General features: G+C 56.0%; 48 protein-coding genes, 1 tRNA gene and 1 pseudogene (2 of these 50 only partly in view). 22 read left to right on the top strand and 28 right to left on the bottom strand.

Annotated features, from left to right (window positions below):
• Window positions 1-126, bottom strand: partial view of an ATP-dependent Clp endopeptidase proteolytic subunit ClpP gene (gene clpP, locus U2949_RS13330; protein WP_021446711.1) — the 5' portion only. 528 nt of this gene lie to the left of the window's left edge; the window shows 126 of its 654 coding nt (coding positions 1-126); the start codon lies at window positions 124-126; its stop codon lies off the left edge, out of view.
• On the bottom strand, window positions 126-1,436 hold the full coding sequence (gene tig / locus U2949_RS13325) for a trigger factor (protein ID WP_009459092.1): 1,311 nt from the start codon (window positions 1,434-1,436) through the stop codon (window positions 126-128). Before tig ends, clpP begins: the two co-directional genes overlap by 1 nt.
• A gap of 173 nt (window positions 1,437-1,609) precedes the next feature.
• On the opposite strand from tig, the gene U2949_RS13320 reads away from it, so the two are divergent.
• Window positions 1,610-2,821 carry a CaiB/BaiF CoA transferase family protein gene (locus U2949_RS13320; protein WP_321288229.1) on the top strand — a complete coding sequence of 404 codons (1,212 nt, stop codon included), beginning with the start codon at window positions 1,610-1,612 and terminating at the stop codon, window positions 2,819-2,821.
• A 123-nt stretch (window positions 2,822-2,944) separates the two neighbouring features.
• Window positions 2,945-3,029 (top strand) — tRNA-Leu (locus U2949_RS13315).
• A 1,463-nt stretch (window positions 3,030-4,492) separates the two neighbouring features.
• On the opposite strand, the gene U2949_RS13310 is transcribed toward U2949_RS13315, so the two are convergent.
• Window positions 4,493-5,926 carry an MFS transporter gene (locus U2949_RS13310; protein ID WP_321288227.1) on the bottom strand — a complete coding sequence of 478 codons (1,434 nt, stop codon included), beginning with the start codon at window positions 5,924-5,926 and terminating at the stop codon, window positions 4,493-4,495.
• A gap of 113 nt (window positions 5,927-6,039) precedes the next feature.
• On the opposite strand from U2949_RS13310, the gene soxR reads away from it, so the two are divergent.
• Window positions 6,040-6,528, top strand: coding sequence for a redox-sensitive transcriptional activator SoxR (gene soxR, locus U2949_RS13305; RefSeq protein WP_035274351.1), 489 nt, complete (start codon window positions 6,040-6,042; stop codon window positions 6,526-6,528).
• 161 nt (window positions 6,529-6,689) lie between these two features.
• Here the strand turns inward: soxR and U2949_RS13300 are convergent, their stop codons facing one another.
• The 3 genes from U2949_RS13300 to U2949_RS13290 all read right to left on the bottom strand — a co-directional run bounded on the left by U2949_RS13300 (window position 6,690) and on the right by U2949_RS13290 (window position 8,860).
• The gene (locus tag U2949_RS13300; protein WP_321288224.1) at window positions 6,690-7,226 is read right to left on the bottom strand and encodes an AmiS/UreI family transporter; all 537 of its coding nucleotides are present in this window, start codon (window positions 7,224-7,226) and stop codon (window positions 6,690-6,692) included.
• Window positions 7,227-7,605: 379 nt separating this feature from the next.
• Complete coding sequence (locus U2949_RS13295; RefSeq protein ID WP_051316223.1) at window positions 7,606-8,514, bottom strand: arsenic resistance protein; 909 nt, start codon at window positions 8,512-8,514, stop codon at window positions 7,606-7,608.
• 103 nt (window positions 8,515-8,617) lie between these two features.
• On the bottom strand, window positions 8,618-8,860 hold the full coding sequence (locus U2949_RS13290) for a hypothetical protein (protein WP_009455761.1): 243 nt from the start codon (window positions 8,858-8,860) through the stop codon (window positions 8,618-8,620).
• Between the two features lie 132 nt (window positions 8,861-8,992).
• Here U2949_RS13290 and U2949_RS13285 point away from each other — a divergent pair, with 132 nt between their 5' ends.
• Window positions 8,993-9,418 carry a hypothetical protein gene (locus tag U2949_RS13285; RefSeq protein ID WP_321288222.1) on the top strand — a complete coding sequence of 142 codons (426 nt, stop codon included), beginning with the start codon at window positions 8,993-8,995 and terminating at the stop codon, window positions 9,416-9,418.
• A 34-nt stretch (window positions 9,419-9,452) separates the two neighbouring features.
• Here the strand turns inward: U2949_RS13285 and U2949_RS13280 are convergent, their stop codons facing one another.
• Both U2949_RS13280 and U2949_RS13275 read right to left on the bottom strand, forming a co-directional pair.
• Complete coding sequence (locus tag U2949_RS13280; protein ID WP_257723156.1) at window positions 9,453-10,376, bottom strand: DNA/RNA non-specific endonuclease; 924 nt, start codon at window positions 10,374-10,376, stop codon at window positions 9,453-9,455.
• A 187-nt stretch (window positions 10,377-10,563) separates the two neighbouring features.
• Window positions 10,564-10,962, bottom strand: coding sequence for a DUF1090 domain-containing protein (locus U2949_RS13275; protein WP_026482855.1), 399 nt, complete (start codon window positions 10,960-10,962; stop codon window positions 10,564-10,566).
• 350 nt (window positions 10,963-11,312) lie between these two features.
• Between U2949_RS13275 and U2949_RS13270 the strand changes: the two genes are divergently transcribed.
• Window positions 11,313-11,651, top strand: a complete 339-nt coding sequence (locus U2949_RS13270) for a DUF202 domain-containing protein (protein WP_257723157.1) — start codon at window positions 11,313-11,315, stop codon at window positions 11,649-11,651.
• Window positions 11,652-11,747: 96 nt separating this feature from the next.
• Here the strand turns inward: U2949_RS13270 and U2949_RS13265 are convergent.
• A pseudogene (locus tag U2949_RS13265) lies at window positions 11,748-13,535 on the bottom strand (SLC13 family permease); the annotation flags it as partial.
• A 153-nt stretch (window positions 13,536-13,688) separates the two neighbouring features.
• Window positions 13,689-14,495, bottom strand: coding sequence for a sulfite exporter TauE/SafE family protein (locus U2949_RS13260; RefSeq protein WP_321288217.1), 807 nt, complete (start codon window positions 14,493-14,495; stop codon window positions 13,689-13,691).
• A gap of 106 nt (window positions 14,496-14,601) precedes the next feature.
• On the opposite strand from U2949_RS13260, the gene U2949_RS13255 reads away from it, so the two are divergent.
• Window positions 14,602-15,369, top strand: a complete 768-nt coding sequence (locus U2949_RS13255; RefSeq protein ID WP_026482859.1) for an AraC family transcriptional regulator — start codon at window positions 14,602-14,604, stop codon at window positions 15,367-15,369.
• Window positions 15,370-15,489: 120 nt separating this feature from the next.
• Here U2949_RS13255 and U2949_RS13250 read toward each other — a convergent pair whose 3' ends face one another.
• Entirely contained in the window at window positions 15,490-16,395 is a 906-nt protein-coding gene (locus tag U2949_RS13250; RefSeq protein WP_009455739.1) for a hypothetical protein, read from the bottom strand.
• A gap of 871 nt (window positions 16,396-17,266) precedes the next feature.
• On the opposite strand from U2949_RS13250, the gene dapD reads away from it, so the two are divergent.
• Genes dapD through U2949_RS13230 form a run of 4 tightly spaced genes read left to right on the top strand, consistent with a single transcriptional unit; the run spans window position 17,267 to window position 22,063 of the window.
• Window positions 17,267-18,085, top strand: coding sequence for a 2,3,4,5-tetrahydropyridine-2,6-dicarboxylate N-succinyltransferase (gene dapD, locus U2949_RS13245; protein WP_026482863.1), 819 nt, complete (start codon window positions 17,267-17,269; stop codon window positions 18,083-18,085).
• Between the two features lie 2 nt (window positions 18,086-18,087).
• Window positions 18,088-19,224, top strand: a complete 1,137-nt coding sequence (gene dapE / locus U2949_RS13240; protein WP_026482864.1) for a succinyl-diaminopimelate desuccinylase — start codon at window positions 18,088-18,090, stop codon at window positions 19,222-19,224.
• Window positions 19,218-20,141, top strand: a complete 924-nt coding sequence (gene prmB, locus U2949_RS13235; RefSeq protein WP_254499450.1) for a 50S ribosomal protein L3 N(5)-glutamine methyltransferase — start codon at window positions 19,218-19,220, stop codon at window positions 20,139-20,141. Before dapE ends, prmB begins: the two co-directional genes overlap by 7 nt.
• The gene (locus tag U2949_RS13230) at window positions 20,138-22,063 is read left to right on the top strand and encodes an ATP-binding cassette domain-containing protein (protein WP_257723158.1); all 1,926 of its coding nucleotides are present in this window, start codon (window positions 20,138-20,140) and stop codon (window positions 22,061-22,063) included. The genes prmB and U2949_RS13230 overlap by 4 nt, the downstream gene beginning before the upstream one ends.
• Window positions 22,064-22,389: 326 nt before the next feature.
• Here the strand turns inward: U2949_RS13230 and U2949_RS13225 are convergent, their stop codons facing one another.
• Window positions 22,390-23,031: a TetR/AcrR family transcriptional regulator gene (locus U2949_RS13225; protein ID WP_257723159.1), complete on the bottom strand. Its 642-nt coding sequence runs from the start codon at window positions 23,029-23,031 to the stop codon at window positions 22,390-22,392.
• 85 nt (window positions 23,032-23,116) lie between these two features.
• On the opposite strand from U2949_RS13225, the gene U2949_RS13220 reads away from it, so the two are divergent.
• On the top strand, window positions 23,117-24,331 hold the full coding sequence (locus U2949_RS13220; protein ID WP_257723160.1) for an arabinose transporter: 1,215 nt from the start codon (window positions 23,117-23,119) through the stop codon (window positions 24,329-24,331).
• A gap of 117 nt (window positions 24,332-24,448) precedes the next feature.
• Here U2949_RS13220 and U2949_RS13215 read toward each other — a convergent pair whose 3' ends face one another.
• From U2949_RS13215 to U2949_RS13205, 3 genes are read right to left on the bottom strand one after another with little or no spacing between them, the layout of a single operon-like run.
• The gene (locus U2949_RS13215; protein WP_321288211.1) at window positions 24,449-24,832 is read right to left on the bottom strand and encodes a DUF4148 domain-containing protein; all 384 of its coding nucleotides are present in this window, start codon (window positions 24,830-24,832) and stop codon (window positions 24,449-24,451) included.
• A 44-nt stretch (window positions 24,833-24,876) separates the two neighbouring features.
• Window positions 24,877-26,403: an MFS transporter gene (locus tag U2949_RS13210; protein ID WP_321288208.1), complete on the bottom strand. Its 1,527-nt coding sequence runs from the start codon at window positions 26,401-26,403 to the stop codon at window positions 24,877-24,879.
• A 2-nt stretch (window positions 26,404-26,405) separates the two neighbouring features.
• Complete coding sequence (locus tag U2949_RS13205; protein ID WP_257723163.1) at window positions 26,406-27,548, bottom strand: HlyD family secretion protein; 1,143 nt, start codon at window positions 27,546-27,548, stop codon at window positions 26,406-26,408.
• A gap of 98 nt (window positions 27,549-27,646) precedes the next feature.
• On the opposite strand from U2949_RS13205, the gene U2949_RS13200 reads away from it, so the two are divergent.
• The 3 genes from U2949_RS13200 to U2949_RS13190 all read left to right on the top strand — a co-directional run bounded on the left by U2949_RS13200 (window position 27,647) and on the right by U2949_RS13190 (window position 30,833).
• A complete protein-coding gene (locus tag U2949_RS13200; RefSeq protein WP_321288205.1) occupies window positions 27,647-28,294 on the top strand; it encodes a TetR/AcrR family transcriptional regulator C-terminal domain-containing protein in 648 nt (215 codons plus the stop codon).
• A 23-nt stretch (window positions 28,295-28,317) separates the two neighbouring features.
• Window positions 28,318-28,695 carry a hypothetical protein gene (locus tag U2949_RS13195; protein ID WP_321288203.1) on the top strand — a complete coding sequence of 126 codons (378 nt, stop codon included), beginning with the start codon at window positions 28,318-28,320 and terminating at the stop codon, window positions 28,693-28,695.
• Window positions 28,696-28,886: 191 nt separating this feature from the next.
• On the top strand, window positions 28,887-30,833 hold the full coding sequence (locus U2949_RS13190; RefSeq protein ID WP_321288201.1) for a metallophosphoesterase family protein: 1,947 nt from the start codon (window positions 28,887-28,889) through the stop codon (window positions 30,831-30,833).
• A 37-nt stretch (window positions 30,834-30,870) separates the two neighbouring features.
• On the opposite strand, the gene sorU is transcribed toward U2949_RS13190, so the two are convergent.
• The 6 genes from sorU to purN form a co-directional block, all read right to left on the bottom strand.
• A complete protein-coding gene (sorU, locus tag U2949_RS13185) occupies window positions 30,871-31,179 on the bottom strand; it encodes a SorU family sulfite dehydrogenase c-type cytochrome subunit (RefSeq protein ID WP_052159170.1) in 309 nt (102 codons plus the stop codon).
• Between the two features lie 53 nt (window positions 31,180-31,232).
• The gene (sorT, locus tag U2949_RS13180) at window positions 31,233-32,453 is read right to left on the bottom strand and encodes a SorT family sulfite dehydrogenase catalytic subunit (protein ID WP_185776011.1); all 1,221 of its coding nucleotides are present in this window, start codon (window positions 32,451-32,453) and stop codon (window positions 31,233-31,235) included.
• 392 nt (window positions 32,454-32,845) lie between these two features.
• Window positions 32,846-35,140 (bottom strand): UvrD-helicase domain-containing protein, encoded by a 2,295-nt coding sequence (locus U2949_RS13175; RefSeq protein ID WP_321288199.1) that lies wholly within the window; start codon window positions 35,138-35,140, stop codon window positions 32,846-32,848.
• A complete protein-coding gene (locus U2949_RS13170; RefSeq protein ID WP_026482877.1) occupies window positions 35,137-36,363 on the bottom strand; it encodes a DesA family fatty acid desaturase in 1,227 nt (408 codons plus the stop codon). Before U2949_RS13170 ends, U2949_RS13175 begins: the two co-directional genes overlap by 4 nt.
• Before the next feature lie 101 nt (window positions 36,364-36,464).
• Complete coding sequence (locus U2949_RS13165) at window positions 36,465-37,730, bottom strand: RsmB/NOP family class I SAM-dependent RNA methyltransferase (protein ID WP_045931823.1); 1,266 nt, start codon at window positions 37,728-37,730, stop codon at window positions 36,465-36,467.
• Between the two features lie 173 nt (window positions 37,731-37,903).
• The gene (purN, locus tag U2949_RS13160; RefSeq protein ID WP_026482878.1) at window positions 37,904-38,560 is read right to left on the bottom strand and encodes a phosphoribosylglycinamide formyltransferase; all 657 of its coding nucleotides are present in this window, start codon (window positions 38,558-38,560) and stop codon (window positions 37,904-37,906) included.
• 49 nt (window positions 38,561-38,609) lie between these two features.
• On the opposite strand from purN, the gene U2949_RS13155 reads away from it, so the two are divergent.
• The 6 genes from U2949_RS13155 (at window position 38,610) to rlmF (ending at window position 45,804) form a co-directional block, all read left to right on the top strand.
• Window positions 38,610-39,575 (top strand): bifunctional riboflavin kinase/FAD synthetase, encoded by a 966-nt coding sequence (locus tag U2949_RS13155; RefSeq protein WP_009455719.1) that lies wholly within the window; start codon window positions 38,610-38,612, stop codon window positions 39,573-39,575.
• Window positions 39,565-42,405 (top strand): isoleucine--tRNA ligase, encoded by a 2,841-nt coding sequence (ileS, locus tag U2949_RS13150; protein WP_321288194.1) that lies wholly within the window; start codon window positions 39,565-39,567, stop codon window positions 42,403-42,405. The genes U2949_RS13155 and ileS overlap by 11 nt, the downstream gene beginning before the upstream one ends.
• Window positions 42,398-42,931, top strand: coding sequence for a signal peptidase II (gene lspA, locus U2949_RS13145; RefSeq protein ID WP_026482880.1), 534 nt, complete (start codon window positions 42,398-42,400; stop codon window positions 42,929-42,931). Before ileS ends, lspA begins: the two co-directional genes overlap by 8 nt.
• Before the next feature lie 20 nt (window positions 42,932-42,951).
• Window positions 42,952-44,136, top strand: coding sequence for a bifunctional phosphopantothenoylcysteine decarboxylase/phosphopantothenate--cysteine ligase CoaBC (gene coaBC / locus U2949_RS13140; RefSeq protein WP_321288192.1), 1,185 nt, complete (start codon window positions 42,952-42,954; stop codon window positions 44,134-44,136).
• Between the two features lie 74 nt (window positions 44,137-44,210).
• A complete protein-coding gene (dut, locus tag U2949_RS13135) occupies window positions 44,211-44,672 on the top strand; it encodes a dUTP diphosphatase (RefSeq protein WP_321288190.1) in 462 nt (153 codons plus the stop codon).
• Between the two features lie 136 nt (window positions 44,673-44,808).
• Window positions 44,809-45,804: a 23S rRNA (adenine(1618)-N(6))-methyltransferase RlmF gene (gene rlmF, locus U2949_RS13130; protein ID WP_321288188.1), complete on the top strand. Its 996-nt coding sequence runs from the start codon at window positions 44,809-44,811 to the stop codon at window positions 45,802-45,804.
• 119 nt (window positions 45,805-45,923) lie between these two features.
• On the opposite strand, the gene U2949_RS13125 is transcribed toward rlmF, so the two are convergent.
• Window positions 45,924-46,601, bottom strand: coding sequence for a type 1 glutamine amidotransferase domain-containing protein (locus U2949_RS13125; protein WP_026482884.1), 678 nt, complete (start codon window positions 46,599-46,601; stop codon window positions 45,924-45,926).
• 441 nt (window positions 46,602-47,042) lie between these two features.
• On the opposite strand from U2949_RS13125, the gene U2949_RS13120 reads away from it, so the two are divergent.
• On the top strand, window positions 47,043-47,732 hold the full coding sequence (locus tag U2949_RS13120) for a VIT1/CCC1 transporter family protein (RefSeq protein WP_026482886.1): 690 nt from the start codon (window positions 47,043-47,045) through the stop codon (window positions 47,730-47,732).
• 180 nt (window positions 47,733-47,912) lie between these two features.
• On the top strand, window positions 47,913-49,283 hold the full coding sequence (locus U2949_RS13115) for a DUF6602 domain-containing protein (protein ID WP_257723171.1): 1,371 nt from the start codon (window positions 47,913-47,915) through the stop codon (window positions 49,281-49,283).
• 265 nt (window positions 49,284-49,548) lie between these two features.
• Here U2949_RS13115 and U2949_RS13110 read toward each other — a convergent pair whose 3' ends face one another.
• The 6 genes from U2949_RS13110 to putA all read right to left on the bottom strand — a co-directional run.
• Complete coding sequence (locus U2949_RS13110; protein ID WP_021446747.1) at window positions 49,549-50,286, bottom strand: ABC transporter ATP-binding protein; 738 nt, start codon at window positions 50,284-50,286, stop codon at window positions 49,549-49,551.
• Complete coding sequence (locus tag U2949_RS13105; RefSeq protein ID WP_009455710.1) at window positions 50,283-51,119, bottom strand: ABC transporter ATP-binding protein; 837 nt, start codon at window positions 51,117-51,119, stop codon at window positions 50,283-50,285. The genes U2949_RS13110 and U2949_RS13105 overlap by 4 nt, the downstream gene beginning before the upstream one ends.
• A complete protein-coding gene (locus U2949_RS13100) occupies window positions 51,116-52,222 on the bottom strand; it encodes an ABC transporter permease subunit (RefSeq protein WP_021446748.1) in 1,107 nt (368 codons plus the stop codon). Before U2949_RS13100 ends, U2949_RS13105 begins: the two co-directional genes overlap by 4 nt.
• Window positions 52,219-53,151: a branched-chain amino acid ABC transporter permease gene (locus tag U2949_RS13095; protein ID WP_021446749.1), complete on the bottom strand. Its 933-nt coding sequence runs from the start codon at window positions 53,149-53,151 to the stop codon at window positions 52,219-52,221. Before U2949_RS13095 ends, U2949_RS13100 begins: the two co-directional genes overlap by 4 nt.
• Window positions 53,152-53,279: 128 nt before the next feature.
• Window positions 53,280-54,437, bottom strand: a complete 1,158-nt coding sequence (locus U2949_RS13090) for a branched-chain amino acid ABC transporter substrate-binding protein (protein WP_063693130.1) — start codon at window positions 54,435-54,437, stop codon at window positions 53,280-53,282.
• A gap of 129 nt (window positions 54,438-54,566) precedes the next feature.
• Window positions 54,567-57,671, bottom strand: partial view of a trifunctional transcriptional regulator/proline dehydrogenase/L-glutamate gamma-semialdehyde dehydrogenase gene (putA, locus tag U2949_RS13085; protein WP_321288183.1) — the 3' portion only. Its footprint extends 669 nt past the window's final position; the window shows 3,105 of its 3,774 coding nt (coding positions 670-3,774); its start codon lies off the right edge, out of view — the gene reads right to left on this strand; it ends in the stop codon at window positions 54,567-54,569.

Below are 57,671 nucleotides of genomic sequence, written 5' to 3'. Positions count from 1 at the left end.
GATGTCGTAAGACCGCTCTCCACGACCCGACTGCTCGATCACGATAGGCACGTAGCCCAAACCCGTAGGGGCAACGGATTGCCCCCCATGCATTGAGGCGTAGAAGTCGACAAAGGTTGACGACATTAGTTGGTTCCCATGATTTGGTCGAACGCCACCTCCTCGTCGGACACCTTGGCCTGGGACAGTACGTGCTCGACGACGTTGTCTTCGAGTACCACTGCCTCAATCTCGGCGCGACGCTGGCGATCGGACAAGTAGTAGGCCACCACTTGGGCGGGCTGTTCGTAGTTCTGGGCAAATTCTTCGATGCGGGCACGAACCTGCTCGGGCTTGGCTTGCAGTTCAGCAGCCTTGACCAGTTCGGAGACCAGCAGACCCAGACGCACGCGGCGAGTGGATTCTTCCTTGAAGGCCTCGGCAGGGATAGGCATCTTGTCTGCATCAGGCACGCCGCGCTCTTTCAGTTCGGCACGAGCCGAAGCGATGCGACCTTCCACGTCGTTGTCGACCAGAGCGTTAGGCACGTCAAATTCGCTGGCAGACAGCAAGGCGTCCATCACAGCGGATTTGTTGCGGGCGTGCACACGAGCCTTGATTTCGCGTTCGATGTTGGCACGAATGTCGGCCAGCAAAGCGTCCACATCACCTTCAGCCTGACCCAGGGACTTGGCAAACTCAGCATCCAGCTCGGGCAGAACAGGCTGGGCCACGTCTGTCACGGTGATCTTGAATTCGGCAGTTTTGCCAGCCACTTCCTTGCCGGTGTAGTCGGCAGGAAATTCCAGGGGGAATGTTTTGGTTTCGCCTGCTTTCATGCCGGCAACGGCAGTCTCGAACTCGGGCAGCATGCGGCCACGACCTTGCAGGTACTGGAAACCTTCAGCGCTACCGCCTTCAAAGGCGACGCCGTCAATGGTGCCCACAAAGTCCAGAGTGATGCGGTCATCTTCCTGAGCTTGGCGATCAGCGCTGGATTCGTAGTTGGCGCGTTGCTTGCGCAGCACGTCTACGGTGCGCTGGATGTCTTCGTCGGTCACAGGCGTGTTGGCACGCTTGATTTCCAGTTTGGACAGATCAGGCAGGGCCACTTCTGGGTAAACTTCGAAAGTTGCGGTAAAGGCCATGGTGCCTTCAGCAGGCTCGCCTTCTTTGGCTTCCAGATTAGGAGTGCCGGCTACGCGCAATTTGGAGTCCTGGATCACTTTGTCCAGGGCTTTGCCGATTTCTTCGTTGATGGCGTCGTAACGGATACCAGGACCGTGGCTGCGCTCGACAACGGACAAAGGCGCTTTACCGGGACGGAAGCCCTGTACCTTGGCCGTACGAGCCACACGCTTGAGCTGGGCCTGGACTTGTTTTTCTACGTCGGCCACCGAAACGACCACATCGACTCGGCGCTCCAAGCCGGACAGAATTTCAACCTCGGGCTGCATTGAAGACCTATATTAAATTGAGTAATTGATAAGAGTAATCCGGCATTTTACCGGAAACTGGCACGGTAAATCCAAACAAACGTATTTTGAATCATAATTTCCTGTCAAGACAATACAGCCGTGCCGGACTATGATCCCTTACTTTACCTTCCCTACGCAAGACTGATATGCACATGAACACCCCTTTAGGCGGCATCCGGGTCCTGGAACTGGGCCAATTGATCGCCGGCCCCTTTGCCGCCAAGATCCTGGGCGAATTTGGCGCGGACGTCATCAAGATCGAATCCCCCAAAGGCGGTGACCCCTTGCGTAAATGGCGTTTGCTGCATGACGGTAACTCGGTCTGGTGGGAGGTGCAATCCCGTAACAAGAAGTCTCTGGCCCTGGACCTGCGACAGGCGGAGTGCCAAGACGTGGTGCGCACACTGGTAAAAGAATGTGACATTCTGATCGAGAACTTCCGCCCCGGCGCCCTGGAAGAATGGGGACTGGGCTGGGAAGACCTGAAAGCCATCAACCCAGGCCTGATCATGCTGCGCGTGTCGGGCTACGGCCAGACCGGCCCCTACAAGGACAAGCCCGGCTTTGGAGTGATTGGCGAAGCGATGGGCGGCTTGCGCCACCTTAGCGGTGAAGCCGGACGCCCTCCGGTACGGGTCGGCGTGTCCATTGGGGACTCTCTGGCTGCCTTGCATGGTGTCATCGGCATCATGATGGCCCTGCGCCAGCGTGAACAGAACAAGGGCGAAGGTCAATATATTGACGTGGCCCTGTATGAATCCGTGTTCAACATGATGGAAAGCCTGCTGCCAGAATACTCCGCCTTCGGTGCCATTCGGGAGCCTGCCGGCAGCAGCCTGCCTGGCATTACGCCCAGCAATGCCTACGTCTGCAAGGATGGCAAGTACGCCTTGATCGCCGGCAATGGCGACAGCATTTTCAAGCGCTTGATGAACGCCATTGGGCGCGCTGATATGGCTGACAATCCCGACTACGCGCACAATGATGGTCGCGCCCGAAATGCAGGCGTGATCGATGCCGCCATTGGCCATTGGGCCAGCGCTCTGGAACTGGACAAGGTACTGGAAATTCTGGACCAGGCTGGCGTTCCCGCGGGGCGGGTTTATGACATTGCCGATATCGCGGCGGATCCCCACTATCAGGCCCGTGACATGCTGCTGGACAGCAGTCTGCCAGACGGCACACCGCTTAAAGTACCCGGCATCGTGCCCAAGCTGAGCCACACCCCTGGCGCCATCTACCGCCCTGCTCCGCACCTGGGTCAGGACACCCAGGAAATCCTGGATAATCTGGGGATCAGCGCCCAACAACAAGCCGACTGGCAAGCACGCGGCCTGATCGCCAAGAACCCAAAACGCAAGTAAAACAAAGCAGTACAAAAGCACTTGGGGGCCAGTACAAGATGGCCCCTAATCTATTTGTTTTTCATACGGAGCAAGCACTTGCCGAGGATGAAAATCCAAGCTAGAATCTACTTCTTTCGTGCTGCGAACGTGGCGGAATTGGTAGACGCACCAGATTTAGGTTCTGGCGCCGAGAGGTGTGAGAGTTCGAGTCTCTCCGTTCGCACCAGAGCATGAAAACCGTTGATTCAAAACAATCAATTTTAAGTAAGATCAACGGCTTAGCTTTCATCCTCTCACAGCTTTTGATAGCCTGTTTTCAAGCATTCAACATCGTAGGCCCCATAAAAGCCCCACGAATTCCTCAAAAAAACAAAAAATAGCCGGCATTGCCTAGGTATTGAATCCAGTTCAATGCTGTGAGCGATCCACATGACTGCGAGTGCGTCTATTGATTTGGTTCCCTTGTAATTGTTTGGCCGTTAATAATTGCCACTCGATCAACTCGCTGCACGTCTTGTATTGTTGGGTACGGAAGCTAGCCCATTCTCACAATCATTAGTTAAAGCTTGTCCGCGCTAACAAAGTTATTTTCAGGTAACAGCCCACCAAAGCTGCGCTATATAAATCTGATAAATCCAACGGTATTTACTGAAATTGACCTCGAGACTGCTGAGAAAAAGCACGTGCCGGGGGGGCAGAATCGCAAGAACCCCGCCGGGCACTGTGCTTTTCTCCTGAACACCTCTACTTAAACATCAGTTGTAGCGATCGTGCTTTCCAGGAAAGTCACTGGGCCAGCGCATGGGTTGCGGCTCAGGCTTGGGAGCCGGATCAGGACTTGGGCTGGGAGCCGGATTTGGGCTTGGCTTTGGATTGCGATTCATCCCCATCTTTCCTTTATAAAAAATCAATAATGACAATCATTCGCAAGTAATTATATTACCTAGTCACATTTGACAATAAATAACATTTATTCCTATTTTTTACTCGATAACTACATTTTTCATGCATAAAGGGGTCATAAATTATCTTTAATGACCAATAAATCGAAGAATATTTGTTACTTTATACTACATTGATAGACTGAAAGCGAGTATGCACATCGTTCTATAGACGTAAGTCAAAGCCGGTTTGAAACCGGCCCAGGAGGAAGAGATTTTTGTTGTCAGGGAGTCTCAGGGGAGGACTTCAACACGGCCAGCCAGACAAGACAAAAACCATGCTCTGCATAAAGAGAAAGTCGGCACAGAGATGGCTGAACCACAACAAACAGCTTAGTGAAGCAGCAAGAGCAATGGGCACGTCACCTGATACTCCTACTATCAAGCCCGAAAGATTCCCCTCCTCATTTCCTAGCCCCACAAAAGAAAGCCTTGAAGTGCAAGCACAAAAAAGCCGCCGTTGAAGGCGGCTTCCCGATTAAATTCGGAGCTTATTCCTGCCGATCGTGTTTACCCGGAAAATCGCTAGGCCAACGCATGGGCTTCGGCTGCGGGTCGGGTTTCGGTACCTGATTAGTAAAGGGGGCACTATTCACAAGGCAACCTCCTTCATGAAAATTAAAAATATAGAACCAGGCTTCAATTGCACTAAATATTATATCAATAAGAGCTAATTAATCGACGCTCTAGTATTAACCCTAGCGGAACACTGAACAAATTAGCTGGCTCATAATTAATCAGACAGCATTCACGCCCGACAGTTCCTTGCCGCCCCTATCCCTAAGAGCGGTGCCACAGCAAAAATTCCAAATAAATAATAAGCCGCTTGACGCGTTCCCTCCACGCCACCAGGATCAATAAGTCCACCCGCATTTGCAATCATCCCAGCCAAGGCTGCTCCGCTTGCCGTTGCAAAGAGCTGAATGGTTGTAATCGATGCCCCGGCCAGTTCCTGTTCTTGAGCTGGCACTGCCTTGAAAACCCGCACCAGCAAATGGGGCCAAGCTACCCCTACTCCCACGCCTATCAAGGCCAGAGCCAGACAAATCGGTGCCAAAGCCAGGACGGAACCCGAACTAGTATCCGGCAGCAAAACAGCAAGCCCCACCATACCCAGCAGCCCCAGGATAGGCCCCGCCATGATCGCGCGCGCAATGGCTTTTTCTCCCAGGCCCGAGCTGATAATTGCCCCTACCGTCCACCCCGCCCCCATCAGCGCCGTCAAGTACCCCGCTACTAACGGGGACTGTTGATGCAAGACTTGCAGAAAAAACGGTGCAAAAACTTCACCACTGGTCACCGTCAGCACTAACAAGGACATCAAGGCATAGAGTGTGGCAATAGCAGATCTGAACTGAAACGCCCCCGATGGCAGCAACTTGGTAGACGAACGTTTTTCCACTACCAGCAAAGCGACGGCCAACACCCCCGCCAAGCCCAGGCCAAGCGCATTTTGCAGTACATCTGCCGAGGTACTACCGGCAGAGATCGCCAACACCGCCAGCGTCAACAACAGCAGTTGAATCACAGGAATAGCCACCTTGCTCACCGCTGCGGCATGTTGCTCGCGTTTGGGGAGGACTACTAATGCCAAAGCGGCAAAAAGCACGGCAATCAAGGCGACCGATCCAAAAGCCTCACGCCACATTCCCCACTGCGCAAACACGCCACCGACTGCCGGCCCGGCCAACGTTGCCACGCCCCACATCGCTGATACCAACGCCATAGCTCGAGGCCACAAGGGCTCTGCAAAAACCAGACGAATCATGGCGTACGCCAGAGCAAAGAGAAAACCACCGCCAATCCCCTGGACGAAGCGCCCGAACAGCAAAAGAGACATATTCGGCGCCAGCGCGCAAACAAGCGCCCCCACCGCAAAGATCAAGGCCGCGACGGCATAGCTGCCCTTAGGGCCCGTCAAGGCCAGCAACTTGGGCGACAGAGCCGAACCCAGAATAGACGCCACGACAAACAGGGTCGTATTCCAGGCATATAAATCCAGCCCGCCAATATCCTGCACAACCGTGGGCAAGATGGTGGTCACAATGTAGACATTGACGGCATGCAATACCACTCCACCGGCCAGGACAAGGGCACGCATGGCATTGGCCCCCGACAACAAAGCGCCCCACCCGGTCTGTACCCCTTGCCCGCTACGCGCGCAAGCTTGCTGATTCTTCATAAGATCTCGACTCATTCTTTTAAAAGTAGCCCTGCCGCTTGAAAAGCTTGCATAGGCAAGAGTGGTCTTTTATAAAACCTCATGTATAGATGAGGTCAAGAGATCCAGACACCATGAGAGTCGACACCAGTATCCCTCTGTCCGTGGGTGAAGTCGCGCGCCGCAGCGGGGTCACCATTGCAACCGTGCATCACTACGAAACCAAAGGTCTCATTCATGGCTGGCGTAGCGATGGCAACCAGCGCCGCTATCACCGGGATGTTCTACGGAAAATTGCGGTCATCAAAATTGCGCAGCGCGCCGGCATTCCACTGGCTACCATCAAAACAGCCTTGGATGAATTACCTACTGGCCGGCCACTGAACGCGAAGGACTGGGCTACCTTGTCCACGAGCTGGCGGGATATGTTGAATGAGCGGATTCTCAGCCTGACACAGCTACGCGATGAGCTGGATGGCTGTATAGGCTGTGGGTGCTTGTCCATGACGGACTGCCCACTTAGAAACCCGGGGGATCAGTTATCCCTGTCAGGCGCTGGTGCTGTGCTGCTTGATGCCGGACGACACAATCAGAAGCGGAAGAAAAGAGCGGGGGAAATCTGATCGCGCGGTTTGTGTGAAATCCAGGCTGAAAACGCAGCGCATCAGGGTTGGAAATCAGCGAAAACCGACCCTTACTTCACTATGCCAAAAGGCATCAGGCAGCAAAAAGGCCCAGTTTTCACACCGGACCTTTTTTACTTTCCAAGAAACGCCCTGCTCTCTTAGATCACTCCCCAGAAATACAGCAGCGCGGGGAGTAAGGCTGTCAGCACCCCTTGCACGGCAGACACCAGCCCAGTCAGGCGGGCAATGTGTTTATTCAGTACCAGCAGCAAGAAGAACATGAACCAGAGCACTGCCCAGGACAACCAGCTCAGGACTTGCCAGTAGTCAAAAATCCGCTCGGCTACGCTCAAATTTGTAAGTGCGGCGGGAACAGCGATGCAGGCGACCACCAAGGAATACCAGCCCAAGGCACGCCCATCACTTCCTGTAAACGCGTTCACCCCTACCCAAAAATAGGTCAAGGCAAACAGGCCCAGATAAATGGCCGACAAGGGAGAGTACACGGTGCTATTGGCAGGGTTCAAGATATGGGACATGCAGATGAATCCCAGTACGGCCGTGAACAAGTTGACGATAGCAGCATCTTTGGCATCCACCAGCCTGCCAGCATGATGACCTTCAGAGTAAAAGAGACGAACACCATTAACGAACAGGCACAGGCCTGCAAACGCCAGAAAAGCGGCAACTAGCATTTTGAAGATATCCTAAGTAATAGAAGGCGGACACAGAACATGCCCGCAACATGATGTTGCACTCAAGGCTGAGGCGGAGCAGATCATAGAGCTTGGCTACACAATTGCCATGTGATTTTTTTTATAAGCTCTATAAGAAAAAAACGCGCAATTTTGCGGCGGTTTTCCAGTGAAAATTCTTGCTGAAAAGCGAGCGGTTTGCACAGGCATTAGCAGGCTAACGCCCCCTTCTCCATTTTGGAAGCAGACTCAGCCCTGGGACAAACAAAATCCCTTTTAATCAATGAGTTAAAAAATTACCGGAGCCTGGGCAAGGCCGCTACAAATGAGGTCTGGCAACTGACCAAACCATAAACAGCGTGCCTGCTCAAGAACTCGCTCAAGCCTGTTCGTTTTGGCCCCAGTGAGCCAGCACACGCACATAGACCAACTGTGCCAGCAGTTCCACCAGAGTCTGCGTCAAAATGATGGCTGGCAACAACGGCAAAGCCCCCGGAATCGCCAAAGCCAGAGGCAGCACCACCAAAGAATTGCGAGTTGCACTGCTGAAAGCCACCGCACGTCGCAACGGGACGGCCAGCTGCGCTTGCCGTGCCAGCGCCCAGCCGATGACAGGAGCCAGAATGGCAAACAGCGCATACACCGGCAACACTCGCCACAAGACATCCAATGCAGGCTCCAGTTGTCGCAGAACAGCCGCCACGACGATGAACAAGACCAAAGCAGTGGCTGGAACGGGGGCCAAGCCCAAACCCGTTTTTATCTGCGCCCAGCTATGACTTTTACCCGCGAGATACTGGGTGGCCCAGGCCAGCAGCAGCGGAATCAGAATCAGGTAAAAGAAAGCATTCAGAAACGGCCCGGCTTTGATGTACAAACCGAACTGTTCCCCCAAGGCCAATTTCAAAAACAAGGGCAGGAGCAGCATTTGCACAAGCAGCAGTACCGGCGTAGCGGCCAGAAGTGCGCGGGCGTCGGCACGACCTAATTGAGCAAAGGTCACGACGTAATCAATGCAAGGAGCCAGCAAGACCAACAGCACGCCCAGGCGCAACACGGTGTGGTCTGGCAGCAAGGGCACCAGCGCAAAGACCAATAGAGGTATCAGGAGAAAATTGGCCAGAAGCAAAACGACCAGAAAGCGCAGCTGGGTCAGCGCCTTGCCTAACTGGGCAATAGGCACCTGCACAAAGGTGACATACAACATGAAAGCCAGCGCCGGATTGATCCAGTCAACCAGACTAGCTGGCATCACCCAGACACTGGCCATCCAGGCGGCCAGCGACATCGCCACAAAATAAATGGCGATTTGCCGACTTTCCAACACATCACGAATCACGGTCAGCTCCTCGCTTGGCTGAACAACTCCGGCACTGCCGTGAGAAAACTATTTACAGACCGCTACGACGCAAACGTGCGGCAGACTGACGATTCAAATCCCGCGCCTCACGCTCGGCGTACTCGCTTTCACCGGCTTCGTAACGGCCCTCGTGCATGCAGGACTCACGGTCCCAGGTGCATTCATTAAAGAGTTTTGACACGGGGCCACCACCGGGCTTCGCGGAGGAACAAGCTGCCATCAAAGCGGCCAGACCGAGCACCGCGCAACTTTGAATCAGACGTCGAACCATCATTGTGTTTTCCCTACAAAAAAATCTTTATTGCAATTACCGCGAATCGAAATCAGAACCGATCGCGGACAATAGGCACACTGTACCCTGAGCCTCCAAAACCCGTCGATTCCCTTTCCTGATAATTTGCAATTTATGACTCACGAACAATTTTTGCTATTGGCCCAAATCTTGAATCTGACGCCCAATCCCGAACTGGAGCAGGAAGTCCGACATCCGGGCGCGCAAATCAGCACACAAGCACAACAGATCCTGACTCTACATCTCCAGCTGAAGGAAGCCTATGTCATTCACAGGCCCACTGCATTTCGAGTTGTAGTCAGCCATGACGATCTGGACCGTTTCCCAGGCGCCCTGGATTTGAAGCAGGGTATGCATGTACAGCTGGTTTCTTACACCAACGAGCGCTACATCAGTGTTCGTATCACCCAACTGCCAGCCACCCCCAAGGCGTATTTCAGGGGTGTCGTCAGCGAGCAGAACATCAGTTACCACGTTTTCGAGGTCGGGGACAGCGTGTATTTTTCTGAAGATCAAGTCCACGCCATACTCAATAAATAAAACGGGCTAGTGCCCAAACGCCAAGGTGTCTGCTTCAACCCGATCTTTTCAGACTGGTGTCAGGCAGCAAGTGCAAGCCTGTCCGTCTTACAAACTCCTCATAGCTGATGGGAGGCCCAACACGGGTGGAAGCCTGGTTAGCCTGCCAATGTACCCAGGAGCGTCCTGTGGTGGCGTCATACACCAGCTTGAACAAATGACTGGGAACGGCAACCCGACTGGAACCTATCGTCGCGGCATTGCGCTCGTACACAGGCCCGGTAAACACATACACATTGCCTGCGGCACGGGCCACATACTTACGGGTATCGGCTTCGATCTTGTTCCAGGGGCCGGCATTGTGCACCTGATTTTGCGGCACCATATTGGCCAGAGAAAAGCTCTGCGCCATGCTCTGCTCCGACGCCATATCCCCTGCCGGAGCCATATGCCCGCGCGAAAAGCCCGAGCCTCTATAGTCATTCAGCTCGGCCCGCTCTGCCTGCGGCAAACGGCCTTCAGCATAAAAACGATCCGTGCGCTTCAAGCCTTTGGCGGACTGAATCTGCTGACGATTCAGACGCTGGACGACAAACACCGGCGTCTTGGTTTGGCCGCTATGCAAAATCGCAAAAGAGCTGAAACACAACTCTCTTTGCGTGTAAGCCATGGGCACGACAGGTCGCGAGCCGGGAAAGAACTGGGGGCAATGTGCAAAAGAGGTTTGAACATACCCCTCGACCGAGGCCGGAACAGGCACACTATCCTGCTGCGTCGCGCCCGGCCAACCCAAGGACACCAAAAACGGTTCAAGACTTTGCCAGTTCAGCCCTTGGGGATGAAGCCAGGCCGTTGCAATCCCGAAACTGGTCAGGGCCGCGGCAAGGACGGACTTCAGAAATCGGGACGGGTTTGCCTGCCCTGTCTTTTTTCTACTACTGGTTTTTTTAACGCTACGACCTGTACTTTTTCTGCTCATACCACTCTTGTTTTATGCTTGGTCGGCTTACGTCATTGCGCCGACTGCACCTGTGATTATAAGCAGTCCTTTCAGATTCAAAAGAACGTGCCCCCAGTGGGAGCACGTATTTACTTCTGACTCCTGCTCTTTGTAACTCTATGGATCGCCAGAACAGGAAAAGACTCAGGACTTGCGGTGACGCTTTTTACTGAGCACCCAGAGCCTGCAATTCTTTCAATTCATCTTGCAATTGCTCCAATTTGGCACGGTCACGTTCCAGTTTTTTCTCCAGCTTCTGCACCTTGTCTTGTCGCCCTTCAGCCCGTTTCTCGGCGATGTCATCCATGCGTTTCTGGATGTCCTCTTCCTGATCGCGGATATCTTCCTGTACATCACGCAGCAAATCTGCGTCCCGGCAATGCATCTGCACATTGGCCAAGGCGCGCTCCAGGCCACGCTCTCGATGAACATTGCCATGCTGGCGAGCATAGTTGATCTGGTTCTGAATTTCGGCAGCCCGATACTGGCAAGCCGGGTTCTCAGCCCAGGCGGGCAAGGCCATCACACTTAATACAGCACTCAAGCACCATACGGAACGTTTCATCCTTATTACTCCTGCAGTGTTCATCCAGATAGCCATCATACAATCCAGACTCCAATTTACCTCATGTGGACAATTGGAATAGACTTCGTCAATTAGTCACGAAAACGTGATTAAATTCGAAAATTCTTCTGTTTATGTCATATTCAAGTAACAAAATTGTCGCAAATTGTGCTGAGAAATTTACACAACTTGTCTTTAGGCATAAAACAGTTCAGTTACACTCGAAATCCTCATAAAGCAAACTTTTACTTTTAATCGTGTTCAACATCACCACCAGGAAACTGATTTTTTTCCTGTGCGCTGCTTTGATTGTGTTGTGGCTCTTTCCCTTTGCGCACGTCAACGAAAGTTTGCTCAACTCTTCCCAGGCCTATTCAGCCTGGCATACCAGTGTGCTCAACTCCTTGATGCCCTTGTCCATTCTGGCCGTTGCCAGTCTGATCTGGGCGGAACGGGCGGTGTCCGCTTGTCTGGCCATGGCCGTCAACACCGTCTTGTTTGTACTGGCGATCAAGAATATCTGTGATACCGCAGACCGCTTCTCGCGGGTCTGCGGTATTGATATTTCAGTTTCCTATGGAGCGATGTTGTACGGACTGGGCATGGCCACCCTGTGGGTGCTGCTGCTGAGCTATCGCTGGAAAGGTCCTAAAGATCAATCCGGCTCCTCGGGTGACGCAAGCCTGTAATCAGGTTCCTCTCGTCCCTGCATCATCTGGATGGTCTGCGGGGCCAGTGAGGCCATGACCAGGGTCTCCTTTATTCTTGCCGTATAAGTAGCGGCTTCAAGCCGGATTGAAGGGCCAGAAAACGGGGATCAACACCACGCCCAACACCCAGAAAATCAGATTCAAGGGCAAACCCACTTTCAGGAAATCCACAAAACGATAGCCGCCTGCGCCATAAACCATGGTGTTGGTCTGATAGCCCACAGGCGTGGCAAAACTGGTGGAAGCCGCGAAGGTAACGGCGATCAGAAATGGAGTGGGATCGACGCCCATCATTTTCGCCGTGGACATTCCTATCGGTGCCAGCAAGACGGCAGCGGCGGCATTGCTCATGAATTCGGTCAGCATCAGGGCCATCAGGTAGACCACGGCCAACACGGTCAAAGGCCCAAAGGACTTCACCAGACCAACGGTATTTTCGACCAGAAACTGGGCCGCGCCGGTCTCGCTCATGGCCATCCCCAAAGGCAGCAAGCCCGCCATCAAGATGATGATGCGCCAGTCTATGGCGTCGTACACATCATCTGCTTTCAAACAACCAGCCAGTGTCATGGCCACGGCACCGAACAAGGAGGTGATGCTGATAGGCACCCAGCCCAAGGCAGGCACCAAAATCACCAGGGCCATGGTGACCAGTGCAAACGGCGCACGCCAGCCCATTTCCTTTTCAGCCTCGCGCTCGGACAGCACGATAATATTGCTGTCAGCCCGCAAATCGGCCGCCTCTGCGGCCGGAGTCAATATCAACAAGATATCGCCCACTTGCAAACGCACCGCACGCAATTGCTCACGCAAGACCTGACCACGGCGATGAATGCCCAGCACGGTGGCGTTCTTGTGCCAGCCTGCTCCCAAACTGCCCAAAGTACGACCACTGATACGCGAACGCGGCGCAATCATGACCTCGGTCAGGACCTGATCGACCTGCTCAAAAGACTGTTGTTCCAGCTTGAACTGGGGGTCTACTTCCAGACCCGCTTCTTTGCGCAGCTCGTCCAGCTTGGTCCAGTCTCCGCGCGCCAACAGCACATCGTCCTGCTCGATCTTCTGCTCTCGCGGGCCCCACACTTTGGTATCGCCGCGCAACAGCTCCAGCACAAACACCCCGTATTGTTCGCCCAGCTTGGCATCGCCCACCGATTGGCCAATCAAGGAAGAATCGGGCATCACCCGCAGCTCGGTAATGTATTTGCCCAGCTCATATTGCTCGACCAACTCGCCGCCACGGGCATCAGGCAATAACCAGCGCCCTATCGTCAGCAAATAAAGACAACCCACAGCCATACAGATCACCCCCAAGGCGGTGAACTCGAACATGGTGAAACCGGGATGGCCCAGATCGCGGGCAATGGCATTGACCAGCAGGTTGGTAGAGGTCCCGACCAAGGTACAGACCCCGGCCATTTGCGAGACATAGGACAAGGGGATGAGCGCTTTGGAGGCCGACATGCCTATCCGTGCGCAGGCGGCCAGGACGATGGGAATGAATACCGCTACCACCGCCGTGTTGTTGACGAAGGGAGCAATCACCGCCAGAACCAGAAACAACAGCAGCAGAAACTGCACAGGGGAGCGTGCCTTGCTCAGCAAATCCCCAATCCCGGACAGCGCCCCGCTATTTTGCAGCCCGGCAGCCAGCACAAACATGGCCGCGACGGTAACCGTGGCCGGATTGCTGAAACCACCCACGGCCTGCTCGGGAGTCACCAAACCCAGAACCGCCAAGGTGCTGAGCACCAGCAAGGCAATAGCATCTATTCGGAGTTTTTCTGTAGCAAACAAGACAATCGCGATTAAAGCCAGACCCAAGACCACTGCAATCTCTGTTGTCATGTTGCCCCACTCCTGTTTGTGCTGTGCTGCTCAGTATAGGGAAAAATGCAGCACAGCAAGCACTGCATTTCGCCGCACTCAACAAAAAAACACAAGTTTTCAAAACAGGAAAAGTGAAGCCTTCAAGCTTGGAGGGATCGGTGGCGCAAGGTCCCCCTGCAACACTTAAACCAGCAGCATCACCAAAAACACCAGCCCCAACAAGGCGATATAGGCTTTGGCATGAATGCTGTCCGGGATCTTGCCGATCCAGCGCGAGGTGAAGCGAATCCCCAACCAGGAGCCAATCACCAGCACCAGACATGCGCGCAAGTCGATATAACCTGCATGCCAGGCCCCCAAGGAATCGGCATTCCAGGCCAGCATGGCGTAAGTCAGGCTCCCCACCACCGCCATCGGCAAGGACAAGGGATTGGCTGCGGCCGTGGCAGCGGTCATGCTGGCACCGCGTCGACGCATCAGGGGGACGGTGATCACGCTACCACCGACCCCCAAAAAGGCGGCAATCGCACCAATAATCACCCCGGCCCCAGCACTACTGGCCTTGCTTAAAGGACGCATGGCATTGCTGGCCTCTTGGGTGAAGCCGGAACGAAACAGGCTATCCAGAATCGTCAGGCCCAGATACACCACAAAAACCCAACGTACCCAGGACCCGCTCAAGGCCATGGCTGCTGCCGCACCGGGAATCGCCCCCAAGGCGATGAACAGGAGCAAAGGACGCACCTGCCCCCAAGGCACAGTGCCCGCCTTGTGGTGGCGCCAGGTAGACAGGCCAGCACCAACGATCATGACGCAGGTGGAAGTGGCCACCGCAATATGCATGGCCGCCTGCCCCATCTGACTGTCCACGCCATACATGCCAATCAGCACCGAATACAGCACGGGAACCACCACAAAACCGCCACCGAAGCCAAACAGCACGGTGGTCACGCCAGCCAGCAAACCAAAAAACAGCAATAGAAAATACATAGCCGCCCATCAACACAGATGACAAAACCCAAGAATAGGTCGCCCTGCTTTGGCTGGCATGCTAAAACCGGTCAACAATACTTTCGTTTCGGCCAGAGGCTTGCTTATGCACAATGTACGACTGGATAGCGTAGATGCCACCCCTCGCCCCTTGCTGGCGATTGGCACGGACTACGCGCCAGGCACGCTGCTGGACTTTCATGTGCACCGACGGGCGCAAATGCTCTATGCCATGACCGGGCTGATGGAAGTCGAAACCGACGATGGCGCCTGGGTGATTCCCCCTTATAGCGGCGTGTGGATTCCAGCTGGGAAACGCCATCGCGTACGCATGCAAAGCGCCAGCACCCGAAGCTTATATATAGAGCCGGAAGCAGCACCTCGCAGCAGCACACATTGCGAAGTGCTGGTCATTACGCCCTTGCTGCATCACTTGTTGCTGGCCTCCCTGGCCTTGCCCGCTCTGTACGAGGAAGATGGCCGCGACGACGCCTTGGCTCAACTGCTTCTGCATGAAGTCGGTTTGGCGCAAACCATGCCGCTCTTTGCCCCCATCCCTCAAGACCCATCCCTGGCCAAGCTCTGCAAAGACTTTTTAAGCCAGCCCAATATTCAAAGCACGCCAGAACAGTGGGCCGGGCAAATCAATAAAAGCCTGCGCAGTTTTACGCGCCTGTTCCGGCAACAAACCGGCATGAGTTTTAGTGAATGGCGTCAACAAGCCTGTCTGCTGGCGGCTCTGGCCAAGCTGTCGGCCGGCCAATCCGTCACACAGATTGCACTGGATCTGGGTTACGACAGCTCCAGTGCCTTTTCCACCATGTTTCGTCGCCGCTTGGGGCAAGCACCCAGCAACTTTATTCGTGTTCCTTGAAGGAACTGACAAGACAGCAACTTGATGGAAGCAGAAACAAAAAGGCCCCCGGAGCTCTGACATCCGGGGGCCTGCACTGCCCGCCTCAACTTATAAGCGACTTGGCATCATGACTGGGGCTTAACGCGTGATACGCGCCCGTCCACCAATCGTTGCAGCCAGACTGGCCACGAAGGCACCTACCAACAAGGACGCAAATGCCCACAGCGCGAAAGCCGCGGCTGCCTTGCGAGCGGTATCGGCCGCTTCACGAGCTTGCTGCTCCAGCTTGTCGGCTGTTTCCTTGGCTTGCTTTTGCACGGAGTCCAGACGCTCCTTGGCTTGCTCGGGCGTCAAGCCGGTACGATTGGCCACCAAACGCAGCAAGTAATCCTGATCCTGCTGGGACACCTCCCCTTCTTTCAGGCTGCGAGCCAGAATCCGGCTGACCTCACGTTCCGGGTTGCCAGTCTGAGCAGGCGCATTGGCAGGATCTGCCGGACGCAACAAGGTGTCGGTGAAATAGCCCAAGCCAGGGCCTTGCGCCTGATCCTTGCCTGCCTGGCCTACGATGGCCGATGCCGCTCCCACTCCAGCCCCGGCCAGATTCGCCCCTGCCTGAGCCGTACCCGAGACCAGCGAGGCGACACCCGAGCCCAGCAAGAAGACGCTGACAACCGCACTCACGGCCCAGACCAGAAAACCATGTGCCGTATCGCGGAAATGAACTTCGTCACCGTGAACACCTGTCCAATTGGTACGCAGACGTCCGGTGACATAGCCCGCAATACCGTAGGCAATGATCTGCGTGACAAAGAGCCAGATAATCGTCCCGATAGCCATCGTGGTGCCTGAGGCCCCGTCATTACTCCACGGGGAAATCGCCATGAAACCCAGGCCGGTCCCGCCTACCAGCAAGGTCACCGTCATGGCAGCGGCAATAACCGCGCCCCCGATGACAGCGCCCCAAGACACAGCGGAGTGCGAAGACTCCGCCACGGCTTGCGTCCCCAAACCTGCATCCGAACCAAATTGCGTTGTAGCCATGATGATTCCTTATTTCAGATTGTGATCGCACGCACCTTAGTGCCAAAACAGAGCCAGCAAAATGATGATAGGGATAGGAACACCCAGAAGCCATAAAAGGATCGATCGCATAAGCCCTCCCTTTGAATGAAAAACAAGAACTGAATGCAACAAAAAAAACACTTCACGCTCATTCTAGGCAGATAAAAAATCGATAAATTTTATAAAATGTAAAAAGAGAAACCGAATCAAAGCGCATGGCTGCAGGCCACCTCATTCTCAACATGGAGCGATTCATGACCCTGGACGAAAAGGGGTTAAACCCTTTTTACATAAGCTCTACAGAGGCAGACGAGAACGAAACAGGCTATACGATCAGGCAGCACACACCCGCAAACCAGGCCTCGCCCAAGAATTTCACACTAAGCTTGTATGGCTATACATGCTTATTTTTTATTATCTTGAAATACTTGATTACGTAGCTAATTGAATTGAGCAGCAGCAATAATAAATAAACAAAATAGTCGTGATAAGAAAAACAAAGGCAAGTAGAGAAACAATTATCGAACCACAAGAAAAAAGAAAAACAACTTCAGAAATAAAGCAAACAGAAAAAATCCAACACAGATATTGCAGGCCTCCGCATTCACCTCTGCACATGAAGTTCACTTGGCCAACACACCACCTTCCTGACCTTGCTGGCAGACTGCATCCCACGCGCATCTGTCCTCAAAAGCGACAAAGAAAGCCACAAAACCGTGCATGGAAGGGGCAGACTCGGTTATCCTGTTGCCTCCATTCAAGCTCGGCCGCTGCGGTGGTAAACCGCGCATCATGCGCCTTCTGTATCCCGATACTGCCAATGACGGCCTGCATTCACAGAGCCTAGCCTATGAGCGACCTCCAAAGTCTGATCGAATCGGCGTGGGAACAGCGAGCTTCCCTCTCCCCCCAAGAACACAGCATTGAACTGCGCACGGCCATCCATACCGTGATCGAAAAGCTGGATTACGGTTCCCTGCGTGTGGCGGAAAAAATCGACGGACAGTGGCAGGTCAACGACTGGGTCAAGAAAGCGATTCTTCTGTCCTTCAGGATCAACGAAAATCGCGTCATGGCCAGCGAGCCCGCTCCCTTCTATGACAAGGTGCCTCTGAAATTCGAGCAGCACGACCAGGCTGCATTTGCCCAGGCAGGCTTTCGCGCCGTTCCCGGTGCCGTGGTACGCCAAGGCGCTTACGTGGCTCCCGATGTCGTGCTGATGCCCTCCTTTGTGAACATCGGCGCTTATGTCGGTGAAGGCACCATGGTGGATACCTGGGCCACCGTCGGTTCCTGCGCCCAGATCGGCAAGCATGTTCACCTGTCGGGTGGCGTCGGTATTGGCGGGGTATTGGAGCCCCTACAGGCCAACCCCACTATCATTGAGGACAACTGTTTCATCGGTGCCCGTTCCGAAGTGGTGGAAGGGGTCATCGTGGAAGAGAACTCGGTGCTGGCCATGGGCGTATTCCTGTCGCAAAGCACCAAGATTTACGAGCGCGAAACGGGCAAGATTTACCAGGGCCGTGTCCCAGCCGGTTCGGTAGTGGTCCCTGGTTCCCTGCCTTCGGCCGATGGGCTGTACAGCCTGGCCTGCGCCATCATCGTCAAGCGTGTGGATGCCCGTACCCGCGCCAAGACCAGTATTAATGATTTACTTCGCGCCTGAACATGAGCACTGACAATTCTGTACTAGACACCCTCAAAGCCCTGATTGCCCGCCCCTCGGTCACCCCTGAGGACGCCCACTGCCAGCAATGGCTGGGCGCAAGGCTGGAGCAAGCGGGCTTTAGCCTGGAACATCTGCCCAGCGGCCCGGTGTCCAATCTGTGGGCCCGCCGTGGCACCCAGGCGCCCTTGTTTGTTTTTGCCGGTCACACAGACGTGGTTCCTACCGGGCCGGAAGCGGCCTGGGACTCGCCCCCGTTTGAGCCCACCGTGCGCGACGGTCAGCTGTATGGCCGTGGTGCGGCGGATATGAAAGCCTCGATTGCGGCCTTCATCCACGCAGTTGAGGAATTTACCCAGGCCCATCCTGAACACAAAGGCTCGATTGCCCTGCTGCTGACTTCGGATGAAGAAGGCCCCGCAACCGACGGCACCGTGCATGTGTGCCGTGTCCTGAAAGAGCGTGGCGAACAACTGGACTATTGCATCGTGGGCGAGCCCACCTGCTCGCGCCAATTAGGTGACACCATTAAAAATGGCCGTCGCGGCTCCCTGTCCGGTCACTTGATCGTAAAGGGTCGCCAAGGCCATGTGGCGTACCCGCAGTTGGCCATCAACCCGCTGCATGTATTCTCCCCTGCACTGCACGAACTGACAGACCGCATGTGGGACGCCGGCAATATCGACTTCCCGCCCACCAGCTTTCAGATTTCCAATATCCATGCCGGCACCGGGGCGGGTAATGTGATCCCCGGTCAACTGGATGTGCATTTCAACTTCCGCTTCTCCACCGAGCAAACACCTGCCGGCCTGCAAGCCGAAGTGGAATCCATCCTGCGCCGCCATGGTGTGGATTTCCAACTGGAATGGACACTGGGTGGCGAACCCTTCCTGACTGAGGCCGGACCGCTAAGCCAAGCTCTTGCCAAGGCCATTGAAACCGAAACCGGCGTGGAAACCGATCTGTCCACGACAGGCGGCACCTCGGATGGCCGCTTTATCGCTAAAATCTGCCCTCAAGTGGTCGAATTTGGCCCGCTCAACGCCAGCATCCATCAAATCAATGAACACGTTGCTGTGGCTGATCTTGAGCCTCTTAAAAACATTTATCGCCGTACATTGGAATCCCTGCTTTGTTAAGCCCTTGCATCGATCATTCCTCCCTGCTGGAAGCCCAGCAGGAACTGCGCACCGTGCGCGACTTGTTGCGCTGGTCTGTCAGCCAGTTCAACCGCTGTCAGCTGGCCTTCGGTCACGGCAGTGACAATGCCTGGGACGAGGCCGCCTATCTGCTGCTGCACACCCTGCATTTGCCCCTGGACACGCTAGACCCGTATCTGGATGCCACCGTGCTGGAGTCCGAGCGCGCTGCCTATCTGGCCCTGGTCGCACGACGCTGCAACGAGCGCGTGCCCGCCGCCTACCTGACTGGCGAAGCCTGGCTGCAAGGCCACCGCTTCCGCGTCACCGTCGACACCATCGTGCCGCGCTCTCCCATTGCTGAATTGCTGGCAGAGCAGTTGCAACCCTGGATTGCGGACCCCGATGCCATCTACAACGCCCTGGATTTGTGCACTGGCTCGGGCTGTCTGGCTATTTTGACCGCGCTGGCCTTCCCGCAAGCGCAAGTCGATGCCGTGGATCTGTCCGACGCCGCGCTGGAAGTGGCTCAGTCAAACATCGATGCCTTCGAGCTGAACGATCGCATGAGCTTGTACAAGAGCGATCTACTGGATCAATTGCCGCCAAGCGCTTACGACCTGATCATTTGCAACCCACCGTATGTGAATGAGCAGTCCATGCAGAACCTGCCCAAGGAATACCAGCACGAGCCACAACTGGCCCTGGCTGGGGGTGACGACGGTATGGACCTGGTGCGTCGCATTCTGGAAGCGGCCCCCAACTTCCTGGCGCCCGAAGGTGTGCTGGTATTGGAAATCGGCAATGAGTACGACAATTTCATCACCGCTTTCCCGGAGCTGGAGCCTATCTGGCTGAGCACGGAAACCGCTGAAGACCAGATTCTCTTGCTAAGCCGGGAGCAACTGGCTCTGTGATACGCGCAACTGGAATTACGCTGCGTCGCGGCGTCAAAGTCCTGCTGGACAATACTGATTTCATCGTCAACCCGGGCGAGCGCCTGGGCATTGTGGGCAAGAACGGTGCGGGTAAATCCTCGCTATTTGCCTTGTTGCAAGGCGAGCTGGATCTGGACGGGGGTGATCTGAGCATCCCCGAAGTCTGGGAAGTGGCCAGTGTGCGCCAGACCATTCCGGACCGTGACCGCCCTGCCCGCGAATTTGTTATCGATGGCGACGAGCGCTTGCGTGCCTTGCAGGAAAAACGTGCCAACACGCCCGATAGCGATGGTCAGGCCATTGCCGAACTGGAAAACGCCCTGATCGAAGCCGATGCCTGGTCCGCCCCCTCGCGTGCCGAGCAACTGCTGGCCGGTCTGGGTTTCCGCCCCGATCAGTGGATGCTGCCCGTGCGCGAGTTCTCCGGTGGCTGGCAAATGCGCCTGTCCCTGGCCCGCGCCCTGATGGCGCCTTCTGACCTGCTCTTGCTGGACGAACCCACCAACCACCTGGACTTGGACGCCATGCTCTGGCTGGAACGCTGGTTGGGCTCCTACCCCGGCACGGTCCTGCTGATTTCGCACGACACCGAGTTTCTGGATGCCGTGGCCCGTTCGATCCTGCACGTGGATCAAGGCAAGCTGGTTCGCTACAAAGGCGGCTACAACGACTTTCTGGTGCAACGTGCCGAGCGCGTGCAACAAAGCCAGATCGCCTACGAGCGTCAAACCCGTGAAGCCGCGCGCCTGCAAAGCTTTATTGACCGCTTCAAGGCCCAGGCCACCAAAGCCAAACAGGCGCAAAGCCGCGTCAAGGCTTTGGCCCGCATGCAGACCGTGACGCTCTTGCGCGACGACTCAAGCGTTTCCATTCGCCTGCCCTCGCCCGAATACACACCCGATCCCTTGCTGACATTGGATCAGGCTGATCTGGGTTACCCCGGTCAGGACAAGGCCATTTTGAGCCAGGTCCGTCTGATGGTGCGCGGCGGTGCCCGTGTGGGTATTTTGGGGATGAACGGTGCGGGTAAATCCACGCTGGTCAAAACCCTGGCTGGCAAGCTGGAACCTATCAAGGGCGAACGCCTGGAATCCAAAGGTCTGGTGATTGGCTACTTTGCCCAGCACCAGCTGGACTCCATTGACCCGGACTCCACTCCCCTGCAACATCTGGCGCGTCTGGCTCCGGATGTACGCGAGCAGGAACTGCGCAATTACCTGGGCTCCTTCGGTTTCAGCGGTGATATGGTCACCAGCCTGACCGCCCCCTTCTCCGGTGGCGAAAAGGCACGTCTGGCCCTGTCCCTGATTGTTTGGCAAAAACCCAACCTGCTCCTGCTGGACGAGCCAACCAACCACTTGGACGTGGATACCCGTGAGGCCCTGGCGACAGCCTTGGCTGATTACGGTGGCAGCGTGCTGCTGGTATCGCACGATCGCCATTTGTTGCGTTCTACCGTTGATTCTTTCTGGATTGTGGCCGATGGCCAGGTTCAGGAGTTTGACGGCGACCTGGAAGACTACCGCGACTGGCTACTGGCCCGCAGCGCGCAATCGCGCTCGGAAGCTCGCCAGGAAGCCCGTGCGGATACAGGCGCTGAAGGCACAGACCGCAAGACCCAACGCCGTCAGGAAGCCGAATTGCGTCAACGGCAAGCCCAACAACGCAAGCCATTGGAAAGCCGCTTGAAGAAAGTGGAGTCGGCCATGGAGAAAGCCCAGCTGCGTTTACAGGAGCTGGATACCTTGATGCAAGACTCCGACTTTTATTCAGACAGCTACAAGGACCAACGCCCCGCCTTGATGACCGAACATGGTGAGCTCACCAAGACGCATCAAACGCTGGAAGAAGAGTGGTTGGAAATTCAGGAAGCAATGGAAGAAATTGGGCGACAGGTTTAGGCCTATCGACTCCGTTCCGCTCGTGAACTCCTGAAAAAGAAGGCGCCATATCCACAAGGATTGGCGCCTTTTTGACGGAAGCTCTGGATGGCCTGTAAAACACACATTGAGACCTCGCGAGACTGCTGGCACCTGTTTACTGACACCTGGGGATCTGAGGCAGGCCCCTGAGCACCGGGAATATACACTCGTAAAGCTGGCAATGCTCCCTCATCCTTCGTTTTGATGCAGTACATCGTCCACTGCATACCTTAGCGAAGGTGATTCCGACCAGCAAACAGCAAACTCATATGAGCCAAAGCTCACTCGAGAACCGGCTCGACAACTCAGCTCCCTTCACCCCCATTCCCACGGCTCGCACAGCCCAAATATCCACACAGCAAGTCCACAATGGCCTCTTCCACCTGCTCCGGTGGATACGGCACACCGGGCGGAATGATCGCACCATGAATCAGAGACTCCAGACTTTGCATCACCACCCAGGTGGCTAAATCCAGATCCTTCGGGGCAACCTCGCTACGGTGCTCCTCCAACAGCTGACGAATGCGGTCACGAATACTTTGATCGGCCTGGCTCTCGCTAGCTGGCGCGTCAAAAAAAGGAAAATCCTTTTCCAGCACCCGGTGCAACTCCGGGTCCACCCGATGGGCCGCCAACCAGGCTTTCACCAAATCACTCAAACGCCCCCGCAACCCTAAAGACTGCGTACCGGCCAGACTGCTTTCCATGGCGGTGTTCATCTGCAAGGCATGGCGTTCATGCAAGGCTGCAATCAGGGAATCCTTGTTCGGGAAGTACTGATACACCGAGCCCACGCTAACTCCAGCCACTTCCGCGACCACATTGGTATTGGTGCCGGCATAGCCACGCTCGGACAAAACGCGAGCCGTTGCCTCCAAAATCGCCTCCACCAAAGCCCGGGAACGGCTTTGACGCGGGATACGACGGGCTTGAGGAAGCGTTTGCATAGGGACTCCGAATGCGAGTTTTCGATGTGAGCAATTATTCATATTATCTCAAATATCGAGCAATTACTCATGTTTGGAGTGTTTCATGTCTGTACCCAATTCGGCGCAAGCCACCTCGAAGGCGCAGTCGCCACCTGTCGCCCATATCTTCTTAACGCTGCTGCCTATCACGCTGGCCGTGTTCGTCAGTTTTCTAAGTATCGGGCTGCCCCTGCCCGTACTGCCCTTGCATGTACACAATGTGCTGGAGATGAGCACGCTGGTCGTGGGACTGGTTATCGGTGTTCAATTTGCAGCCGCTTTACTCTCCCGTGCTTGGGCCGGGAATCTGGCCGATACGCAAGGCTCCAAGCACGCCGTCATGCTGGGCCTGATGGTGATGTGCTTGTCCGGCCTGGCCTACCTGGCTTCTTTAAGCTTTGTCAGCACACCCACCCTGTCGGTCTGGGTACTGGTGATTGGTCGTATCCTGCTGGGCTGCGGTGAAAGCCTGATCGTAACGGGAGCCCTAAGCTGGGGCATCAGCCTGGTTGGCCCGCAAAATGCAGGCAAAGTCATGGCCTGGGTGGGTGTGGCCATGTACGGCGCCTACGCCGTCGGCGCCCCTCTGGGTGTTGTGGTGAACCAAGATTACGGTTTTAACGGTATCGCCGTCGCCGTCACGCTGTTGCCTTTAATTTCCCTGGTAATGCTACTTAAGGTCCGCGCCACCGCCCCGACTGCGCTGCGTCGCACCCCTTTCTACCAAGTCCTGGGGCTGGTCTGGGGCGCTGGTATGGGCTTGCTGCTGTGCAGTGTCGGTTTTGGTAGTCTGACCGCCTTTATTGCCCTGCTCTTTGCTGATCGCAACTGGGGCAATGCTTCGCTGGCATTCACTGCCTTTGGGCTTGCCTTCATTGCTGCGCGCATGTTCTTTGGGCATCTGCCTGACAAGCTGGGCGGGGCACGCGTCGCTTTGCTATGCGTGCTGGTGGAAGCAGTGGGTCTCTTGCTGATCTGGGGTGCCCACAGCCCTGCCATTGCGTACCTGGGTGCAGCCTTGACCGGATGGGGCTACTCCCTGGCCTTTCCTGGTTTTGGTGTCGAGGCCGTACGTCGCGCACCACCCGAGAGCCGAGGTGTTGCCATGGGTGCCTACGTCGCCTTTCTGGACATCTCTTTGGGTATCACCGGCCCTGCCCTGGGCGCAGTCGCCGAAACCTGGGGGCTGGAAGCGATTTATCTGTTCAGTGCAGTGGTCGTTAGCTTGTCTGTACTGGTGGCGCTGCGTTTGATGCGTCATCCTATAGCCCAGGTTTAAAACCCGTTCCCGCGAAAGCAATTTCATAAAAGGAAAAGGGACTGAGCTTGCCGTTAGGCAGCCTCAGTCCCTTTTTAAACCTTAGACAAAGTACCGCAAAGACTGCTCAAGACAGCTTTATGGGGCTACATACAAAAGGCGGCCCTGTTTTCTGGCTTGTTCCAGCTCCTGCACAACTTGCTGACGCGTCTTATGAGCACTGCCCGCAGGCAGGACTGGATATTCATCGTCTGCAAAATCCAGCAAGCCGGCTTGTTGGGCCTCCTGCAACTCCTGAACCACCTGAGCGCGCGTTTTAGCCGGACCTTGTGGGACTTTGGGGTAACCATGCGCAGCGACACTGATCAATCCCTGTTTCCGAGCTTGCTCCAATTCCTGCACAACCTGGGCGCGACTCTTGCTGTAGCTCTGGCCCTGCACCTGTGCAGTTCCGTCAGCCGCCCAAGCAGAGCTTGAAGCGATCAAAGCCGTGCAAGCCAATGTCCATAAACCTAATTTCATAATGAATCTCCTTGATTAAAAAAAAGCCGCCTCTCCGCCTGGACCTAAGCAGGTCGAACAAAGGGAGGCGCGATGGGATTGGGGGGTGAAGAACGCAGCAGCACGGCCAGGCACAAGGCCAGCAAGCTGCACCAAAACACCAGGTTGTAGGCGCTGATCTGCGCAGCGACCTGCGATTCACGAGCCAGAATGCGAGCCAAGGCGGCCACGCCGTCCGAAGCCCGCTCCATAACCAGAGGGTCACCCTCTACAAGATGGCTACTCAGACTGCTACGGCTGATATCGCCTGCCATGCGCAGCCAGGTAGAAACCAGCGTGGCGGCGGCAACAGGCGTAAAGACACGAGCAATGGGGACATACACACCCAAAGCCACCCCATGTTGAGGATTCAGATTGGTCACAAAAGCAGCGATCAAACCGATCAACATGGTGCTCTCGCCCACAGACTGCAAAATCAGGATCGAAACAAACTGCTCCACACGCCAGTCGTGGCTAATATGAGTTCCCAGCCAGGCGGTGAAGGCGATGATGCCTAAACCGAGAATCATCATCAGGCGTGGCTCAAGACGTCGAGCCAGATAGATCGCCAGCGGAGTCGAGGCCAGGTAAGCCCCAAACGCAATCCAGGTGGCAGCACCCGCTTGCAGGGGCTTCAAGTCCCCCATCTGGCTCAGAAAGCTGGGGATCAGCAAAGACGTCGGTGTCATCAACACGCCGAACAGGCAGGCAATAATCAGGCACACACGGATATTTCGATTGCTCAAAGCCATCAGGCTGGCAAAGGAGTTCTGCCTGCGCATGCCACGTCCTATCGCGGCCGCCACAAGCACCACGCCACCGAGCAAAGCAGAAACAACCAGACCGGAATCAGTCCAGCCCAACCGTTCCGCGGACTCTATCCCTACAAAGGCCAGCACCAAACCCGTACAAAACAAGGCCATCCCGCCCCAATCGGCGTTTTGCAATTGGTCGCGATCTATAGGCGTCAACGGCATGGCTTTCCAGGCCAGAAACGCAATCACTGGCCCCACAAAAGCAGTGGGCCAATACACCCAATGCCAACTGAACTCCTCCAGTAAAAAACCGGATGTGCCATAGCCCGCATCCATGCCGGTTGACACACGCAAGCTGTACGCTGCCATGACAGCTAGCCAAAGCCGAGGGTGCACGCTGCGCAAAGCCAGGGACATCGTCAGTGGCAGGTAAATCCCCAGGCAAAGTCCGGCCAATCCGTGCAGGCTCAACAAGACGGGGTAATGATGGGCAAAGAAAGGGATCAAAAAGGCGGCCAAGCCCAACAGCAGGCTGGGCACCAGCAGTACCCGGGTCGGCCCGATTACGGTTGCCAGCCACGGCGCAATCGGCATGGAGATCAACTGCGCCGCATTCAAGGCCGTTCCCAACCAGGCCGCCTCCAGCACATCCAAGCCAAACTGGCCGCCCAAGTCCGGCAAGGCAGCGGAAAACAGACGCCCTTGCACGGTGGTCAAGACCGCGCCCAGAAAGATCGCCATCACAGTCAGGACGGGGCGTGCGGTTTGCGTATTAGCCATCAGCCTGGAGAACGGCATGGTCAGCCCTCCTGAGCCCGAACGACGGCCAGCTGACGAGTCTGTTTCAAACCCGGCATGTCATAAGCCGCGACGTGGGAACCCGCCGTATCGATTTTGGCCTGAGCCGACATACCAGGGCGCAGACGCTCCAACCGTGCCTGGCCCGGCTCCAGCTCAATACGCACTGGTATGCGCTGCACCACTTTGGTGAAATTCCCGGAGGCATTATCGGCAGGCAATAAGGAAGACTCGGCCCCGCTCATGGGTGCAATCTCTACTACGCGCCCCCGCCAGCTGCCACCGGGCAGGCCATCCACAGTCAACTCCACCGGCTGCCCAGGCTGCACATGCGCAAGCTGCGTTTCCTTATAGTTTGCAAGCACATAGGCCTGTTCTAAAGGAACGATGGAGACAATCTGCGTGCCTGGACTGAGCAAGCTGCCAACCTGCACATGGCGTTTGTTCAAGACCCCATCAAAAGGAGCCACAATCCGCGTATAGCCCAAATTGCGACGCGCCGACTCCAGCGCCGCTTGAGCCGATTTCAGATCAGCGCTACGTATCGCCCGCTGGCCTTGCAGCACTTTCAAGGAGTGTTTCGCCAGCTCCACTTGCGCCGCCGCGGCTTCTCCTTGGCTGATGGCTTCGTCCAGATCCGCCTGGGCATTTTCATAACCCTGGCGCGACAAAGCGCCTTCCTTGACCAGCCTTGCCTGACGCGACGGATTATTGCGGTATTGCCGCACACGCACCTGCACGGAGCGCAATTTGGCTTGCGCCTCTTTAATACGCGCTTGCTGCTGTGCAATTTCACCATCCAGATTGTCCAGATTGGCCTGCGCCTTGGACTGATCGGCTTGCGCAGCCGCCACGGCCCACTCGTAATCAGCCGGATCAATCTGCGCAATCAAATCTCCCGCCTGGACTCGCTCATAGTCCCCCAAAGGCAGAGCTTTCACGTAGCCCGAGACCTTGGCACTGAGCACCGCAAAATCGGATTTCACGTAGGCATTCTGGGTGCTCTGTATACGCCGGCTACTGGTCCACTCATTCCACTGAGTGGTCGCCAGCACAAGCAGCCCAACAATGGCCAAACACCCCAGCCAAGGAGCCAGCCGCAAGCCCAGCACTTTGCGTTCCGTCGAAGTTGTTGATGTGCTCATTACCGTATTCCTACCCAATCAAAAATCACAACCTAACACCGTTAGTCTATGAGTGGATGATACACTAACAGCGTTAGGCTGAAAATATCGGAGAGAACATGGCAACAAAAGCGCCCCGTATTCAACGTGAACACATCATCCAGACAGCGCTGGACTTGCTGGACCAGGAGGGGCTGGAAGGCCTGACTTTGCGCAAGCTGGCTCAGGCCCTGAACATCCAGGCCCCCTCGCTGTATTGGCACTTCAATGCCAAGCAAGCCTTGATTGATGGCATGGCTGACGCGCTGGTAGAAAACGTGGCACGACACAGCCCAAGCAACCAAGCCTGGGATGAACAAGTTCGGCATCTGGGTCTGGAGTTTCGGCAGGCCCTGTTGCAAAGACGAGACGGCGCTCGCGTTTTTGCGGGTACCTATGTAGTCACCGACAATGTGCTGCGCACCAGCGAAGCCTTTTTGTCCGCTTTCATGCAGGCAGGCGCAGACAGCCAATTTGCTGCCGAGGCCAGCTTTAGCCTGATTTACTACATTCTGGGTTTTGTCATGGAAGAACAGGCTCTGGGGCCTGGCAGCACATTGGACCTGTCTTTACGCAAACAGGCTTTTTTAGAATTGGCTCAAGAAAAGTACCCCAGCAACTGGCAGGCACGTGAGGCGATTTTTTCCGATGACTTTACGGGCCGTTTTATCACTGGCCTGAACCTGTTGATTGATGGTACAAAGCAGCGCATTCAAAACGAATCATAAACAGACATTCTCAGGACCCGCACATGCACGTTGCCACACAGGAATTCCCCCGTATCTGGATCTCGAACAGCGCCCCTTCCAATTGGAAAGAGGAGCTGGAAACCTTGCTGGATCAAGGGCAGCGCTTTGTCTTGCTGACCCGAGAGCTGCCCGGCGCAGAGGATAGTTCGGACAAGGAGGAGTTCTCGCAATGGATCAAGGACAACCGCAGCCGCTTGAGCACCTCCTGTGCCGCCAGCCTGGTTGTCGTGAGCAATGCCTTGATGGCCTTTTCCCTGAATGCCTTTGTCGCCCCTTTAAGCGAGAAATTCGGCTTTCCGATACGCGTCGTTCATGAGGGCGATCTGGACGCACAAGTGGCGGCATTTCTGGAAATCAAGCCTGAAATGGTAAACCACTAAGCAGCGCGGTTACATCGTAAAGCGCGGACCCGCCAGACAAGACAGGGCCACTGATTACAGGTGGCCCTGCTTGTTCTTATTCCATCTATCCAACATTCCGCTACACAGATTGCTCCACTAACGAAGCTGGAACTGCAACTTTCTGCGCTCTACGCTGTCCATTGTCTTTTCTGATTCTGGCTGTTACCCGTTTGAGTCTCTCCCAACCTTCTTCCAACTTGCCCCCGGTACTTGCGGGCCCTATTCTGCGTCGCCTGGATTCCCAGCGTTTAGTCCTCTGGCTGGTCGGCAGTTCCAGCTTGTCCCTGGATTTAATTCTGGAGCCGGAAGGCTGTCCTCCTCAACGTATCCCTCTGGATACCGCTCAATGCCGGATTGTTCAGCTGGGCAAGCATGCCTTTATTCATTTCATTGATGTAGCACTTAGCGCCCCGCTTCCCCAGGACACGCTGGTGCACTACGATCTGATCCACTCAACAGCCAGCGGAACGGAACAAGGGATCGCAGACTGGTCCCCCCATTTATTGCATCAGGGACAGACCCGGCCCAATTTTGTGTTGGCCAGCCGCGCCGATAATCTGATGTTTGGTTCCTGCCGCAAACCTCATCACGCCTCCCGTGATGGCTTGGCACAGGCTGACACGGTACTGAGCGAACGCATCACTCAGGCCCATGCCCGACCAGCCCTGCTCATGCTGTCCGGGGATCAGGTCTATGCCGACGATGTGGCAGGCCCCATGCTGGCGGCCATTCACTCCCTGATCGAGCGACTAGGCTTGTATGGAGAATATCTGGAAGGCGCGGTTGTCTCGGATAGCGAATCTCTTTATCGACATCCTGCCAGTTATTACCGGCGCGCAGATTTGCTGCCGGCTTTTAAATCCAACGAAGATCTGCGTGAGCGTTTTTTTGGTGGCGTAGAAAAGCCGATTTTCACCACCGCCAATGCCCACAACCATTTGGTGACGCTGGCTGAAGTCTTTGCCATGTACTTGCTGGTCTGGTCCCCCATTCCCTGGCAAAGCATTGCCGAGCCCACTCCCCCGGCTCTGGAACCCAAACATCAGCAACGCTGGGAACGTGAAGCGGCCGCTCTGCAAGGCTTCCGTCAGGATTTGCCCCAGGCAGCCCGTTTGTTGGCGCATGTGCAAACCCTGATGATTTTTGACGACCACGACATCACCGATGACTGGAATCTGTCTGCCAAATGGGAAAGCGTCGCCTACGGCCATCCTTTTTCACGACAGATCGTGGGCAATGCCCTGGTGGCGTATATGTTGTGTCAGGCCTGGGGCAACCGCCCCGAGGTCTTTGAGTCCATGCTGGACACGGTCACCGTCTGGACCCAATCGCCCGATGAGCATCAACGTCTTGAACACCACACACAGGACACGCTCATCAAGGAGTTGCTGGAGTTTCGTCAGTGGGACTATGTGCTGCGCACCCAGCCCACGCTGATTGTGCTTGATACACGCACGCGCCGATGGCATAACCGCCGCATGCCAAGCCGCCCTTCCGGTTTGATGGATTGGGAGTCCTTGACCGAGCTGCAGCACGAGTTGCTGGACGAGCGTGCCGCCGTGATTGTGTCACCCACGCCCATGTTCGGCGTCAAGCTGATCGAGGTCATTCAACGAATCTGTACCTACGCAGGCTTTGCTCTGACGGTGGATGCCGAGAACTGGATGGCTCACCGGGGGGCCGCCAATACCATGCTGAATATCTTCAGGCATTCGCGCACTCCCGGTAACTACGTGATTTTGTCCGGAGATGTGCACTACTCCTTCGTCTACGATGTGCAGGTACGCCACAGCAAACATATCCCGCATATCTGGCAAGTGACCAGCAGCGGCATCAAGAACGAATTTCCGGAGGGGCTGCTGAACTGGCTGGATCGGCTTAACCGCTGGCTCTATTCCCCCCGCTCTCCCCTTAACTGGTTTACGCAACGCCGTGACCTGAGCATCAGCCCACGTCTGCCAAATCAGCGCAAGCATGGAGAGCGCGTCTGGAATGGTTCCGGCATTGGCCAGATCTGGCTGGATGAAGAGGGTCGCCCTGCCCGCATCCTGCATCACAATGCCAACAAAAAGCCGCCTACCGAATTTCTGCACCCTGATCAGGAGCAAAATCGGTAAGGCGGCCAGTGCCTGACTACAAGGGCAACAGCAGGACTTATTGACCCGCTACAGAGCTGACATAGGTGGCGACAGCATCACGCTCTTCGTCACTCATGGTTTGAGCAAAAGAAGGCATGGCACCCATGCCTTCTTTCATGACCTTCAGGATCTGCTCCTTGCCCGGCTTGAGTTCATCCAGATCCGGACCGATGGCCCCGGCTGAACCCGCGTCAGCCAAGGTATGACAGACCGCACAGGCAATGGGCTTGGCGCCTGTCAGAAACAGTTCCTTGCCTTGCTCCTGAGCGTAAGCCTGGGTACTGAAAACAAATACAGATACTGCAGCAACGAGATATTTCTTCATGATTCCCTTCCATAACCGCCCCGAGCTGACGGGGCGGGTACAACATTCAAGACTTAAACTACCGTGACAGCCAGCATGTGGTCGCGCCAGCTATTGTTCAAATAGCCACGGTTATTGGCTACACGCTCTTCAGGCTGTACCGTGCCTGCTTCGCTGGTCGCGCGACTGGCAATCTCGTACTTGCCCGGTTTCAGGTCCACGCCCACAACGAACTGACGCCACGCATATTTGCCCAGATCAGGGCCCACAAACGTCGCTTTCACCCAGTTCTTGCCGCCATCCACGGACACTTCCACCTCTTTGGCTGCCGTCATGCCCCCAAAGGCCAAGCCCTGGATCTGTACCTTGCCGGCCTTGAGCTCCTCACCCGGCTCGCCGCTGGGGCTGGTCACCCAGGATTTGACGGGCATTTCCCAAACCGATTCCTGATTCGGGTTGGATTTTTCACCCACTGGCGCCAGGCGGTAGCTGTTTTGCTGAATGTTGGCGGCAGACTGCTCCTTGGTAAACGCCAGCTGCTTGATGTACTTGACGTTATTGACCCCGGTGTAACCCGGCACGACCAAGCGCAAGGGGCCGCCGTGGGCCAGAGGGATAGGCTGACCATTGATTTCCCAGGCCAGAATCGCGTCATCAATGGCTTCCAGCGGAATCGAACGTTCCACCATGATGGTGTTCGGGTCCAGTCCCTGAGGAATCTCCTCGCCGCCTTGACCGGTCATGTACTTGGCACCCTCTTCCATGCCACCGACAGCCTCCAGCACAGCCTTGATCGGCACGCCAGTAAAGACCACACAGCCTGCTGCGCCTACGGTCCACTGTGTACCGCTGGGTTTCTCGGGGAAAAAAGCACGACCGTTACCGGAGCACTGCAGCACCATGGGTACGGCGACCAGACCCAGGCGTTTCAGCTCGGCCACGGTCATGTCTTTAGGATTCTTTACGCCCTTGATCGCCAATACCCATGCGTCTGGATCGGCGACGATCTGCTCAGACGGAGGGGCGACGTTATTGCGCACGAACAAGCGGTCCAGCGGTGTAATCAGACCCGAACCAAACGCGCTGCGCTTGGTTTCAATGGTATTGGCACTGTGCACGATCAAGCTGTCGGCATGTTTCCAGGATGCATAGGCTGGCAAGGCTTTAGCCTGCGTTTTTGCCTTTTCCTGAGCCAGTGCCGCTGACAAGGGTGTCAGGCTTGCCGTTCCCGCCAAAGCCATGACTCCGCCCGTGGACAAAAGCATGCGTCGGCGCGAGAGATTGCTAGGTTCCATGATCGCCTCCATGTGTGTTTGTTATCTGTAATTAATTTAGGCTTCGATTTTATGGGGGCACTATCTTTATAACTAGAATCTATAACCCTTATATATAACGCTCATATAGCAGCTAAAAGAAGAATACTAAAAACAGGAAACCCGCATACAGCAAAGGTTTCCGAACACACCTTCCTCCTGTCAAAAACAGGAAATAAAACATGAATTTTTTCTTGAGAGGCGACGAAACCAAGAATGAGGAGCAGGAGAATTGAACTGCTTGATGCAAAAACCAGGCAAAAAAACGTGTCTGTTTGAAAACTCCCATGGCTTTGTGCGGCCAAAAAAAAAGCCCCCGGAGTTTCCGGGGGCCTTCAAACTGCGATTGACTAACTCAGTATTCGCTTCGCTTTTTAGCTAACAGGATCCAGTTTGGCAATGGCCAAGGCCAAAGTCTTGCTGCCGACTTCACGGAACTGAATCAAGGCCTGGGCATCGTCGCCCTGGCCCGTCAGATTAATAATGGTGCCTTCACCAAAGCGGTTGTGATGCACCCCTTGCCCCACCCGGAAAGTCTGGCCATTCACTTCCAGCACGCTGGTGTGACTGCGACCGCCGTAAGGCTGGGCCGAATAGCTCTTGTCCTTGGACTCCCAGCTTTGACCACGACGGAAGGCACCCGAACTGGCCTCTGACTGCATGGACGAGCTGGTATAGCGGGCCGACAACCATTTAATGTGTTGCTCCGGCAACTCTTCCAGAAAGCGCGAACGCATGGCGTAACGCGTCTGGCCGTGCAACATGCGGCTTTGCGCCAGAGTGATGTACAGTCGCTGACGCGCCCGCGTAATCGCCACGTACATCAAACGACGCTCTTCCTCAATTCCACCGGGGTCGAACAAGCTGTTCTCATGCGGGAACAAGCCCTCTTCCAAACCAGTAATGAAGACGGCATCGAACTCCAGACCTTTGGCTGCGTGGATCGTCATCAACTGAATGGCGTCCTGACCAGCCTGGGCCTGATTATCCCCTGCTTCCAGAGAAGCATGGGTCAGGAAAGAGCCCAAAGGCGACATGGGAGCCAGCACAGAGGCAGCCGGTTGATCCGGGTTCTGCATAGCCTGCTCGGACTCGCCCGCCACTGCTTCAGGGACTCGACCTGCGGGCAGCTCGGCAAAGCCTTCTTCACCCACAAACACCGTGGCTGCGTTGACCAATTCCTGCAAGTTTTCCAGCCGCTCAGCACCTTCGCGGTCGGCCTGGTAATGGGCCAGCAAGGTACTGTCGTGGACAACGTGCTCAATCAGCTCGGGCAAGGACAGGATCTGCGCCTGGCTGGCCATATCCTGAATCAGGTTCGAGAAACGCATCAAGCTGGCAGCCGCGCGCCCTTGCAAATAGGGAATTGCACGCAACAAGCTGGTACTGCGCTCGCGCGCCAGATCAGCCAGCTGCTCCACAGAGCGAGCGCCAATACCGCGAGTCGGGAAATTCACAACGCGCAGGAAAGCGGTGTCATCGTCCGCGTTATCCATCAAACGCAAGTAAGCCAGTACGTGCTTGATTTCCTGACGCTCGAAAAAGCGGTGGCCGCCATACACTTTGTAGGGCAAGCCTTGGGAAAACAGTCTGTGCTCAATCACTCGGGACTGGGCGTTGCTGCGATACAGGATGGCAATTTCACGGCGTGGCTTGCCTTCGGCAATCAGGGCGCGGACTTCGTCCACAATCCACTGAGCCTCCAGGGCATCCGAGGCCAGTTCGCTGATGCGCACCAGCTCGCCTTCGCCACTATCGGTCCATAAATTCTTGCCCAGACGGCCGCTATTGTTCTCGATCAGCGCGTTGGCCGAATCCAGAATATGGCCGCAAGAACGGTAGTTCTGCTCCAGGCGTATCACATTGCCACGGGCATAGTCGCGCTCGAAGTCGGCCATATTGCCCACATTCGCACCACGGAAAGCATAGATGGACTGGTCATCATCGCCCACGGCAAACATGCAGGCCTGATCACCGGCCAAAAGACGCAACCAGCGATACTGCAGCACGTTGGTGTCCTGAAACTCGTCGACCAGAATGTGTTTGAAACGGCGCTGATAATGCTCGCGAATCGGGGCATTGCGTGAGAGCAGCTCGTAGGCACGCAGCAGCAGCTCGCCAAAGTCCACTACCCCTTCACGTTCGCACTGCTCTTGATAAAGCTGATAGAGCTCGATCAGGCGGCGGCGGTGAGGGTCGTGCGCTTCCAGGTCGCCAGGACGTTGGCCATCTTCTTTACAGGCGTTGATGAACTTCTGAATTTCCTTGGGCGGAAATTTCTCGTCATCCACATTGTTGGCCTTGACCATACGCTTGATGGAGGCCAACTGATCTGCCGTATCCAGAATCTGGAACGTCTGCACCAGACCGGCATCGCGGTAATGCATACGCAGCAGGCGATTGCACAGGCCGTGAAAGGTCCCGACCCACATTCCGCGGGTATCGATAGGCAATAAAGAAGTAAGCCGCGTCAGCATTTCGCGCGCGGCTTTATTGGTGAAGGTAACAGCAGCAAGGCCATGTGGGCTGACCTGCCCGGTCTGGATTAACCAGGCCATTCGGGAGGTCAGTACACTGGTTTTTCCGCTACCCGCTCCGGCCAGCACCAGGGCATGGCCAGAGGGTAAAGTAACGGCGGCTCGCTGTTCCGGGTTTAAGCGATCCATCATGCCGCGTAGCGGCGCAGACGCAAGGCGAACTGCTCAAGACTTTCAATACCACTTTGCTGAGCGCGCTGGCACCAGGTGCGCAGGTCGGACAGCAACTGCTCGCTGGAGGCACTGGAGCTTTCCCAGATACCGGCCAGTTCACGCTGCATGCGAACCAGGATGGACAGGCGGGAATCGCCAGCCGCTACGGTTTCCAGTTCAGCGCGCTGCTCGGGAGCCAGAACGTCGTCGCCGCGACCGATCCAGTCGTTGCAGCTTTCCAGCAGGGACCAGGAGCAATTCGGGTTGTCCTTGTTCACTTGTGGCTTCAGACGAGCGATCTCTTCCGAGGCCGTGGTTTTGATGATGTCCGCATAGCGGGCCAGAATTTCGTAGCGGTGAGTAATCACGCCCTGCAAGGTGGCCAGGCTGATGCCTTCCAGCGGAGCATTCGAAGGCACGCTAGGCTCCAAACGCAGCTTGGGAGCGACCTTCTTGACCTTGGCCAGACCCAGTGCCTTGAACACCGAGATGTAGCACCAACCCAAGTCAAATTCGTACCATTTGCTGGAGAACTTGGCGGACGTACCGTAAGCGTGGTGATTGTTGTGCAGCTCTTCACCACCAATGATGATGCCCCAAGGGAACACGTTGGTGCTGGTATCAGGGCTGGCAAAGTTGCGGTAACCGATAGCGTGACCCAGACCGTTCACCACACCGGCTGCCCAGAAAGGAATCCAGGCCATCTGGATAGCCCAGACAGTCAGACCCAGCAGACCGAACAGGAACAGATCAATACCCAGCATGATGGTAATACCCAACATGCTGTATTTGCTGTACAGGTTGCGCTCGAGCCAGTCATCGGGCGTGCCGTGACCGAAACGCTTCAAGGTTTCAGGGTTGGTGGCTTCCTGACGGTACAGTTCGGCACCACGAAAGAACACCTGGCCCAGACCAAAGACCACAGGGGAATGGGGATCGCCTTCACGTTCGCATTTGGCATGGTGTTTGCGGTGAATCGCAACCCATTCTTTTGTGACCATACCGGTGGTCATCCAGAGCCAGAAACGGAAGAAATGCATCAGCGCAGGGTGCAGGTCCAGCCCGCGGTGCGCCTGACTGCGGTGGAGAAATACGGTAACTGACACAATAGTGACATGAGTCACCGCCAGAATGACAAGAGTGAGCTGCCACCAAGACAGTTGCAGCCATCCGTCAGCAAGAAAAGAAAGAAACGATTGCATAGACCCTTTTAGACCTGATCTTTGTGTTAAGGGAAACCGGAAAAGTGTAGCCCACCTAACCAGTTAACAATAACACTATTTAAGGACGAACTTGCTTTAAATCAAGCACTTTCCGTGATTCGTTCAAGTGCCGCACCAAAGAAACAGTCGGTTTGGTGACGGTCCGTGCGCAGATTCAAATAAGGCCCCTCTAGCGCGAGGGCCGGACATTTGTCCTTCAAGATTTCCCGGGCGTCCAGCAGTTTGAATTCGGGATGTTTGTCCAAGAATGCCTGCACTTGCTGCTCGTTTTCTTCAGGCAAGAAACTACATGTTGCATAAACCAAACGACCTCCTGGTGCGACACAAGCCGCGGCTTGCTCCAGAATGTCGGCCTGCATCTGAGTGTACTGCTCCAGAGCTTGTGGGTGTTGACGCCACTTAAGATCAGGATTTCGACGCAAAGTTCCCAATCCACTGCACGGAGCGTCTACCAACACACGCTGTGCCTTGCCATGCAGGCGGCGAACACGCTGGTCGCCCGCTTCCTGAATCACGACAGGCACCACATTGGACAGGCCAGCACGCGCAAAGCGGGGTTTGGCCTTGTTCAAGCGGGTTGCCGACACGTCAAAAGCGTACAAACGGCCTGTAGAGCGCATCAAGGCACCCAGCAGCAGGGATTTGCCACCGGCACCGGCGCAGTAGTCAATAACCATCTCGCCACGGCGAGGCTCCAGCAAGGCGGTCAGCAACTGGCTGCCCTCTTCCTGAATTTCCAGCTCGCCTTTCTCATACTGTGGCCATACTGCGACAGATGGACGGCCTTCAATACGGATACCCCAAGGCGAAAACGGCATGGCAACCGGTTTGAAACGAGCCATAGGGCCGTTTTGCAGCTGACGCAACACAGTATCGCGCTCGGCTTTCATGGGGTTGACGCGCAGATCCAGCAAGGCCTGCTCATTCATGGCGGCCATCAGCTTGTAGGAATCCGGAATCTCTTTCAGACGCTCTTCCAGCCACTCGGGCAGGCTCAGGCGCACGCCAACTGGCAGACCGTCCACATTCAGGGCGCGGATATGGCCCAGCCACTGGCGCTCTTCTTCTGTCAGTCCCAAAGACAGGGATTCCTGACCAATAGCCGTAGACAGACCCAGAATGGCCAGACGACGGGTTGACGGGCCTACGCCGCTTTCCGCCCAGTTACGGTACTGACGCAAGTGGCGCAGCACATCAAACACGGCTTCGCGAATCTCGGCACGGTCGCGCGAGCCCATTTTGGGGCGTGTACGCGCCCAGCGTGTCAAAGCCAGGTCGGCGGGATGCTTCCACTGCAAAACTTCACCCAGGGCGCTGGAGACCTGCTCCAGACGGCGCTGTGCCATTGCGCCCGGCTCGGGTGGACCCGAGGGTTTGTCGCGGCGTGCTGCATAAGGGCGACCACGCGCTCCGGACTCGTTACGTTGGGCAGACGAGGACGGGCGCTTGCGGTCCGAGCGGCCGCGGGATTGTTGGTGATCAGACATGAATATTCAAAAATTCCAAATAGCCCGCTCAATCAGGCGGGGAAATAAAAGCCGCGATGCGCAAGTCCGGCAACCTCGACACGGCCATCAGCCTGCAAACGCACCCGTCCCTCGATCAGCCAGCGTACGGCCTCGGTATAGACGTGGTGTTCGGTTGCCAAAACGCGCTCTGCCAGAGTCTGTGCATCATCGTCGTGCAGGACGGGCACGATACTTTGGGCAATGATGGGACCATCATCGAGCACAGGGGTCACAAAATGCACCGAGCAGCCGTGAAACTGCACGCCCGCGTCAAGTGCCTGTTGATGGGTATTCAAACCGGGAAAGCTAGGAAGCAAGGATGGGTGTATATTGATGAGCTTGCCTGCATAGTGCTGAACAAAATCGGTGCTCAGGATGCGCATGAATCCCGCAAGTAGAACATAATCTGGCTGGTAGCGGTCGATCACGCGTGCCAAAGCCTGGTCAAAGGCTTCACGTGTTGCAAATTCGCGATGCGAAACCGTCTCGGTAGGCAGCCCTTGACGCTGCGCCCATTCCAGTCCGGGCGCATCGCCCTTGTTAGAGATGACCGCCTCGATACGGCCATTTAAGCCCGCTGTCTTGATCAGTTCGCCTATGGCCTGCAAGTTGGAGCCCCGGCCTGAAATAAGCACAACAAGGCGACAAGGTAGGGTGGAATCGGTCAAAATCCTGTTTCCCGAGAAATAACGAATCCAAAATTGTAAACTCTCGCTTGTGAAATCTGATCTAAAACTCTATCGCTCTCTGCCGCGGCGCAACAGCACGGCCCGCAGCGCTGTCACCATTGGCAATTTTGACGGGGTCCATCTGGGCCATCAGGCCATCTTGCATCGCGTCAATGAAATGGCGCGCCAGCAGGACCTGAGCTCCTGTGTGATGACCTTTACGCCCCACCCGCGCGCCTTTTTTGCGCAGCGCGGCCAACGGCCCGAACTGATCCCCACGCAGATCAGCGGCCTGCGCGACAAGGTCGAAGCCCTGCATCAATGTGGCATTGAACAAATTTATCTGGCCCGCTTCAATCAGGCCATGGCCGATATGTCGGCCGCAACCTTTATTGACGAGATTCTGGTCCAGGGTCTGAACACTGGCTGGTTGCTGGTGGGCGAGGATTTCCGCTACGGTCACAAACGCGCCGGCGACATTGAAATGTTGCGTGAAGCGGGCAAGCGCCATGGCTTTAGCGTCGAGACCCTGCACGATGTGGCCGATGCCGATGGCCGCCGCATCTCCAGTTCGGAAGTGCGCACCGCCCTGGCCGTGGGCCAGCTGGACCGCGCCCGTGCTCTGCTGGGCAAGCCCTTTCATATTAGTGGTCATGTCATTCATGGCCAGAAACTGGGCCGGGACATTGGCTACCCGACCCTGAACGTGCGTGTTCCCGAACACTGTGCCGCCCGCTCCGGCGTGTACGTGGTCCGGGTTCACGGACTGACCGGACAGGCTCTGCCCGGCATTGCCTCCTTGGGGGTACGCCCAACCGTCATCGACCAGGGACGGCTGCTGTTAGAGGTGCATTTACTCGACCAACGCCTGGATGCTTACGGTAAACTTGCCCGTATAGAATTTCTGGAATTTGTCAGGGACGAGGAAAAATTCCCGGACCTCATCACAATGATCGCCGCCATCGACAACGATGCACAACGCGCTCGCGACTACTTTGCTTCAAATGGACTATAAAAACTCTCTCAATTTGCCCGACACTCCCTTTCCCATGCGTGGTGACCTCGCCAAACGTGAGCCGGGCTGGATTAGCCAGTGGGAAGAAAACAAAGTCTATGCAGCAATTCGGCAAGCCAGTGCCGGTCGTCCCAAATTTATTTTGCACGACGGCCCTCCCTATGCGAACGGCGACATTCACATTGGCCACGCGGTCAACAAGGTTCTGAAAGACATCATCGTCAAAAGCCGCAATATGGCCGGCTTTGACGCGCAGTACGTGCCCGGCTGGGACTGCCACGGCATGCCTATTGAAGTTCAGATCGAAAAGAAATACGGCAAGAACCTGCCTGTGGCTGAAGTTCAGGCCAAGGCCCGCGCCTACGCTCTGGAGCAGATCGACAGCCAGCGCAAGGACTTCAAACGCCTGGGCGTGCTGGCCGACTGGGAGAACCCTTACCTGACCATGAATTTCAGTAACGAAGCCGACGAGCTGCGCGTACTGTCCAAGATCATGCAAAAGGGTTTCGTGTTCCGTGGCCTGAAACCCGTGAACTGGTGTTTTGACTGTGGTTCCGCCCTGGCAGAAGCCGAGGTTGAGTACGCCGATCGCACTGACCCGTCCGTGCACGTGGCCTTCCCCTTCGCGCAAAAGGACAAACTGGCCGCCGCCTTTGGCGTAGACAGCGTGGACGATGGCGCCATCGTTATCTGGACCACCACCCCTTGGACCATCCCTGCCAACCAGGCACTGAACGTACACCCTGAAATCAGCTACGCCCTGGTCAAGCTGGACAGTCCACGCGCCACCGGCTCCATGCTGATCGTGGCCGAAGAGCTGGTGAAATCCTGCCTGGAACAATGGGGCCTGAACGGCCAGGTCATGGCCACCGCTACCGGCGAAGCCCTGAACCTGATCGAATTCAATCACCCTCTGGCGCACGTGGATGCAGGCTACCAACGCCGCTCCCCTGTGTACCTGGGCGACTACGTTACCCTGGACAGCGGTACTGGCGTGGTGCACTCGGCCCCGGCCTACGGTATTGAAGACTTTATCTCCTGCAAAGCCCACGGCATGAAGGACGACGACATGCTCACGCCCGTGATGGGCAATGGGCATTACGCCGAGAATCTGCCCCTGTTTGGCGGCCAGATGATCTGGAAGGCCAATCCGCAAATCGTGGAAGCCTTGCAGAACGCCGGTACCTTGCTGAAAACCGAACAGCACCCGCACAGCTACATGCACTGCTGGCGTCACAAGACGCCCATCATCTACCGTGCCACCAGCCAATGGTTTGCCGGTATGGACAAGGAAAACAGCAGCGGCCGTAGCTTGCGTGAAATGGCCCTGGAAGCCATTGATAACACCGAGTTCTACCCCTCCTGGGGTCGTGCCCGCCTGCATGCCATGATCGCCAACCGCCCGGACTGGACTTTGTCGCGTCAGCGCCAATGGGGTGTGCCCATGGCTTTCTTTGTGCACAAGGAAACGGGTGAACTGCACCCCCGCACGCCCGAGCTGATGGAACAATTAGCCGAGCGTATCGAAAAGAGCGGTATCGAAGCCTGGCAAAACCTGGACCCACGCGACCTGCTCGGTGACGAAGCCGATCTGTACGAGAAAAACCGCGACACGCTGGACGTGTGGTTTGACTCGGGCACCACACACGCTACCGTGCTGGGCGGCAAGGATCACACCACCCACGGCTCGCACGCTGACAAGCTGCAATGGCCTGCCGACCTGTACCTGGAAGGCTCGGACCAGCACCGTGGCTGGTTCCACTCGTCCTTGCTGACGGGCTGCATGCTGTATGGCCGCGCGCCCTACAAAGCCCTGCTGACCCACGGCTTCGTGGTGGACGGCAATGGCCGCAAGATGAGCAAATCGCTGGGCAATATCATCAAGCCGCAAGAAATTGCCGACAAGATGGGTGCCGAGATCATGCGCCTGTGGGCCGCCTCTACCGATTACTCGGGCGAGCTGTCCATCTCCGACGAAATTCTGAAGCGTGTTGTGGAAGGCTACCGCCGTATCCGCAATACCCTGAAGTTCCTGCTGGGTAACCTGGCCGACTTCGATGTCACCCAACATGCTGTACCTGTTGATCAACTGACCGAAATCGACCGCTACGCCCTGCAAATGACCGCCGACATGCAGGCCGAGTTGCTGGAGAACTACAAGCGCTACGAGTTCCACCCCATCGTGGCTCGCTTGCAGACCTTCTGCTCCGAAGACCTGGGCGCGTTCTACCTGGATATTCTGAAAGACCGTCTGTACACCACGGCTAAAGATGGCCAGCCACGTCGCTCGGCTCAAACCGCGCTGTATCACCTGACACAGACCCTGCTCAAGCTGATGGCTCCTATCCTGTCTTTCACGGCAGAAGAAGCCTGGCGCGACATGCACGGTGGTTCGGTTCCTAGCGGCACCATCTTCACCGAGCTGTTCCATGTCCTGCCGGAGCAAGGCGAACAAACTGCACTGAGCACCAAATGGCAGCGCCTGCGCGCCATCCGTGCCGACGTGATGCGCCGTATTGAAGATGTACGTAGCACCGGTGCCATCGGTTCCTCGCTGGCGGCCGAAATCGACATCTACGCCACCGGTCAGGATCTGGAATTCCTGCAATCCTTGGGACAGGACCTGCGCTTCATGCTGATCGTCTCGCGTGCTGACGTGCACGCTGGCGAAGGCGATTTGCGCATCGACGTTACCCCTACCGAACAGGCCAAGTGCGAGCGTTGCTGGCACCACCGCCCTGACGTAGGCCAGAGCGCCGAGCACCCCACCCTGTGTGGTCGTTGCGAGGACAATCTGTTTGGCGAAGGCGAAGTGCGTCACCATGCCTGATAAGGACATGACCCCTTCTCCCGGCCAGGCCCGACTGCCCTCGCGGCAGTTCTGGGCCTGGATTGGTCTGGCCGCCTTTATTGTCGGCCTGGACCAATGGACCAAACAGTATTTCGACAGCAACCTGTTCTATCAGGAACGTTGGAATATCCTGCCCTTCTTTGATTTCACCCTGCTCTACAATCCCGGCGCGGCGTTCAGCTTTCTGGCCGGTGGTCAGGGTTGGCAGCGCTGGTTCTTTGTCGGCATTGCAGCCGTTGCCACGGTATTTATCGTGACCATGCTGCGCCGCTCGGCCAAGCAGCCCTTGTTTTGCCTGTCGCTAAGCCTGATTCTGGGTGGCGCCATCGGCAACGTGGTGGATCGCCTGATGCACGGGCACGTGGTAGATTTTCTGCTGTTCTACTGGAATCAATCCTACTTTCCGGCCTTCAATATTGCCGACGTCGCCATCAGCTGCGGCGCTGCCCTGTTGGTGCTGGACGAGTTCATGCGCATGCGCCGCAACAAACGACAGCGCTCCTGAGTCTGTAAGGATCATGTCCTATGCTTAGCAATAAAAAACTGGTGTTTGGCATCACCGGCGGCATCGCTGCTTATAAAACCGCCGAACTCTTGCGTCGCAGCCAGGACCTGGGTGCCCGGATTGATGTGGTCATGACCCAATCGGCCACGCGCTTCATCAGCCCGGTCACCTTTCAGGCCCTGTCGGGACGTACCGTCTACACCGACTTGTGGGATGCGCGTGTTCCCAACAATATGGCGCACATCCAGCTTAGCCGGGATGCCGATGCCATTTTGATCGCCCCCGCCAGCACCAACTTCATGGCCAAGCTGGCCAACGGTCTGGCCGACGATCTGCTCAGCACCTTATGCGTGGCCCGCGGTCACTGCCCCCTGCTGATCGCCCCCGCCATGAATCGGGAAATGTGGCTGCACCCGGCCACTCAGCGCAATGTCGAACAACTGCGCCGCGACGGCGTACATATTCTGGGCCCCGGCAGCGGCGACCAGGCCTGTGGTGAAACCGGCGATGGCCGCATGCTGGAACCTGCCCAACTGCTGGCAGAGCTGACTTCCTTCTTTCAGCCCAAGCTGCTGGCAGGCAAACGCGTTCTGATCACCGCTGGCCCGACCAGCGAGCCGATTGACCCGGTGCGCGTCATCAGCAACCGCTCCTCCGGCAAAATGGGTTACGCCATTGCCCGTGCGGCTCAAGAAGCGGGTGCACAAGTGACTCTGGTCTCCGGCCCCGTTGCACTGGAAACGCCCTATCAGGTGCGTCGCATCAACGTGGAAACCGCCCGTCAAATGCACGCCACCGTGATGTCCCAAGTAGACGATGCCGATATATTTATCAGCGTCGCAGCGGTCGCAGACTGGTACGTCAGCAATGCCAGCGACATCAAAATCAAGAAGACGTCCGAACAAGCTACACCAGACCTGCAATTCAGCCCCAACCCCGACATTCTGGCCGAGGTTGCTGCGTTGAAAAACGGTCCTTTCTGCGTAGGCTTTGCTGCCGAGACAGACAACTTGATCGAGCACGCCCAAGCCAAGCGTCAACGCAAGAATGTGCCCTTGTTGGTCGCCAACCTGGCCCAGCGCGCCATGAATGCCGACGACACCGAACTGGTGTTGTTTGACGAGCAAGGCCATATGCAATGGCCCGCTCAGGATAAACTGCTGGCGGCGCGCCAACTGGTTCAAGATATCGCCCAGCGGCTTTAATCCCTTTTCTCTTTTATGATGACGGGCAGCGCTAAAGCAGGTGCGCTGCCTCTCTTTTTTTCAGGATACCGTCTATGCACCGCCGTATTGAAGCCCGCATCGTCAATGACTTGTTGAGCACAACGATTGAAGCCCCCAGCTACGCCACGGACGGCTCGGCCGCCATGGACCTGCGCGCCTGCCTGAGCGAAGCCGTTACCCTGCCCGCAGGCGGCCGTACGCTGGTTAAAACCGGCCTGGCCATCAATATGATGGACCCTGGCCTGGTGGCCATCGTCGCCTCGCGCTCGGGCTTGTCCCTGAAGCACGGCGTGCGTGTCGCCCAAGGCATTGGCGTCATTGATGCCGACTACCACGGCGAGATTGGCGTGATTCTGGCCAATGACAGTGATCAGGACTACGTGATCCAGCCCGGCGAGCGTATCGCCCAGCTGATGTTCCAGCCTGTGGTGCAAGTGGCACTGCAGTTTGTGAACGAGTTCTCTACCGAAACCGAGCGCGGTACGGGTGGCTTTGGCAGCACGGGCAAGAACTAAGCATTAAAGCTAGGGAAAGATGTGATGCAAAATGCCTTGGTGCAGCAGGTATCGCTCCTTCCTTAGTCCTGACACTTTGCTTTAAAAACGTACTAGCGCCACGACTCAGACTTACCCAGGCCGATTTCGGATTTCAATGCCCTCTCCCAAAACAGGTAATTCCAACGCCGAATTACTCACTTCAAATAAAACGGCGGCCCAGCTCCACCCGCGCAACCGCCATCAGGGTCGTTACGACTTTGATGCCCTCATCAAAGACACGCCCGAACTGGCTGCTTTCGTTTTTGTGAACCCTTACGGTGATCAAAGCATCAACTTCGCCGATCCGAATGCCGTCAAAACTCTGAATCGCGCCCTGCTCAAGAGCTTTTACGGCATAGCGCATTGGGATATTCCTGCTAATTACCTCTGCCCTCCCATTCCGGGTCGTGCCGATTACGTGCACTACCTGGCCGATCTGCTGGCCAGCAGCAATAAGGGAGCCATTCCCCGTGGTGAGGCAGTACGTGTCCTTGATATTGGCGTGGGCGCAAATGCTATCTACCCATTGATTGGTAATACCGAATATGGGTGGCAGTTTCTAGGATCAGACATAGACGCTGATGCGCTGACTTCTGCACGAACTATTATTCACGCGAACCCGGGCTTGCCGGCTGCAATCAAATTGCGCCAGCAGAAATCACCCAGGCATATTTTCAAAGGCTTGCTGGGTGCAAACGATTACTTTGACCTGACGCTGTGTAACCCTCCCTTCCATTCATCGCAAGAAGAGGCTGAAAGCGGCAGTCAACGTAAATGGCGTGGCTTGGGCAAAGCTGCGCCCAAGCACAATGCTCCTGTGCTGAATTTTGGTGGACAGAATACGGAGCTATGGTGCGAAGGCGGTGAGGCGCTTTTCATCCGCCGCATGATAGAAGAAAGCGCAACGGTAGGCGGACAAGTGTTTTGGTTCAGCACCTTGGTGTCCAAAGCATCGAATGTACCCGGTGTCTTGAATGCCTTAAAAAAGGCCAAGGCGGTTAAGGTCAAAACCGTAGAAATGACGCAGGGGCAAAAGCAAAGCCGCTTCGTGGCCTGGACTTTTCTTGATGCTGGAGAACAAGAGGCTTGGCGCAGTGAGCGTTGGCGCTAGGCTTACATCAAACGTTTGAATCGACAACAGCCACTCACTAAAGACGGCTATCGGCTACCCAAGCAAAAAAAATCACTGCACCAACGATGCTGCTCACAGCATCGTTGGCTAGGCGAGTTTCACCCCAACATCTTCAGCAAGGCTTCGGCGGTGGGTCTGGATGACGCCGGATTTTGGCCGGAGATCAGCAGGCCATCGCTGACCACATGGGGTTGCCAGTTATTGCCTTTGCTGTAATTGCCACCATTGCCTTTCAACATGTCTTCCACCAGGAATGGCACGACGTCGGTCAGACCGACAGCCTCCTCCTCGCTGTTGGCAAAACCTGTAACCGACTTGCCTCGAACCAGCGGGGTGCCGTCAGCCGATTTCACATGGCGCAACACGCCAGGGGCGTGGCAGACGGCAGCGACCGGCTTGCCCGCGGCCAGCATGGTTTCGATCAGTGCGATCGATGTGGGATCTTCAGCCAGATCCCACAAAGGCCCATGGCCGCCCGGATAGAACACGGCATCAAAGTCGGTGGCCACAACTTCCGTGAGCTTTTGCGTTTCGGCCAATACGGACTGAGCCGCCGGATCATCCTTGAAACGGCGGGTATCATCGGTTTGCGCCGCTGGATCGTCGCTCTTTGGGTCCAATGGCACTTGTCCACCCTGCGGCGAAGCGACCGTGATCTGCGCGCCCGCGTCCTTAAAGACGTAGTAAGGCGCGGCGAACTCCTCCAGCCAGAAACCCGTTTTTTGGCCAGTGTTGCCCAGTTGATCGTGCGAAGTAAGAATCATCAAAATCTTCATGGAGCACCTTCTTTGAATGGAGGATAAAAAAGCAAGCGGTCATGCCTACGAGGTCTTGCTCGCTAACGATGCCAATCACCAGCTTACCAAAACGGCTGCTGGTAAGTATGCCGATCAAGACCTGCGACGGCTGCCGAGATCGTCGTCCATTCCAGACTTGCTTGAACCCGACCGTTACTCAAACAGACAGGCGGCGGATTTAACATTGCCAGTCTGGCTAACGTCAGTCAGGAACAAAGAAAGGACTTTTTTATATGGATTCACCACCGTTTCCTGCTGAAAGCAACGTCCTAAAGAGACTGTTTGCGTCAACATCGCATTACTATGGATCCTGATACTTTCTAATTACATGCCGAGACTGAAAGCGCGTGCTTAACGTAAGCGGGTCATTCGTCACACCGCCGGTTCAGTAGGTAATCACATATCAACCTGAGGCTACCCATGAGACATACAGAAAGACACAAGACGCACCGGACAGGATGGCTTCGTGCTGCGGTTCTTGGTGCGAATGACGGAATTGTCTCTACAGCAAGCTTGGTCTTGGGTGTGGCGGCCACAGGGGCAAGCACAAAGAGCATTCTTGTGGCGGGCGTTGCCAGCCTGGTCGCTGGAGCCATGTCTATGGCGGCGGGTGAGTATGTGTCGGTCAGTTCCCAAGCTGATACAGAGAAAGCAGATCTGGCCCGCGAGAAAGCAGAGTTAGCTAAGGCCCCCGAACAAGAACATGCAGAGCTCACTGCTATTTATATCAATCGGGGCTTGGATGAAAACCTGGCTTCAAATGTAGCGACCCAACTCATGGCTCACGACGCACTCGGGGCCCATGCGCGAGACGAGCTTGGTATATCCGAGACCTTGACTGCCAAACCGGTACAGGCTGCACTGGCCTCCGCTGCGACGTTTGCAGCCGGCGCCCTACTTCCTTTGCTTGTAGTTCTTCTGCCGCCAACGGCTGCACTCATGTGGTATGTCGCAGGCAGCTCACTGCTTTTTCTGGCACTGTTAGGCTTGATCGCTGCCAAGGCAGGCGGCGCTCCTCTATTTATCTCGACCGCCCGCGTGACCTTCTGGGGAGCATTGGCGATGGGACTAACGGCTGGCGTCGGTGCGTTGTTTGGCGTTGCAGCTTAATTGCAGGTCATTCTTTGGCAATACCATGCGGATATTGCCAATAGAAAGATAGCGTTCAACTGTTCAAGGCTGCTTTGGGCCAGGAACGGGCATTCATAGCGTTAGGTTCAGTGGTTCCAGGGCTAAATGTTTCAACTCAAGACCTGACTCTGTCACACTTTTTATATGGGAAAACAATCCTTGAGAAAACGTGCTGCTCAAAAACGTTTAACAAACGCTAAAAAGAAAGAGCGTGCAGATTTCGCCGAGCGAGAAGATCGTACGCGGGAAATGCTGAAAGACCAGATAAGTCGTGCCATCGCACTTCGCTCAAAGGAACGTGAGTTCCACGGACTTGATCGAGAGTTCCTGTTTTATCAGGAAGACATGCTTCGCCAGTACGACAGGGCGAAAGACTCAAAGCATCCACGAGATATCGGATTGGCTCGTGAGGAGATTGTCCGGCAATTTCTGGTCGATACGGGACTGTTGCCGGCACGCTATGCCGCATCGGACAGGAGTGTTCGCGTCGCATCAACGACGGGCCACGTCAGTGGAGAGCTGGACATTCTCTTCTACGACCCATTGGACTCGGTGTCGTTGATGCGTCGTGAAAATGCCTTTCAGGTTCTTCCGGTCGAAAGTACATACGGCACGATACAGGTCAAATCGAAAGCAACCCGAAAAGACATCCGTGATGGATTGGAGAACATCGCAAGCTACAAAAAGCTTCGTCGAATTTCAACGGAAGGCTGGACCGTATCTTCCGGAAGCCCCAAGAGCCAGCAAGGCTTTGGAATACTGTTCGCATTCGATACCGACCTAGACTGGATTGATCTGATCAATGAGATCAAAGCTTTCGCTCAGGACAAACCCAAGCATCTATGGTGCAACGCTGTTTTCGTGCTGACCAAGGGCTTCGTGTTGCACGGCACTGAACATCGCGCTGTCTTCCTGAATGACGACATTCGTACGATTACTAAGCTTCAAATGCATGGACGCCCGGACCGAACGGGGCACTGCTTCTACGATCTGTACTCCGTACTGCTTGGTCTGTTGAAGAACACCGACGTCCAGCCCCCTCCGGTAGAGAGCTATTTTCAACTCCCGTTTGTCGCAGGAGAGCACTCTTACAAGTATTCGATTGGACAGTTCGCCGAATTCGGGACATGCGAGACCCACGGTGACTTTCCAAGAAAGCTGACCGAAGAAAAGCTGGTTGAGGTCATAGAGTGGTGCAAATCGGCAGAACCGATAAATTGGATCAGAGCCACGGATATCGCATATGGAAAAGCCGGTGATAACACTGAGGCATACCAAAGGCAGCCTGGTGATGTTCATATCTACAACCCAGATGCCCTACCCTTTTCCGACATCCTTGTGATGGACAGCCCGTTCAAGCATGACGGAGAACAGGTCAACGTCAAAACTCTTGCCTTTGACTCGATCGAAACGGCTGGCATGATCATCTGGATACCATATATCTATGAACTCACCCGTGGCATCATAAATTTCTGCCCGAAATGTGAGCAGAGGAAGCAGCAAGGAGCAGCCTCTAATGCAACAGCATGAATTTGAGCGGAGACCTGACTTATGTTCGCAGATCCTGTTACCTATATAAATGAAAGCCTTGCAGGCCGATCATTGACCCACGCTGACCAACCCACACTCTGCTAACCCGACCTGCGCCTGAGCGTCTGGTTTTCGATAATTCGACAAGTAGCAAAGGGCCAAAATCAAACACCCCTACATTCATCTGCGCTACTTATAAAACCCAGCACAAAAAAAACCAATCAGCTTTGGGCTGATTGGCTTTTTCTCTAAGCCCGAAGTTTACTTAAGCAGCAAAATCCTCTTCCCCCAAATAAGCCGCCCTCACCTTCGGATCATGCAGCAACTGTGCAGCCGGACCTTCCAGGATAATCCGCCCCGACTCCATCACATATCCCCGATCTCCCAGCTCTAGCGCCAAGCGCGCATTCTGCTCGATCAGCAAAATCGTCACGCCTTCCTTAGCAATCGTCTGGATCAGCTCAAAAATCCGTTCGACCATAATGGGAGCCAAGCCCATTGAAGGCTCATCCAGCAGCAGCAATGAAGGCCGGGAAATCATAGCCCGTCCCATTGCCACCATCTGTTGCTCCCCACCCGACAAAGTCCCTGCAGACTGCTTTTTACGCTCAGCCAGACGCGGGAACAAGGTATAGATACGCTCGATATCCTGGCGCACTTCGTGGTGATCCTTGCGGGTATACGCCCCCATGGCCAGATTTTCTTCGATTGTCAGTTGCGGAAAAATCCCCCGCCCTTCCGGCACCATGACCACGCCGCGTCTCACCAACTGGTGCGATGGCAGGCCGACGATGCTTTCACCTTGATGTTCGATCTGTCCTGCAGCGGCAGGCACCAAACCTGTAATCGCCCTCAGCGTGGTGCTTTTACCCGCACCATTAGCACCGATCAGGCAAACCAGCTCGCCCTTGCCCACTCGCAGGTCCAGGCCGCGTACCGCCCGGATGCCGCCATAAGCTACATCCAGACCCCGAATATCCAGCATCAACGGTTCTGTGCTCATGCCTTTTCCTCTTCAACGGTAATGCCCAGCTCTTTGGCTGCGCCTGCGCCCAGATAGGCTTCGATCACGCGTGGGTTATGTTGGACTTCGGCGGGTTTGCCTTCGGCCAGCACTTTGCCGTATTCCAGCACCAGAACCCGGTCGCACAGGCCCATGACCAGCTTCATATCGTGTTCGATCAGCAGGACGGTAATGCCGTCACCACGGATTTTTTCTATCAGCTGGCGCAGCACTACTGTCTCGGACGGGTTCATACCGGCAGCCGGTTCGTCCAGAGCCAAGAGCATAGGATCAGTTGCCAGTGCGCGGGCGATTTCCAGGCGGCGCTGGTCGCCGTAGGACAAGGAGCGGGCAATCTCATTAGCGTGCTGGGCAATGCCTACGTAATCCAGCAGCTCGTAGGCACGGGCCTCGATCTGTTCTTCTTCCTGGCGGGTAGCGCGGTTACGCAGCACCGCCCCCAACACGCCAGCACGGGTGCGGACGTGGCGGCCGATCATGACGTTTTCCAGGGCAGACAAGCTGCCAAACAGACGGATGTTCTGGAAGGTACGCGCAAAACCGGATTCAGCGATTTGATGGGGTTTGCAATCGGTCAGGTTGCGACCAGCAAAGGTGCAGCGGCCCGACTCGGGGATGTACAAGCCTGTCATCACGTTGAACAGCGTGGTCTTACCCGCACCGTTCGGGCCAATCAGACCGTAGATATCGCCCTTGCGAATGCTGAAGCTGACTTCAGACAAGGCCTGCAAACCGCCGAAGCGTTTGGACAAGCCTTCTGCCTGCAACAGCACCTCGCCGTCTTTTACTTGTTGGTTCATGCTCAGACTCATGCTTGCACCTGCTTCATTTTGCGTTCACGACGGCGCACTGCAGAGGGCCACAGGCCTTCAGGGCGATAAATCATGACCAATACCAGGGCAAAGCCGAACAAGAGCATACGAATACCGTCCGGATCCAGAATCACGTCGCCAAACACGCTTTGCTGCAGCGGTACCACGACGGAGCGCAGCAGTTCGGGGAATACGGAGAGCAGCAAGGCCCCCACGATCACACCGGGGATATGGCCCATGCCGCCCAGCACCACCATGCACAGCACGGAAATGGACTCGGTCAGGCTGAAACTCTCTGGGCTGACGAAGCCTTGCATGGAAGCAAACAAGCCCCCAGCCACACCACCAAAAGTTGCACCCATGGCAAAGGCCAACAGTTTGACGTTACGGGTATTGATACCCATGGCCTTGGCAGCAATTTCGTCTTCACGAATGGCTTCCCAGGCTCGGCCAATACGGGAGTGCTGCAGGCGTACGCAGATGAACACAATCAGCAGAGTGATCAGCAGGAGCAGGTAATAGTATTTCTCTGGCCCGGTAATCCGTATACCAAATAGGGTTTCCGCCTTGCCGAAGATGAAGTCGCCAATCTTGAAGGTATCGACTCGGTTGATCCCTTGCGGGCCATTGGTGATATTGACTGGCGCATCCAGGTTGTTCATGAAGATGCGGATAATTTCACCGAAGCCCAGCGTCACAATCGCCAGATAGTCGCCTCGCAAGCGCAGGACCGGAAAGCCCAGTAGCACACCGAATACGGCAGCCAGAGCAATACCGGCTGGCAGCACCATCCAGAACGGCAGGTGCAAACCAAAATGCGGCGATGCCAACATAGCCCAGACATAAGCCCCTACGGCATAGAAAGCGATATAGCCCAGATCCAGCAGACCAGCAAAACCCACCACGATGTTCAGGCCCAGGGCCAGCATCACGTATAGCAAGGCAAAGTTCAGGGTGCGGATCCAGCTTTGCCCCGCCATACCCAGCACGAAGGGCAGGATAGCCAGCACCACACCAATCAGCAGCGCACCAACCCAGACTTTAGCGGGCGTTGCGGGGCGCTGTTTGGAGCCAGCGCCACTTAATGTTTGATTCAGACTCATGCGCGATCTCCCACACGTTCACCCAACAGGCCCGAGGGACGGAAAATCAGCACCAAGATCAGCACGATAAAAGAGAACACATCCTGATAGTTACTGCCAAAGACCCCATTGGTCAGGTCACCGATATAGCCTGCGCCCAGAGCTTCGATCAAGCCCAGCAGCAAGCCACCCAGCATGGCACCACCCAAATTACCAATGCCCCCTAGAACGGCGGCGGTAAAGGCTTTCAGGCCCAGCATGAAGCCCATCGTGTATTGGGCGACGCCGTAGTAAGTCACGATCATCACGCCTGCGACGGCAGCCAGGGCCGAGCCGATCACAAAGGCAGCGGAAATCACGGTATTGATGTTCACGCCCATCAAGCCAGCTACTTCGCGGTTCTGGGCAGTTGCACGCATGGCGGTGCCCAGACGGGTGCGGTGCACCAGCACCATCAAGCCGGACATGATCGCGGCGGCACCGCCAATAATCAGAATCTGCAGCAAGCTGATACGCGCGTCACCCAGCTGGAACACCATGGGTTCAATAATGTGCGGGAAACTCAGATAATTGCGCCCCCAGATCATCATGGCCAGGTTCTGCACAATAAAGGACACACCAATAGCAGTGATCAGTGCAGCCAGACGGGGCGCACGACGCAAGGGACGATACGCATAACGCTCGGCAGTCCAGCCTATGCCCATGCAAACGGGGATAGCGGCCAAAAGGGCCAGCCCCACCATCAACCAGGCGGACAAGCCTGCCGGGTCCGCGCCGACCAGCGATAACACCACTGTCGTGGCCAGCATCGCCCCAACCATGACTACATCACCATGCGCAAAATTAATCAGGCCAATAATTCCATACACCATGGTGTAGCCCAGCGCCACCAAGGCGTAGACACTGCCCACGGTCAGGCCATTTATTAGTTGTTGTATCAGGATTTCCATAGATTGGGACTCGTGGTCATTGCTCCCTGCCCCGGCGCACGGCGATAGAACAGGGAGCGTGGGCCTGCCAAACACAGGCCACGGTAAAGATGAGCCCCGAAGGGCTCAAACTGCAGGATCAAGCGTGCTTAGTTAGCCTGACTGACCATGGTTTTCACCATCGTCCACTTGCCATCCTTAACTTCGTAGATGGTGACGGCGATTTCTTTCAGGTCGCCGTTCTGGTCGTAGGCAATATTGCTGCTGGTTGCGCCGTTGCGTTTCAAGGCAGCCAGTTTGGGCAGGTAGTCTTCTGCCTTGGAAGAACCGGCTTCCTTCATGGCGGTGATCATGTTCCAGGCGCCGTCATAGGCGTACGGAGCGTAAACACCGGGCTCAGCCTTGAAGCGGGCCTGGTAGTCCTTGGCGAATTTCTCGCCAGCCGCCATGGTGGACAGCGGCACACCAGCCAGGGACGCGTAAGTGCCGTTGGCAGCATTACCGGCCAGACGCAGGAAGGTGTCGCTGCGTGTCATTTCACCCGAAACCAGCGGTGCCTTGATGTCCAGCGTCTGCATTTGACGCTTCATGGGGCCTGACTGCGCATCCAGACCACCAAAGAAGATGGCATCGGGTGCCTTGGACTTGATGTTGGTCAGAATGGAGGTGAAGTCGTTGGCTTTGTCCGTGGTGTATTCACGGGCCACGATCTGGCCACCTGCTTTTTCTACCGCACGGGCAACCTGGTCAGTCAGACCCTGGCCGTAAGCGGTACGGTCGTCGATCAGTGCCACTTTCTTGGCTGCCAGATCCTTGACGATGAACTGACCCACAGCGGCACCTTGCTGGGTGTCGCTGGTCATCATGCGGAAGGTGTTGTCGTAACCTTGCTGGGTGTACTCAGGCGAGGTTGCCATGGCGATCTGGGGGATGCCCGCGTCGTTGTAAACGCGCGAAGCAGGAATCGTGGTGCCCGAGTTGAAGTGGCCCAATACGCCATCAACACCGTCGTCCACAATTTGCTGAGCCACCTGAACCGCCGTACGCGGGTCAGCCTGGTCATCCTTGGCCACCAGTTCAAAACGGGCGGTTGCGCCATCAATTTCAATTTTCTGGGCGTTGGCCTCTTCCAGAGCCAGCACCAGGCCATTGCGCATGTCTTCACCGTAGTGAGCCTGCGGGCCGGTCAAGGGGGCCGAAAAGCCCAGCTTGATCACCTTGTCAGCGGCAAAAGCAGGGCTAGCTGCCAATGCACCGAAAACTGCTGTCGAAACCAAGGCCAATTTAAAGCTCGTGATGGACTGCATATTGTTCTCCTTCGTTTTTTAATATAGCCGCGCTACTTGTCGGCCCGTGCCGTGAGAATGAACGCAGGGCCGCCGCTCCAGGTGAAATGTGCGACCAAACGTGTGCATAAAAATGGGTGCCCGCTGAGATCAACCGACCATCATCAGACTGGCATTGCCCCCAGCTGCCGCTGTATTGGTACTGACCGAGACTTCGCGCAGCAAACGCTCGACCACGTATGCCGCGCCCCCCTCCAATTCCTGTGTCAACAAGCCCTGAACCCCAACAATGGGGCCACGGCGTTCCGCCACTTGGCCCAGCACTTGCCGGAGTTCGTCGCTGTCGCCTTCAAACAAAACAGCATCATAATCTGCCTCACCCAAATCGGACATGGTGATTTGCTCGGCAGGGGCATCCTGCCAGCCGCCCAGACCCAAGCGATCCAGCAAGATAGCCTGGTTGCCGCTTTGCGCGCAGGCTTCACGTTGCGCTCTCCAGCCGTGCACGCTAACAGGCATGCACAGGACTCGCCCCCGTGGATGCAGCTGATACATATTGGCTTCGCCTGTCGGGCCGGGCAAGACCACGCCCTGCTCCTGCCAGCTTTGCAAAGGCAGGTTCTGCGGGCAACGGCTAAGCAGTCGGCGCAAGTACAAGGGGCCGCCTGCTTTGGGGCCAGTACCCGACAGACCTTCACCACCAAAAGGCTGTACGCCTACCACTGCGCCCACCATATTGCGGTTTACATAGACGTTACCAGCGTGAATGCGCGAAACGACACGCTCCACGGTTTCATCCAGACGGGTGTGCACGCCAAAGGTCAGTCCGTAACCACGTTCGTTGATCTGATTGATCAGGCTGTCCAGCTCGCTACGCTTGAAACGCATCACGTGCAGAACGGGGCCGAAAACTTCGCGCTCCAGATCCTTGACCTGCTCGATCTCGATAATGGTCGGCAAGACAAAGGTACCTGTCAGGCTGCGGCTTTGCTCACTTTGGGTGATACGGAAACCAGCCTCGCGCATGGCGCTGATGTGCTCTTCGATACCGGAGCGGGCTTCTTCATCAATCACCGGACCTACATCCGTGCTGAGCAGATCGGGATTGCCCACGCTCAGTTCCTGCATGGCACCGTTAAGCATATTCAGCACGCGCTCGGCCACATCTTCCTGAATGCAGAGCAGGCGCAAGGCCGAACAACGCTGTCCGGCCGAGTCAAAGGCCGAGTTCAAGACATCAAACACCACCTGCTCAGGCAAGGCCGAGCTATCGACCACCATGGCGTTCAAGCCACCGGTTTCTGCAATCAGCGGGACGGCCTGGCCGTCTGCCGTCAGGCGTTTAGCCAATTGACGATTCAAGCCCATGGCAACGGCGGTTGAGCCGGTAAACATCACCGCATTAACCTTCTCACTGGCCGCCAAAGGCGCGCCCACGGATGGGCCATCACCAGGCAGGAGCTGCAAGGCACCGGGAGCAATCCCGGCCTTGTGCAGCAGCTCGACAGCGGCCGCCGCGATCAGGCAGGTTTGCTCAGCTGGCTTGGCCAGGACGACGTTGCCTGCAGCCAGAGCCGCCGAGACCTGACCCAGGAAAATAGCCAAGGGGAAGTTCCAGGGGCTGATGCACAGCACCACACCGACGGGACGATATTCGTCATTATCAAAGTCGCGCAAAACCTGTCCGGCGTAATAACGCAAGAAGTCCACCGCTTCACGCACTTCGGCAATCGCATTCGCATAGGACTTGCCTGCCTCACGCACCAGCAGACCCATCAGGTCCTGCATATTGTCTTCCAGCAACTGAGCAGCCTGCTGCAAAGCGGCGGCACGCTCTTCTACCGGCGTGGCCTGCCAGATCGGCGCATAGTGGCTGGCGGCTTCCAGAGCCTGCTCCACATCCTGCGCTGTGGCAAACATGACCTGCCCCACCACATCCTGATGATTGGCCGGATTACGCACAATCGTTGCTTTGGACTCGTCCCAGACCGGATTACCCTGACCCAGGATAGGCTGAGCCTGACGTGGCAAAGCGGCGGTTTGCATCAAGGTGGCGGCTAAAGAACCCAGGCGGTGCTCGTTGCTTAAATCCAGGCCAGCCGAGTTCAAGCGCTGCTCCGCATCCCAGTACAACTGGCGCGGCAACGGAATCTTGTCGTGTGGTCGCCCCAAGGGTTGCAGGCTCAGGGCCTGAGCCACGGGGTCGGCAATCAGCTGCTCCATGTTCACATCGGCGTCGCCAATCTGATTCACGAAGGAGGTGTTTGCACCGTTTTCCAGCAGACGACGCACCAGATACGCCAGCAAGGTTTCGTGAGAACCGACGGGTGCATAGATACGGCAAGGACGGTTCAGCTTGCCGTCCTTGATCGGGCCGACTACCTCGTCGTACAGGTCCTCGCCCATGCCGTGCAGGCACTGGAACTCATATTGACCGGTGTAGTAGTTCTGACCGGCCATCACATAAATAGCGGCCAGGGTTTGCGCATTGTGTGTCGCAAACTGCGGATACACAGCTTCTGGGGCCTGCAAAAGCTTGCGAGCGCAAGCCAGATAAGACACGTCCGTGTGTACCTTGCGGGTGTAGACGGGATAGTCTTCCAGGCCATCAACCTGAGCACGTTTGATCTCCGAATCCCAGTATGCACCTTTCACCAGACGCAACATCAAGCGGTGACCGCTGCGGCGGGCCAGATCAATCAGGTAATCGATGACAAAGGGTGCCCGCTTTTGATAGGCCTGCACCACAAAGCCAATGCCGTTCCAACCTGCCAAAGACGGGTCGAAACACAGCTTGTCCAGCAAGTCCAAGGACACTTCCAGACGGTCCGCTTCTTCAGCGTCAATGTTCAGCCCCACATCGTAGTGGTGAGCCAGTTGCGCCAGGGACAGCAAGCGCGGGAACAGTTCACGCATGACGCGATCACGCTGGGAACGGCTGTAGCGCGGGTGCAATGCAGACAGCTTGATGGAAATGCCAGGACCTTCGTAAATCCCGCGACCCTGACTGGCACGACCGATCGCGTGGATCGCTTGCTCGTATGCCTGGTAGTAACGCTGCGCGTCTTCCGCTGTCGTCGCGGCCTCGCCCAGCATGTCGTAGGAATAACGGAAGCCCTGTTCTTCAAATTTGCGGCTATTGGCCAGCGCCGAGGCAATGGTTTGGCCAGTCACGAACTGCTCGCCCATCATGCGCATGGCAACGTCCACGCCTTTGCGGATCAAGGGCTCGCCCCCCTTGCCAATCATGCGGGT

It is taken from the genome of Alcaligenes phenolicus (assembly GCF_032063905.1).
GTDB classification, from domain to species: Bacteria; Pseudomonadota; Gammaproteobacteria; order Burkholderiales; family Burkholderiaceae_B; genus Alcaligenes; species Alcaligenes phenolicus.
This window is presented reverse-complemented; position numbering and strand designations above follow the sequence as displayed.

Excerpts from the sequence above, each read along its gene's own strand:
- tig (WP_009459092.1), bottom strand. The coding sequence starts at position 1,436 with ATGCAGCCCGAGGTTGAAATTCTGTCCGGCTTGGAGCGCCGAGTCGAT.
- U2949_RS13320 (WP_321288229.1), top strand. The coding sequence starts at position 1,610 with ATGAACACCCCTTTAGGCGGCATCCGGGTCCTGGAACTGGGCCAATTG.
- U2949_RS13310 (WP_321288227.1), bottom strand. The coding sequence starts at position 5,926 with ATGAAGAATCAGCAAGCTTGCGCGCGTAGCGGGCAAGGGGTACAGACC.
- soxR (WP_035274351.1), top strand. The coding sequence starts at position 6,040 with ATGAGAGTCGACACCAGTATCCCTCTGTCCGTGGGTGAAGTCGCGCGC.
- U2949_RS13300 (WP_321288224.1), bottom strand. The coding sequence starts at position 7,226 with ATGCTAGTTGCCGCTTTTCTGGCGTTTGCAGGCCTGTGCCTGTTCGTT.
- U2949_RS13295 (WP_051316223.1), bottom strand. The coding sequence starts at position 8,514 with ATGTCGCTGGCCGCCTGGATGGCCAGTGTCTGGGTGATGCCAGCTAGT.
- U2949_RS13290 (WP_009455761.1), bottom strand. The coding sequence starts at position 8,860 with ATGATGGTTCGACGTCTGATTCAAAGTTGCGCGGTGCTCGGTCTGGCC.
- U2949_RS13285 (WP_321288222.1), top strand. The coding sequence starts at position 8,993 with ATGACTCACGAACAATTTTTGCTATTGGCCCAAATCTTGAATCTGACG.
- U2949_RS13280 (WP_257723156.1), bottom strand. The coding sequence starts at position 10,376 with ATGAGCAGAAAAAGTACAGGTCGTAGCGTTAAAAAAACCAGTAGTAGA.
- U2949_RS13275 (WP_026482855.1), bottom strand. The coding sequence starts at position 10,962 with ATGAAACGTTCCGTATGGTGCTTGAGTGCTGTATTAAGTGTGATGGCC.
- U2949_RS13260 (WP_321288217.1), bottom strand. The coding sequence starts at position 14,495 with ATGTATTTTCTATTGCTGTTTTTTGGTTTGCTGGCTGGCGTGACCACC.
- U2949_RS13255 (WP_026482859.1), top strand. The coding sequence starts at position 14,602 with ATGCACAATGTACGACTGGATAGCGTAGATGCCACCCCTCGCCCCTTG.
- U2949_RS13250 (WP_009455739.1), bottom strand. The coding sequence starts at position 16,395 with ATGGCTACAACGCAATTTGGTTCGGATGCAGGTTTGGGGACGCAAGCC.
- dapD (WP_026482863.1), top strand. The coding sequence starts at position 17,267 with ATGAGCGACCTCCAAAGTCTGATCGAATCGGCGTGGGAACAGCGAGCT.
- dapE (WP_026482864.1), top strand. The coding sequence starts at position 18,088 with ATGAGCACTGACAATTCTGTACTAGACACCCTCAAAGCCCTGATTGCC.
- U2949_RS13225 (WP_257723159.1), bottom strand. The coding sequence starts at position 23,031 with ATGCAAACGCTTCCTCAAGCCCGTCGTATCCCGCGTCAAAGCCGTTCC.
- U2949_RS13220 (WP_257723160.1), top strand. The coding sequence starts at position 23,117 with ATGTCTGTACCCAATTCGGCGCAAGCCACCTCGAAGGCGCAGTCGCCA.
- U2949_RS13215 (WP_321288211.1), bottom strand. The coding sequence starts at position 24,832 with ATGAAATTAGGTTTATGGACATTGGCTTGCACGGCTTTGATCGCTTCA.
- U2949_RS13210 (WP_321288208.1), bottom strand. The coding sequence starts at position 26,403 with ATGCCGTTCTCCAGGCTGATGGCTAATACGCAAACCGCACGCCCCGTC.
- U2949_RS13205 (WP_257723163.1), bottom strand. The coding sequence starts at position 27,548 with ATGAGCACATCAACAACTTCGACGGAACGCAAAGTGCTGGGCTTGCGG.
- U2949_RS13200 (WP_321288205.1), top strand. The coding sequence starts at position 27,647 with ATGGCAACAAAAGCGCCCCGTATTCAACGTGAACACATCATCCAGACA.
- U2949_RS13195 (WP_321288203.1), top strand. The coding sequence starts at position 28,318 with ATGCACGTTGCCACACAGGAATTCCCCCGTATCTGGATCTCGAACAGC.
- sorU (WP_052159170.1), bottom strand. The coding sequence starts at position 31,179 with ATGAAGAAATATCTCGTTGCTGCAGTATCTGTATTTGTTTTCAGTACC.
- sorT (WP_185776011.1), bottom strand. The coding sequence starts at position 32,453 with ATGGAACCTAGCAATCTCTCGCGCCGACGCATGCTTTTGTCCACGGGC.
- U2949_RS13175 (WP_321288199.1), bottom strand. The coding sequence starts at position 35,140 with ATGATGGATCGCTTAAACCCGGAACAGCGAGCCGCCGTTACTTTACCC.
- U2949_RS13170 (WP_026482877.1), bottom strand. The coding sequence starts at position 36,363 with ATGCAATCGTTTCTTTCTTTTCTTGCTGACGGATGGCTGCAACTGTCT.
- U2949_RS13165 (WP_045931823.1), bottom strand. The coding sequence starts at position 37,730 with ATGGCACAGCGCCGTCTGGAGCAGGTCTCCAGCGCCCTGGGTGAAGTT.
- ileS (WP_321288194.1), top strand. The coding sequence starts at position 39,565 with ATGGACTATAAAAACTCTCTCAATTTGCCCGACACTCCCTTTCCCATG.
- lspA (WP_026482880.1), top strand. The coding sequence starts at position 42,398 with ATGCCTGATAAGGACATGACCCCTTCTCCCGGCCAGGCCCGACTGCCC.
- coaBC (WP_321288192.1), top strand. The coding sequence starts at position 42,952 with ATGCTTAGCAATAAAAAACTGGTGTTTGGCATCACCGGCGGCATCGCT.
- dut (WP_321288190.1), top strand. The coding sequence starts at position 44,211 with ATGCACCGCCGTATTGAAGCCCGCATCGTCAATGACTTGTTGAGCACA.
- rlmF (WP_321288188.1), top strand. The coding sequence starts at position 44,809 with ATGCCCTCTCCCAAAACAGGTAATTCCAACGCCGAATTACTCACTTCA.
- U2949_RS13125 (WP_026482884.1), bottom strand. The coding sequence starts at position 46,601 with ATGAAGATTTTGATGATTCTTACTTCGCACGATCAACTGGGCAACACT.
- U2949_RS13120 (WP_026482886.1), top strand. The coding sequence starts at position 47,043 with ATGAGACATACAGAAAGACACAAGACGCACCGGACAGGATGGCTTCGT.
- U2949_RS13110 (WP_021446747.1), bottom strand. The coding sequence starts at position 50,286 with ATGAGCACAGAACCGTTGATGCTGGATATTCGGGGTCTGGATGTAGCT.
- U2949_RS13105 (WP_009455710.1), bottom strand. The coding sequence starts at position 51,119 with ATGAGTCTGAGCATGAACCAACAAGTAAAAGACGGCGAGGTGCTGTTG.
- U2949_RS13100 (WP_021446748.1), bottom strand. The coding sequence starts at position 52,222 with ATGAGTCTGAATCAAACATTAAGTGGCGCTGGCTCCAAACAGCGCCCC.
- U2949_RS13095 (WP_021446749.1), bottom strand. The coding sequence starts at position 53,151 with ATGGAAATCCTGATACAACAACTAATAAATGGCCTGACCGTGGGCAGT.
- U2949_RS13090 (WP_063693130.1), bottom strand. The coding sequence starts at position 54,437 with ATGCAGTCCATCACGAGCTTTAAATTGGCCTTGGTTTCGACAGCAGTT.